A 57,671-nucleotide genomic window follows, 5' to 3' on the forward strand; every position below is an offset into this window, starting at 1 on the left:
CGTCCCGCCCGTCCTTTTTGGACGGGCGGGACGCCCATCCCACTTTCAAGAGTGGAAGTTATTTAATTTTCATTCCTTATATCGGTTAGGTGTTCTTTGGCCGTACACCCTAAATATAGAGGTTCTGCATCCATGAGTGAATTGCGGGTGAGGCACTGCACTTACCGCGAATAATTAGGTTAACTTACTTTGCTGGAAAATTGCGGTAAGGTGGGCCGAAGAGCACCCTACCTTACCACAATCAATCTGGTAATCACGAGAATTGAAAACCGTGCCTGATGTCAAAAAGGTCGATCGACTTAATCAGGAAAACAAACCTCTGGAGCGCACAAACTGGGGAAATCCAAAGTTGTGACTTCCAGCGTATCCAACTCAACTCTCCGAATTACATGATTGTTAGTATCAGCAACAAACAAATGAGGCCCGATCGCACTCAACCCTGAAGGTTCAAAAAATCGAGCCTTGAGACCTTTAGCATCAACCAAACCTGCAGTACCATCTCCAATCATTGTTCTGCACGTACCGCCCCGGTGGTCGATCCGCTTAATTTTGTGATTGTAAGTATCAGCCACCCACAGGTAATTTTGAGCGTATTCAACACCCAAACAGTGCTGCAACCTTACCTCCTCAGCGCGACCATCTTTATCCCCAAAACCAAACAATTCACCGCTACCGCAGACTGTACGCACCTTGGGGTCTTCATCAATACCCACAGCGCGAATCGAACTAATTTCGCTGTCAGCAACAAACAACTCCGATCGATCGGTAGACAAGCCGCTGGGCTGAGAAAAAGCAGATTCTGCAAGACTTCCGTCAACACAGGATTCTCGGCCAATACCCGCGTAAGTGGCGATCGTGCCAGTATCTAACTGCATTTCCCAAATTTGATGGGAACCCGCCATTGCAATAAAAAGTCTGTTTCCAACTCTTTCTAAATCCCAAGGCGAATTCAATTGCGTTTCTAAACCCTTGCCACTGCGGGGTGAAATTTCGTGACTTTGTTCGCCGGTACCAGCAACAGTTTCTACCCGTTGAGTCGTAAAATCAATCTTTCTGACAGCATGATTTTCCGTATCAGCAACATATAGAATTTGACTTTCTGCATCAAAAGCCATACCTTGAGGTGCAAAAAACTCAGCTTCTTCAAAGTTCCCATCAGTTAAACCAGGTTTTCCGCTACCGATGACGTGCAGCACCTCACCTTCGAGGGTGCTGACAACAATCCTATTGTGGCCGGAATCGGCAATAAATAAGCAAGAACCCACCAAGTTTTGTATAACTGAATTAGCCGGCCCTGGCAATACAGTTGCATCTACAGATTCATTTTCCTGACTCATTTCGCCCAAAAGCGCGACCTGTTGGTGAAGGTGTTTTGCCTCCGTTGCAGCGATCGCAAATGCCAGCACTTTACCGGGAAAAGCCAGCGGTGTTGATACAGGTTTGCGCTGTTTTTCTAAGCTAAAACTGAGTTGTTTAAATTTGAGCGCATTTTTATCTTTGTATTCAGCAATTAACTTGCCAACTAACTCGTCAAGTGCTTCTCTATTGCCTTCACCGGAAACAAAGCCAACGACATAACTTTCAGGATCGATCACCATTAAAGTCGGCCAAGCCCGAACGGCATAGCTTTGCCAAACTTTCATGCCGCTGTCAACGATTACAGGATGTTCGATATCGTAGCGGAGGATAGCTTGGCGGATGTTTTCTACTTCTTTTTCGTTTTCAAATTTAGCCGAGTGAACGCCGATAACCGTGAGGGAATCTTTATATTTTTGTTCGAGGTATTTTAAGTCTGGCAGGACGTGCAAGCAATTGATGCAGCAGTACGTCCAGAAGTCGAGGAGGACGACGCGCCCTTTTAAGGATTCAATGGATAAAGGTTTTTCGGTATTCAGCCAGGGGTAGTTTCCGGGGAATTCTGGTGCTCTGACGCGAGGCATGGCATCTCCTGGGTAGGACGTGAATGATTTTTTTACTTCTTTAATTTAGCGGGAAGTTTGGCAGGATGGGGAAAAGGGGAGGTTAAACGAGGGCTTGTGGACACAGCGAAGATGGCTGTGGCACAAGAGGGGGGCGACGGAGGATGGTAAAACCGACACGGAGTCAAAACGGTTGTTGCTTTTATAAATTACATAACCAACGACAAATAGATGCAACTTGATTCTCCTCATTCAGATTTGCAGCATTAGTGAGAGTCCCGTTTTCCAGTTGATGCCAAATTTCACCCGCCATCCTTGTCGCCACCGCTGAACCCACAAAGAAAGTCAGAGGTGAATGTCCAACCCGGAAAAAAGCTTCGCGTATGCGATTTAGTGCCGCTTGTGCCGTTTTCCATGCTCATCTGCACCTGCAGGATCGATTCCGCCTTTAAGTTCGCCCAATGCAATAACATAAGGTGCCACCATAGATGGGTCAATTGCACTGGATTGACTGGCTACCAACTCCGTCGGGGCAAGATTAAATAAACATAAATCCACATTGCTCCTGACTAGCGGAACAGTTAGGTTATAAATCAATGTGCGATTACCCAGCTCGCTCTCCCAACTTATCCCACGTAAAGACAACTCAATTTCTGTGTCATCATTTGTCATGGCTATCCACTTTTTTGTCTTTGAGTGTTGCCAGTAATATCTCTTACCAGCAATGGTGAGAGTCGAGAGGATAGCACGAGTTAGTTTTCTTTGTGCTAATGCTCCGCCAACATTACGCATTGAGCCACCAAGCGTGTCACCACGAGTCAGTAGAAATCTAAAGACCAATTCCTCCACAAAATTTGTGCCTGCTGGCTCAAGAAAATTCCTGATTAGACCATTGATAGCTTCAATTTTATCATTTGGCATCAAATGAGCAAGAGACTTATCCGATAATCCTGCCGCAGTCAACAATCCCATTTCAATGCCCTTAACATTTAACAAATCAGCAGGACTCTCAGCTTGACCAGCAGCTTCTTGAAGTGCTCTTGCTTGGGCGACGTAAGGTGTAGCGCGTCGATTTTTTTCCAGGGCAAGTGCAACAAAACCCGCACGAGTGTCTTCATAGGTTGTGACAAGATCGTCACTGGATTGAAGGTGGTTACGATAAGCACACATAGGTATCCAGTTATTGTTTTTTCCATACATAAACGCACTTCCTCAAAGGAGCGCGTCCATAGTTTCCCATCTGTTGACTACTATTCCCCTTATCACCTGGTAAAACGAGAATATTTTCCGTAATAAAGCCGAGTTTTTCAGCGAAATCAGAAAGAATCAGGTCCACTGAAATACTTATACCTGCGTAGCGCACATTGTCATTAACCATAAACAAAAATGCCCCTGGTTTAAGGATACGAAAGCTTTCTTGTATTACGCAAGCCATTTCATAGAAATATCCTCTTACCATTCTTGGTATACCATTGTTGTTCAATATACCCTGTGACTTTTGGCTGTCCAAATATCTTAAGATAGCCTGCAAGAGAGTTTGCGAATTAGCAATACTTAAAGCTACTTCCCAAGCCGGATTGATAGCCAATAAATCTTTGGGGTGATTCTCAACCGTACAACTTAGCATTTCCTGACGCAGATTAATTAATTCCTTTTCAGAAATTCCTAGTAAAGCCAGCTCTAGTGCATAGGTGCGAGTATAGTCATATCGATTGCAGTAGGGTGGAGATGTGATGATTGCATCGTAGGTAGAGTCCGGCAAATCGGGCATTATCTTCAGACAAGAACCTTGATGCAAATTAATTTTGCCTTGTTGATGATTCTGAGTTTGAAAAAGCTCAAGTTGTTGTGTAGGAGGTTCTAAGTCGTTAACAAGTTCATTAAATTTTTGGGTAATAGCTTGACTGAACTCAAGAACCTCACCTTTATTGAAGGACTTCTTTGACGTGCCATGACCCGAACGGTAATCCCAACGAAGATACTGTCCATCTTTGCGTGTATAGCTTACGGATTCTAAAACACACAGTAAAGTCAAGACTAAAACTGATTGAATCTTGGTATTTTCTTGATAACAAGCTCCAAGATATTGCTCAATTTCTATTTTAGTTTCTTCGGAGTAAGCCCCTTTAGTAATTCTCAATTCTGGCAGAGTGACAGGGTTTTCAAATTTTTTCCATATTTGCAAATTAAACCATGTCTTTAGCCGCTGAAAATCATCAATAGTGAAGGCAGTGTCTAAAATAATTTTGGTATTAATTATATGTTGACCAATAGGTAATAATTCAATGCCCTCACCATCTATTCCCAAGTCGCTAGCAGCAAATAAAGCAGTTCCACTACCTGTAAAAGGATCTAAAATCTTGCCTTGAATGACTTGATATTGTTGGAATAAGAACTCTACCAGAGAAGCGGAGAAAGCTTCCTTATACTTGTACCACCTATAAATGGGTCTAGTTTTGTTAGCCTGAAAACTAACCAAAAGTCGGGTAAGCGAGGGCTGGACTACAAACTTGTCTTGAAAGCGATCGTGTAATTGCCTGTCAAGGTTATCAATCTCTTCCAGAAAGTCATTTTCCACTTCAGGGGCTATGTTGGAGATGCTTGATATATTTACCATGACTACAAATTATTAAATAACTAACTGTCGATCGTAGTATACCAGTATCTCCAATCAAAGAACGGGTAGATGTCGCTACCCTTGTAAATTCTCTCTGACGAACCAGAGAATTAACCGCTTCAGAAATTATCCCCTCTGGCTGAACCCCAATTTTCTCCTTGGTTTTCCCGGCTGTTATTTTCCATAATCACCAATACACCGTTAATTTTATTCTGCTCGATCGCACTTACGATCGAGTTAACCCACAGCTTGATATTCGGCGGTTCCCCTTGCAAAGGCAATCTTGACGCGATCGGAGTAATATTGTTCTCATTTGAGTGGTAGACGGATTGTAAATGTACTGCCTTTTCCTAACTCACTCTGGACTTGAATGCTGCCTTGATGAGCCACTGCGATCGCACTTGCAATCGATAGCCCTAATCCAGCACCACCCGTGGCTCTAGAACGATCGCTCTGCACTCGGTAGAAACGATCAAAAATTCGCGTTTGTTCGGCTGGGTTGATACCAACACCTGTATCTTGAACTTGAATTATGGCTTCCTTGTCGGTGCAATCGAGGATGGCAAGGATTAGCCCTCCTGGGGGAGTGTAGTTAATCGCATTGGTAATTAAGTTTGTCACCATCCCGTAAAGTTGGGCTTCATCCCCAAGAATTACAACGGCTCGCGAAGCACGAATTTCTAACTTCAATTCCACCTCACCCACCATTGCTAAACCTGCAAGTTCTTCTACTAAATCGCCAATCAGATAGTTGAAACAGCAATGCTGCAATTGAGTCGGAATCTGTTGTTGCTCAAGTCTACAAATAAACAATAAATCTTTCACTAACCTAGAAAGGCGGATGTTTTGTCGTTCGATAATATCGAGGTTTTGACTAACCTCCGGTAAATCTTCAGCCAGACGAGTATCCTCAACAGTAGCCTGAATGACAGCCAGAGGCGTTCGCAATTCATGAGCGGCATCGGAGGTGAATTGTTGCATCTGGAGATAGGACTGATAAATTGGTCGCATCGCTAATCCAGATAGCCACCAACTAGCTCCTCCCACTAGCAGCATGACCAAGGGTAAGCCTAAAAAGAGCAACAATCGCAAAGTGCTCAGATAAGCATCCCATTCTTTGAGCGATCGCCCAATTTGCATATAACCCCAAGGCAAACCGCTGTTTGTTCTTAGTAATAAAGAAATTTGATAAAAGCGATCGCCATTAGAAAGATGCAGAATTTGCCAAAACTCTTTTGGTGCAAAGTTTTCTAATACATCCGGCTGCTCTCCAACCTTTGCTAATATTTCCCCAGATTGGTCTAAAAAGCGGAGATAATATCCCTCCTGCTGAAACACCCTAGCAGTATGTCGCGCCCCGTTATTGCCTGAAGAGTAACAGTTTTCATTCCACAGACATAAACCGGGCAAAATAGTTTTCAAGCTGGATGAAAGCTGTCCCGGTTGTTGTAATTGTGGTTCGATAGTGTCATGCAGCGTTCCGGCTAAGGACTGTAGTTTTTGCTGGAGAATGTATCGCTGCGTGTGAAACACAACCTGATAGACTGCAACACCGCATATACCTAACAACAACCCAATGACGATCGCGTACCAACCTGCAAGTTGCCAGCGGGTGCGGTTAAATAGTTTGTTGGAGTGCATATTACTTGTTCAAGCGATACCCGAATCCATGAACCGTTTCAATCATTCCGTCACAGCCATAATCTGCCAGCTTGCGGCGCAACAGACGAATTCTAGCAGCAACTACATTGCTCATCGGGTCAGTATCCACATCCCACAGCCGAGTCAAAAGTCGATCGCGCGTGAGGATTTGGTTCGGATGCTGCATGAAATATTCCAGTAACCGAAACTCATTAGCCGTCAGAGGAATCACCCTTAGCTGTCCTTCGTCATCCGTAGTGCAGATGATGGATTTAGTATAGTCAAGCAGCAATCGCCCCGCCTCAAGTTGGGCAGGATTGAAATATGGCGACTGTTCTGGCGACAAACTCCGTCCCCGTCGCTGAAGAGCTCGCAACCGAGCTAACAACTCCGCTTTCACAAACGGTTTCATCAAATAGTCATCAGCCCCAGCATCCAGCCCAGCTACCATATCCTCCGTGCGATCTTTTGCCGTCAACATCAAAACGGGTAAAGGATTATTCTGCTGGCGCAAGCGTTGGCATAGTTCGACGCCAGAGATTTCCGGCAGCAACCAGTCAAAAATGGCAACCGTGTACTCGATCCATTGGTCTTCCAGATAGTTCCAAGCAGTTGTGCCATCTTGCACCCAATCCACCAGGTACTTTTCTCGGCTCAAGGTGCGTTGCACGATCGCACCCAAATCGGGTTCGTCTTCCGCCAGCAGAATTCTCATTTGATCGTTACCTCATCCCCTGTCGTTGGTGTCTGCTCAATGCCATAGTTTCTCAGATCGGGCACTTTCATCACCCGTTTAGGCATCAGATACTTCCCAAATCGAGCATACAATGCAGGTAGAACCAGTAGGGTGAGAGCAGTTGAGGTAAAGAGTCCGCCTAGGACAACGATCGCCAAAGGCTGCAACAATTCCTTACCAGCCCCACCGCTTAAGACCAGAGGAACCATCCCCAATGCCGAGGTGAGTGCAGTCATTAGAATCGCCAGCAACCGTTCCATCGAGCCTTCCAAAATGACCTTGGGAAGCGGCATTCCTTGCGCCATTTTGGTGTTGTAGTTGTCTACGAGCAGCAATCCATTGCGCGTCGCTACGCCAAACAGCGTCACAAAGCCCACCATTGACGGAACTGAGATAACGCCGCCCGTCAGCAGGACTGAGATAACACCCCCTACCAGTGCCAATGGTAAGTTGATCATCACCATCAGCATGGCAGGAACGGATTTCACCGTGAAGTACATCAATACCGCGATCGCTAGCACTGCTAATATTCCGAAAATTAGGAAGTTTTGAGCAGCGCGTTGTTCCGACTCATACTGTCCGCCGTACTGAATATAGTAGCCTTGGGGCAGTTGCACTGATTGCTTAACCTTGGAGCGAATGTCATCGACGACCGAAGCAACATCGCGTCCCTGTACGTTGGCTGACACTACAATTAAACGCGAGACGTTTTCCCGGTTAATCGTATTGGGCCCATTGCCAAACTCAACCTTTGCCACTTGCGAAAGCGGGATAATTTGACCTGTTGGGGCATTAATTTGGAGGTTGCGAATCGTGTTGAGATTGCGACGGGCTGATTCGTTGACCCAAACCAACACATCTACCAACTGTTGACCATCCGGCACCTGACCAACCACGCGACCATTCAGGGCTGTTTCGGTGAAATCGGACAATTGGGCGATCGTCAATCCGTAGCGGGCGGCTGCATCCCGATTAAATTGAATTTGTACTTGACGGATCGGTATTTGGGGCTCAAGCTGAAGGTCTACCAATCCCTTCACGTCTTTCATTGCGGCTTCGATTTGTTCTCCAATGCGGCGTAGTTCTTGCAGGTCATTGCCGAATACTTTAATGGCGATCGCACTCCTGACCCCCGACAACACTTCATCCATCCTGTGACTGATAAATCCACCCACATTGGTGGCAACTCCCGGAAACTGACCCAATGCCTCCCGCAAGGCTTCAATCGAGGCAGGACGGTTTTGCATCGCAGCTTCACTCAGTTCCACGTCCAAGTGTGCCAAGTTCACCGATGCCGCATCCGGGTCGCCCGGAGCACGCCCCGATCGCAGTTGTACTGATTCAAACCGGGGGTCATCCTTAAGGGCGGTTTGAATCGCTAAGCCAACGCGATTGGTTGCTTCGAGTGAGGAACCCGGATAAAGGGCGATCGCATTCATGAGCGATCGTTCCTGGAACGTTGGCAGAAAATCCCGTCCTAACGTCGGCACAATCAACATTGCCGCCACCATTGAGGCTGTGGCCAATCCTAAAATTAAGGTAGAGCGACGCATCGCCATTCGCAGCAACGGATCGTAAAGTTGTTTAGACCACCGGGCTAGGAAGGGTTCTGTCGTCTGCATCCGGCTGTGGGGCAGCAGAATGGCACACAATGCAGGGGAGATTACTAGCGATTCCAGGCTGGAGATGACAACCACCACTAGGTAGGCAATGCCCATGGGGGTGAAGATCCGCCCCTCTACCCCAGAGAGGGTGAAAATCGGTGAAAAGACAATAATCCCAATTAACGTCGCTCCAATCAGCGACTCGCGCACCTCCTGAGAACCCTCAAAAATAATCTCTAGTGGTGGCTTGGGATTGGGCGAGAGGCGATTTTCCCGTAAGCGGCGATCGGTATTTTCGCAGTAGACGATCGCATCATCCACTGCTGTCCCGATCGCCACTACCAATCCGCCGAGAGTCATGGTGTTGAGTTCCAGCCCGATCCAAGAACACACTAACAGCGAGAACAGTAGCGTGAGAAAGAAATCCAGCAAACAGACGGTGAGGGTGCGCCAGTTCATCAGAAAGGGAATCAGAATGGCTGCGACAACCAAACTGCCTTCGATCAACGCCGATCGCACATTACCAACTGAGGCATCAATGTAGGCATCTTGCCGGAAAGTGACATTCGCCTTCACATCTTGGGGTAAACCCGGTTTAATTTCCTCCATCGCCTCGATGATGGCTTGCGTGACGGTGGGACTATCTACCAACGGTTGCTTGTTCACCATCACCACCACAGCGCGTTGACGATTCCAACTGGCATCGCCTCGCTGGAGTGCAGCCCCAATCTTCACCTCTGCCACATCCCGCAGTAGAATCGCTTTTCCTTCCTGCACCTTGACGACCGCTTTTTGCAAATCTTCGATCGTCTGGATTTGTCCCTGTCCCTGAATCACTAATTCGCGATCGGGGTCAATCAACAATCCACCGGCGGTTTTGGCATTTGCCTCGTTTGCCGCCTTGACGACTTCCTGAAGGGAAACCTTCAACGCTTGGAGTTTTTCAGGATTCGCAATCACCTGAAACTGCTGCAAATCTCCGCCGTAAACCAGCACTTGCGATACGCCTGGAACTGCCAACAATCGATTGTTGACTTTGCCATCCACCAAACGTCGCACTTCCATGATCGATGTAGTGTCAGACGTGAACGCATATTGAATCACCGTTCCGATGGGGGGAGCTAGGGGCGATATCTGCGGTGTACCAATTCCTTCGGGTAATCGGTCTTGCGCGTCCTGTAATCGCTCTGCCACGAGTTGACGAGCTTGATAGGGGTCAGTTCCCCACTTAAACACCACCCGCAATACAGAAATTCCTACGGCTGAGGAGGTACGGACGACTTCAACTCCAGGTGTCCCGTTGACCGCACTTTCTAGCGGTAAAGTCACCAGCGATTCCACCGCTTCCGGGGCCAGACCGGGTGCTTCTGTCTGTACTTCTACTTGAGGGGGCGCAAAGTTGGGCAAGACATCGAGGGGCATTCGACTTACAGTATGTGTACTCCAGATGGTTAGGGCGATCGCCCCGAACACCACTAACCATCGTTGAGCAATAGACCATTTGGGGATGACGTTTAACATAAAAATGAAATTTGGATAGCATTAGGCAAGCTTTTAGGAGACGGAGTAAAGAGTTTTACTCCGTCGCGATCGACTGTTACCAAAAATCTTGGTTTTTGAATGTCTACTGGCCCTTGCCTTTTAACCCAAAGACGGCGAATCCACCCACCAGTAAAACTCCTGCGCCTGCTACCCACATCAAAGGTGACGATCCTTGAGCAGGCTGCGCTTCTGCTTGCGATGTAGTAGGCGATGCTGGGGTTTCTGCTTGCGATGTAGCGGGTGATGCCTGCGTTTCGACTGGCGATGTAGCGGGTGATGCCTGGGTTTGGGCCTGCGGTTTACCTCGCAATGCCTCCGAGTACAAAAACGTTGCCCCCTGCATCACAATCTGATTTCCCGGAACTAAATTGCCTTCTTTAATTTCCACCACATCTCCAGAGTCGCTACCAATCTGAACTGAGATTGGTTTGTAGGTTGTTCCTTCCTGGATGTAGACGAGCTTTTGCCCATTGGCATCAACTAAGCTGGTGCTGGGAACTTTGACAATACCTCCATCGGTTGTAGGGGCGATCGCCTCTGTCTTAATTCCCAATGCGGTTGCTTTACTGGCATCGACCTCGATCGGCTGCATAATCTTCGCCGCATCCCCACCTGCAAACTCGTTGTCATGCCCAACGTGCGACAGCACCGGGGCCGAAGCCGTGCACAACACTAATCCCAAAACAAAACTAGATCCGTAACGGACGATCGATAATGAACTTGAATTTAAAGATTTCGATAGCATAAAAATTTCCTCCTCACATTTAGCAAACGGGTGTGATGAAAACAGCCACTCCTCTCAAGAGCAATCTATGCGTTACTTCAGAGTTGTGAACCTTCTCCCGCTAGGATGTCAGGGGGAAATAAAAATTTGATGAAAATTTGAGGCGAAGTCTAAAATTAGAGACCTCTATACAATTGCTCACTAACATGAGGTGAAAAGAGGGCATAGGAAGCGCCCACACCTCACTTCTTTGAGAAATGCTCTATTCCCAAAAGATTACAGCCAGATTATTCCGAAATAAATCTAACAGCAACCGCCGCCGTTATAATGCCAAGTCGAATCCGTAATTAACACCTTATCGGGCATTAATCCCCCCAACTTCCCAGCAGTTTTATCGCACACCGCCGCCGGAACTCCCCGCTGCAAAACGTGACCAGCCCCGTCATCAAACAGCTCTTCAGACCCCGTATAAATCGCCGTCTTGCCAGTAAAAATGCAAGCTCCGTCATCGGGTACATCCACTTTGAAAGACACCGAATCTAGGCTTTCTAACAGCAAATCCGCATCCAATTGATAATTGTGTTTGTCCAGCAATCGGTAAGGACGGCGCGCCCGCACTTCGACTTGCCCAAAACCCACGTCTACAAGGTGTTGAACGTATTCTGCGTATGTCAAAGCGCCGGACAAACACAAGGCCCGCAAGCGTTGGTCTTCCTTCAAATGCTGGGGAATGGGGCGAGTTGCGATCGGATCGCTCATCAACAATCTGCCACCCGGTTTTAACACCCGATAAGTCTCTTTTAATGCTTTAGCTAAATCCGCCGGTTCAAAGATATTAAACAAGCAGTTTTGGGCGACAACATCTACAGAAGCATCCGGCACCGGCAACGCAAAAGCATCGCCTTCTATAATTTCCACAAAACTCGGATCAAACCAATCATTTTCGTGGGCGGCAATTTGTAAGTTTCGTGCAGCCGCATCTCGCATTGCTGGAACCGGATCGACGGCAATAACTGCTCCTTTGTGTCTAGAAAAATATGCAAATTGTAGTGCTTCCAAGCCGCCGCCGACGCCTACATAAAGCACGAAGGGATTGCCGACGAGTTCGGCGGCGTGAACGGTTGTGCCACAGCCGTAATTCATTTCTTGCATTTGTTCGGGAATTTTTAATCCTGGCAATTGCAAGGGGCTGCTTTGGACGCAGCAAAGTCCGATTTGGGGTGTTTCGGCAACATCGCTGTAGAATTTGGCTGCTGTTTCGAGGTAGGTCATTTTTTAGTGTCCTAATTTTTGATTTTTGACCGCAGATGGATCACGGGCGGGACGCCATGCCACGAAGCCCAGAAAGATTTTGTTAGGTGGCAAATTCGACTTTTTGTTCGGATTTGGGCGGATTTTCTGGTTCGGAAGCAGTTGTTTTGGGATCTGCTAATTGGGTAGTTGGCTGGCTAGGAGTTTCAGCGGCAACTGGTGGCGTTGGCGGTACAAGATTGGGAGATTGTTCTGGTATCGCGGGAGCGACTACTTTTGGTACTGGAGCTTTTCCTGTTATTTCTGGCAGGGTTGGTGGCTCTGAAAAATTAGCAGGTTGCGGTTCTTCACGCAAGAAGTTGCGGAACCGATTGTAGTATCCTTTATATTCCTGTTTTTTTGTTTGGGGAGATGCTGTTGGGGTCGGTTCTATTACTTGAACTGGTGCAACAACTTTCGGGATTTCTAACTGTGGAGTTGCTGCCGGTGTCGGTTCTATTATTTGAACTGGTTCTACAATTTTCGGCGCTTCGAGTTGGGGGGTTGCTGTCGGTGTCGGTTCTATTACTTGAATGGGAGCAACTTCGGGAGCGAGTGTTGGCTCTAAGCTCGGTTGGGTAACAGGGGTTTCTGGAACCGCTGGTGAGGGTTGGACAACTGGTGTTTTTTCTAATGCAGGTGTCGGTGTCGGTTCGGGGGTTGGGGTTGGTGTGGGAGCGGGGGCTTGGTAGGTACGATCGACTATACCGCGAGTTTCTGCTGCTGTTAGTTCGCCCCGCACTAATTTTGAAAGAGGCTCTTGGCCGAGCGGTTGGAAATTTATCAGTCTGACTGTATTATTAAAGGCGTTTTTGACGATATTTCCCCGTTCGTCAATTAATTCTAGCTGTACCCAGTTTTTCCCTGATTTGAATCCTTTAAGATATATAGGTTGCCACTGGTCGATCGCAAAGCTTTGGCCGTTGACTGTGGCTCGAATTTTCCAATCGAGTATTTCATCTTGGGAATTTTCTTGCGCCACTTCGTGCAGGGGGGCATTTGTCAAGTAAAAGTCGAGCAGGATGGGCTCGGCCCCGTAGCTGCCCTGCGGGCTGTTGTACGTTAATAGGGGCAATGTTCGATCGGGATTATTATTGTCTGTTTTGGTAAAAACGTGAAAGGTGGTTTGAGCTGCGGCACCTTCGTTTTTAAAGCTTTCTTCCCAAGGGCGAGCGGCAAACACTTGCAGGGTATGGGTTCCGGGTTCTAAATTCGACAGCGTTAAAGGTTGGTTGATGTCGTAAACTGCTGCATAAGGTTGGTTGTCTAATAAAACTTGCAGATGGGGGCCCAAACCCAAGTTTGCATCTTTGAAAATGGGCAAGTCCTTCACTTGGAACTCAACAGATACATTTATATCCTGAAGCACTTCGTCAGGTTTTGGATTCAAAATACTAATTTGAGGCTGGTAGATTTCTAGAGCCTGACGCAGTTGTTGAATGGCTTCTGGGGGAGAAACCTCTGAGATTCTGTTTACTGGGGCGGTAGCTGAGCCGCTCTTGTTCCCTGGTTTGGGCAATTCGGGATTGCCCGCGCCACAACTTGCTAAACCCAACATTAATATTGCTGCTGCCAACAATGCCAGCAGCCTGCCCGCAACCGTTCTGTGCCAATTGATCCCAATCACGCAACCATACTCCTAGAAGCCTTCTCATAGGGAACTATAGCCCAAAAATGAATTTAGTATTGGGGAATTGCCGGCTTTGGAATTCCAAAGCCGCGTAGGAACCCGGATTGAGGCAGCAGCGGGCAACCCATCCTCTCCTACTCTTAATTGCTGCAGCCTTTTTCCCAAACATATATCTACAAATGAGTATTCCTAAATTACCTTATCTTTGAGTTTTGTAAAGTTAATGGCAGTACCCCTTGACTTTTTAGAGCGACTGTGGGATTTAAAGGCGTTATTACATCAAGAATATAGGCTTTTTTAAGTATTGTTAACAAGCGATTAATACTCCTCTAGCAAGCTTATAATTCATAAAACTCCCTCAAAAGGAGCAGCAGTATCAAGTCTGAATCAAGGACGCGATCGGCGGCTCCAGATAGCGAGAAGAGTTGGCAGTACCCAGGCACATTGTTAGCGACACTGGGAAACTGGCTTCTTCAGAGAAGCAAAATGCTTGGGGAGACGATGCACCTGCGTCTAGCTCTGCAAAGAGTCAAGTGCAGTGAAGTGTCGGCTTTTTCGAGAATCCCCCGCCTAATCAAGCGTGGGGAGTGTCCGGTACAGTGTTCAGTTCTCGTTCCTTGTCTTACCGAGAGGAGAGTCTTCATGACCATTAGTCCTCCAGAGCGAGAGGTAAAAGCTAGGGTAGTAGTCGATAAAAATCCGGTTCCAACTTCTTTCGAGAAGTGGTCAAAACCCGGTCATTTTGATCGCACTCTAGCTAAGGGGCCAAAAACCACCACTTGGATTTGGAACCTCCACGCTAACGCTCACGACTTTGACAGTCATACAAGTGACTTAGAAGACGTTTCGCGCAAAATCTTTAGCGCTCACTTCGGCCACTTGGCAGTAATCTTCGTATGGTTGAGCGGCGCATATTTCCACGGCGCTAAATTTTCCAATTACGAAGCTTGGCTGACAAATCCTACAGCCATCAAGCCCAGCGCTCAAGTGGTCTGGCCGATTTTTGGTCAAGAAATTTTAAATGCAGATGTAGGCGGCGGCTTTCACGGGATTCAGATCACCTCTGGTCTATTCCAACTGTGGCGCGCCAACGGCATCACTAACTCATACCAGCTATATTGCACTGCGATCGGCGCCCTGGTAATGGCAGCTTTGATGCTGTTTGCCGGTTGGTTCCACTATCACGTCCGCGCTCCGAAACTGGAATGGTTCCAGAACGTGGAATCGATGATGAACCACCACTTGGCAGTTTTGTTAGGCTGCGGGTGCTTGGGCTTCGCAGGACAACAAATTCACGTGGCTCTGCCGATCAATGCTTGCATGGACGCGATCGATGCAGGTGCACCGCTGACAGTCGGCGGTAAGCTGATCAAAACAGTTGCCGACATCCCCCTGCCGCACGAGTGGATTTTGACACCGGGCTTGATGGCTGACATCTACCCGAGTTTCGCTAAAGGTTTAACCCCCTTCTTCACCCTCAACTGGGGCGCATATACAGACTTCCTGACCTTCAAAGGCGGTCTGAACCCCACCACAGGCGGTTTGTGGCTGACTGATACAGCACACCACCACTTAGCTTTGGCAGTGCTATTCATCGTCGCTGGTCATATGTACCGGACGAACTGGGGCATCGGCCACAGCATGAAAGAAATCCTAGAGAACCACAAAGGCCCCTTCACTGGTGAAGGTCACAAAGGTCTCTACGAAATCCTGACTAATTCTTGGCACGCGCAACTGTCGATTAACTTGGCACTGATGGGCTCTTTGAGCATCATCGTCGCCCAACATATGTACGCGATGCCTCCGTATCCGTACATCGCGACCGACTACCCGACTCAGCTATCCCTGTTCACCCACCACATGTGGATTGGCGGATTCCTGATTGTTGGAGCAGCCGCTCACGGAGCAATCTTCATGGTTCGGGATTACGATCCCGCTGGAAATGTCAACAACTTGTTGGATCGCGTGATCCGTCATAGAGATGCGATTATTTCCCACCTGAACTGGGTTTGTATATTCTTGGGCTTCCACAGCTTCGGTTTGTACGTTCACAACGACACAATGCGGGCTTTCGGTCGTCCTCAAGATTTGTTCTCGGATACCGGGATTCAGTTGCGTCCGATATTTGCCCAGTGGGTGCAAAACATCCACGCTTTGGCTCCGGGCACAACAGCGCCTAATGCTACGGAAATCGTTAGCCATGCTTTTGGCGGCGGTGCAGTAGTAGTCGCCGGCAAAGTAGCGATGATGCCGATCGAGTTGGGTACGGCGGATTTCATGATCCACCACATCCACGCTTTCACCATTCACGTTACAGTCCTGATTCTTTTGAAAGGCGTGTTGTTTGCACGCAGTTCTCGCTTGGTTCCTGACAAAGGCAACTTGGGCTTCCGGTTCCCTTGCGACGGCCCCGGCCGTGGCGGCACCTGCCAAGTTTCTGGTTGGGATCACGTGTTCCTAGGCTTGTTCTGGATGTACAACTGCATCTCGATCGTGATTTTCCACTTTAGCTGGAAAATGCAGTCGGACGTGTGGGGAACAGTATCGCCAGACGGCACAATTTCTCACATTACTGGTGGCAACTTCGCACAAAGTGCGATCACGATTAACGGCTGGCTGCGGGACTTCCTTTGGGCGCAAGCTTCTCAGGTGATTCAGTCCTACGGTTCGGCACTGTCGGCCTACGGTCTGATGTTCCTAGCTGGACACTTCGTCTTCGCCTTCAGCTTGATGTTCCTGTTCAGCGGCCGCGGCTACTGGCAAGAACTGATTGAGTCGATTGTTTGGGCTCACAACAAGCTCAAGGTAGCTCCGTCGATTCAGCCTCGCGCTCTGAGCATTATTCAGGGTCGGGCTGTGGGTGTAGCTCACTACCTCCTAGGAGGAATTGTCACTACGTGGGCATTTTTCCTAGCGCGAATCATTTCGGTAGGGTAAACTACCCCTAGGTTTTGGATTCTCGATTTGGGAGGAATCTCAAATCGAGAATCCAAACTCCGAACCGAATCCCTTCAATTTTGTTCAGGATTCAGGATTAATCAAGGCTTATGGCAACGAAATTTCCAAAATTTAGCCAAGACCTTGCCCAAGACCCGACCACACGGCGGATCTGGTACGGGATTGCCACAGCACACGACTTTGAAAGCCACGATGGCATGACCGAAGAAAATCTTTACCAAAAGATTTTTGCTTCTCACTTCGGCCACGTAGCAATCATTTTCTTGTGGACATCGGGCAGCCTGTTCCACGTAGCATGGCAAGGTAACTTTGAACAGTGGATTAAAGACCCTCTAAACGTCCGCCCGATCGCTCACGCGATTTGGGACCCGCAATTCGGCGCTCCTGCAGTAGAAGCTTTCACTCAAGGGGGCGCTTCTAACCCGGTGGATATCTCTTACTCCGGTGTCTACCATTGGTGGTTCACCCAAGGGATTCGGACAAACGCCGACCTGTATCAAGGAGCTATCTTCTTGTTACTGCTGGCCGCTGTATTCCTGTTCGCAGGTTGGTTGCACCTCCAACCCAAGTACCGCCCCAGCTTGTCTTGGTTCAAAAATGCTGAATCTCGCCTCAACCACCACTTGGCTGGTTTGTTCGGTGTCAGCTCTTTGGCTTGGACTGGTCACATGGTTCACGTTGCTATCCCCGAATCTCGCGGACAGCACGTAGGTTGGGAAAACTTCTTGTCCACCCCGCCTCACCCGGCTGGTTTGGCTCCGTTCTTCAGTGGTAACTGGGGCGTATACGCCGAGAATCCAGATGCAGCGAACCATGTCTTCGGTACTTCCGAAGGCGCGGGAACCGCAATTCTGACTTTCTTGGGTGGCTTCCACCCTCAAACAGAATCCCTGTGGCTGACAGACATCGCTCACCACCACTTGGCGATCGCAGTTCTGTTTATCGTTGCCGGTCATATGTACCGGACTAACTTCGGTATCGGTCACAGCATCAAAGAGATGTTGGATTCTAAGGCTGGTTTGATCGGCGGCAAGAGTGAAGGACAGTTCAACTTGCCTCACCAAGGCTTGTATGAAACCTACAACAACTCGCTGCACTTCCAACTGGCATTTCACCTCGCTGCTTTGGGTGTAATTACCTCCTTGGTAGCACAGCATATGTACGCGATGCCTCCCTACGCTTTTATAGGTAAGGACTTCACGACTCAGGCTGCGCTTTACACTCACCACCAGTACATTGCTGGATTTATCATGGTCGGCGCTTTCGCCCACGGAGCTATCTTCTTGGTGCGGGACTACGATCCTGAAGCAAACAAAGGCAACGTGCTCGATCGCGTGTTGCAGCACAAAGAAGCGATTATCTCTCACTTGAGCTGGGTGTCGCTGTTCTTGGGCTTCCACACTCTCGGCTTGTACGTTCACAATGACGTTGTAGTTGCTTTCGGAACTCCTGAAAAGCAAATCTTGATTGAACCAGTGTTCGCACAGTTCATCCAAGCTGCTCACGGAAAAGCTCTCTACGGCATGGATGTGCTGTTGTCTAACCCTGACAGCATTGCTTCTACCGCTTGGCCCAACTACGGCAACGTATGGCTCCCAGGCTGGTTGGACGCGATTAACAGCGGTACTAATTCTCTGTTCTTGGCGATCGGACCTGGCGATTTCTTGGTTCACCACGCGATCGCACTAGGCTTGCACACCACCACCTTGATCTTGGTCAAGGGCGCTCTGGATGCACGCGGTTCTAAGCTGATGCCGGACAAAAAAGACTTCGGTTATGCTTTCCCTTGCGACGGCCCCGGCCGTGGCGGTACTTGCGACATCTCTGCTTGGGACGCCATGTACCTGTCTGTATTCTGGATGTTGAATACCCTAGCTTGGGTAACGTTCTACTGGCACTGGAAGCACCTGGGCATCTGGCAAGGTAATGTGGCTCAGTTCAATGAGTCTTCTACCTACCTGATGGGCTGGTTCCGCGATTACCTCTGGCTGTATTCTTCTCAGTTGATCAACGGTTACAACCCGTATGGTACTAACAACTTGTCAGTCTGGGCTTGGATGTTCTTATTCGGACACCTTGTTTGGGCAACTGGTTTCATGTTCCTGATCTCTTGGAGAGGTTACTGGCAAGAGTTGATCGAGACTTTGGTTTGGGCTCACGAGCGCACTCCTTTGGCTAACTTGGTTCGCTGGAAAGACAAGCCTGTTGCTTTGTCGATCGTCCAAGGTCGTTTGGTTGGCTTAGTTCACTTTACTGTGGGCAACGTCCTCACTTACGCGGCCTTTGTAATTGCCTCGACGGCCGGGAAATTCGGGTAACTCTGAACTCTGGTTTTGTAGGTAATTAAATCAAATCCCCTGCCTTCTGGCGGGGGATTTTTTTGTATATTTTGCTTAACTGAAGCTGTTAATCAGGAATCTGAGGGCGATCGAGTTTTTCCAAAACCCTTTATGTCAAAGCTGTTTGCGATAATTGAAGCCTACAGAGAAATGTATAGTGCGAGCCTAGTAAAATGAGTAGTTAGGTTCCCAAGTTTCGGGGATAAGTGGTTTATCGAGAGGACTGGGTTGTGAATACAATTATTGACACACAAGTGCTTTCATATCGTTTTAAGGAGATTGAGAACGATGTCCACGACGGAAGCCGAGCTATTTCATCAATTACAGCTAATGAATTTTTACTGGCTCAGCCCCGAGACTCAAAGCAACCTGACTACTACATTCTTCATCCAGCTAGATACTCGGTACTAAATTCAGGAGAACGTGATTTTGGTATTTCCGAGCATTTTGGAAATCCTAAATGGGCCAAGGGAGGTGCTTGTCGGACAGACCAAGTGATTATCGACTTTGGCAGTCAGTTCTCTGCATATCGTGAGTTTGGAAACGAAGCAATTGCTGAGGTTATTAACAAAAAAAAGTATGGCGTATATGAACTCAGTGTTTCTCATTTATCTAAACAAAAGCAGAAGTACCTAAAAAAACGGTTGAAATACATTTTGGATAATAATTATCGTTGTTACTCTCTAACTAGAGCGACAATAGAAAATGGGTTGACTCTGTTTTCAGAGTTTGCTGCTCAACATAACTGCAAAAGCAATATTCGTAACACTATCAATGACATCTTAATACTGGCTACTGCTGTGGACAGAAAAAATAAATTTATAACATATGATAATGTGCTAAATCGTTTTGCTGCTGAGTATTATGAGGCGCCAGCTCACCAAAACGAAGATGAATTGATAATCGATTTTTCCGAGGAGACAACTGAAAGTAGAAAAAGTAAGGAAAGTAAAGGATATGTCAATAGGGGTTGGAGTTACTCGGTTCGTAATAACCGAGAGGTACAGGGAACCTAACCACCCGCTTGTACCCAACCGCATTAAGATTGTCTATTGGAAGCAAGAAGGTATCTGTGGTGGGTAAAGCGAAAGCTTATGACATGGTTCTTACAACTATAGTAGCTGTAAGAGCGATCGCCCCGAACCTCACTTCACCAAAAGCCCGATCGCCCTCATCCCCTCAAATCTCGCCATTAACCTGCATTTGATGCACCTGATCAGCCAACTCTTGCAAGCGCTTTTCGTCCAACTCATCGATCGCCAGCATCCCGACATAGATGATTTCCTTCAGCGTTAGCCTGGTTGCTAGCGCCTTTTTCTGCACAAGTTCCTTAATTATGGGGCTGACTCCAATGGCGGTACTGGCTCTAGTCACAAAACTAACCGGAGATTAACAACTTTGACTAAATCTTAGCACCTTTAAGCTGAGCTTTTAGCTGCGATGCAAACTGCTTAAGCGCGTCTTGACAAGACGAAACACACGGGTTTATAGTGGAAATGTGGAAAGGCCGATCGACCTTTTCCCCTCAAATCTCGCCATTGACCTGCATCTGATGCACCTTGTCAGCCAATTCTTGGCGGCTTTCCTTATCGAGTGCATCAATTGCCAGCATTCCCAAGTACACGACTTCCTTCTGAGTTAGTCGGGTCGCTTGGGCTTGTTTTTGAATGACTTCCTTGATCACGGAACTGACCGCGATCGCAGTATTAGTTTTAGCCACGAAGAATAATCAACTATTAATAACAACTTTCCTTGATGTTACCATCCTCAGTCCGATTAAGTACAATAATGTTTGAGTAAGTACAGTTAATCATGCTATAGTGGAAAAAATAAAAAAAAGCGATCGCCCCCGGTGTAGACAACTTAAGGCCGATCGACCTATTCCTCAATAATCTCCACCAAGTCCTCAATCATCACATCAAATGCCCGCGCTAACTTGTACAGGGCGGTAAAGTCAACCATTGATATTTCTGAACGACGAGCATAGCTGGTTATGGTGCTGTAGATCACGCCCGATCGCTCAGCCACCTCCTTGAATGTCCAGCCCCTCTCGGCCGCTAACTCTCGCACTTTAACTCTGACTAAACCCATGCTTGACAAATAATGCAGTTGCGTTTTAAGATAATTGCATCTGAAAAAGCGATCGCCCCCGGTCTAGACAACTTAAGGCCGATCGACCTACTCCTCCAAAACCTCAACCAAATCCTCAATCATCACATCAAAAGTCCGAGCTAACTTCCGCAGGCAAGTAAAGTCAACCATTGCCATTTCAGGACGACGAGCATAGCTTCTGACAGTGCTATAAATTACCCCGGAACGATCGGATACTTCCTTAAGCGTCCAGCCCTTCTCCGCCGCTAGTTCCCGAATTTTTAGCCTGACTAAACCCATGCTTGACAGTTGATGCAATTGCGTCGTACAATTTTATATGTAAAGAGCGATCGCCCTCCGGCCTGGAAAACTAAAGGGCGATCGTCTGTAAAACCTAATCTGGACAGATTATTTCTTTCTATCAAAAAGTGCATTTGCCTTATCCAGAAGTCTACTAACCATATCCAGAGGTGTACTAGCCATGATATCAGAAACTCCGGCAAAATCGCGGACGATCACAGAATCCAAAATAATTCACAAATCTCCCATCCTGCATCCGCTGGCGAGATTCGTTACCGAAGAAACAGTCGCACTCCTGTTCAATATCTCAACAAACGACATTTACCGCATTGAATGCTGTCGCTACATGGTTTACGTGCACGCCAAAGGCATCAGCCGCTTTGTCAGCTACGCCGATTTTCCCCCGATTTTAGCAGTAAAGCCGATCGCACCTCAAGATTTTGGCAGATGGTACAAACGCTGGAAAAGCAAGCTAGCACCAGCATTTTGGACGAAATTCTACACCCACAAGTTCAAAAAAGCTGTTTCCGTTGACAGCTTGCTAGAGTGGGGCCAATTGGTAGCTACTGTTAAATCGGTCATTTCTGGGGCCGCGCTGCAACAGCTACGAGATGTCTATGCCCAAGAAAAACATTTGATGGAGAAATTTTAAAGTGCGATCGCCCCGGCAACCAACTGCGAGAATGGGCCAAGGAAAAATTAAAATAAATGGCTAAGTGAGAAAATGGAGGTAGAAAATGGACAATCACCATGCCTAGAAAAATTCGCGAGTTAAAAGCTCAGATTACCCGTGAGGGCTTTATTTATTTGCCAAAACGCGGAAAAGGCAGCCATGAGAGATGGCAGCATCCTTGGATTGGGAAGACATTAACAATTCCAGGCAAAGACGGAGATGATGTGCCACGCTATGAGAGAGAAGCAGTTGGCAATATTGTTAGCCGAACTCGACGAGTTAAAGGAGGAAGATTCATGAATCGATACAGTATGATCGTCCAATGGTCTGATGAGGATCAACTTTTCCTCGTGACGATTCCAGAGTTTGCCGAGCGCGTTGTCATGCCCTGTACCCACGGCAAAACCCGCTCAGAAGCCATCCGACATGGCGAAGAAGTGCTCGAAATGTATCTAGAAGCTTGGCAGGAAGAAGGTGAAGCCATCCCCGCACCTAGCATTCTTCAAATCGCCTAGAACACTTCATCTTCGATTCCCAGCCACCATTCCCCCAGATTCATTAAATCTTTGTGAATGTCGGTAAGTTCTGTCATATACTCTTCAGCAGAAATCTCCGATCGCCTTTCTTGCAATTTTTTCAGCCGCAGTTGCACCAACAGCCAAGGTTTGGAAATCCCATCGGTTGCTTCGATATATTTGGCTAGCTCTTTGCTGTCCATAGTTATTGGTTATTTTTTATATCGGAATGATTAAACCGCAGAGAACGCAGAGAACGCAGAGGAAGAGAAATAGAGATGAATAATTCTGATACCAACTAATCTAATATTATAGGACTTTTGAAACGGCTTAAAAAGCTCTGATTTTTCCCAGTCGGTTTCAACCGACTTGAGCTTTGAGCCAGGGGTTTCAACCCCTGGCGGACTAACGGATTGGCGGACTTGGAAGCTAAGATGTCTCCCGCAAACATCTTTTACCTATAATCCGAAGTCTGAATATTCTTGAGCTTCGCCGCATATTTCATGCCGTATTCCGGGCGACAGAAGCGATCGATCTGAGACTCAAAGAAAGCCCGATTTGCCTTCAAATGCTTTGGATTCGGGTCATCTAAAGGATACAAAAGAGCAGTCCGTAACGCTTGAATCACCGCCGAAGTTACGCAGTACATCGATCGCTGAAATGTCACCCCAATTTGATTGAGGATATCATCTTCGCCACGACAGCGCTGTTTGTAGAAATCCATCAAATAAGGCGGCAGGAAATGCAGCATATCTTGTGCTAGCAAAGTCGGCGGAATCCCGGCCGTACCTACCGGGAATTTGTCTGCATACAATACTCCGTAGTGGAAGTCTTTTTGATCGTCAGGAACTTCCTTAGCTTGAGCGTTGTAAGATTTGGTGCCTCGGAACGGCGAAGTGCGATAAAATACAGCTTCCACGTAAGGTAACGCTGCTTCGTAAAGCCAAGTGAAACCCTTAGATTTCGGGATGATTTCGTAGGTTTCGCCGTCGATTTGAACGTGGTGGTAAATCGGACGACCGGCGATCGCAAATATGCCATTTACTAGGAAATCCATCGCCTGCGGGACTGTGGTAATTTTCCCTTCGTCGTACAAGTCGGAAACCTCAAAAAACACCGGCGCCATGACTTCCCAGAATAAACCGAGATTGCTGTAATAAGACATTTGGCGGCACTGTTCTAAAAACATTTCTGGAAATGCTTTGTGCAGTCCCAGCATGAACGGGTCTTTTTTGAAGTAAGCTTTAATTGCGCGATCGGCATTAGCTTTATATTCGTCACTGTCCAAATAAGGATCGAATTGATTGGTTGGGACGTACAAGCCCCGGTGCCAAAGCATTGACCTCATGCACTCTTCTGCAAATTCCATGTTAATGCGATCGTGCCACAAATGATGGAACAGCCGCGGGAGTTTACCAGTTTCACCCTTCTCCATGAACTCCAAAAGTTCTGGGTGAACACTTCCAGTACCGCGCCAAATCCGCAAATCTGCACCGTCGCCTGCATAGTGATTTTGTAAATCTAAATACTCTTGCGGTAAAAAGTATTTAAAGAAAGGAAGCGGGTGTAAAAATACTCGTTCGGCGATGTAAAGCAAATCCCGCCAGTAAAAGTCCATCGGCACCGCGTAAGCTTTCCAGATAGCGATGATTTGCATCAGATTTTCCGGCGTATCTGGAATCATAGCGCCCCCCGCTTCCAGTCTGTGAATTATTTCGGCAAATTCGTGTTTTGAAGGGGGTAGTTTAGTTGCTGGTTTATTAGGGGTTTGTACCATTGTTTCTTCCTTTGTTTGACTGAATTTTACTATTTATAAATTGCTCTATTCGGGAATTAGGTTATCCCAAATCTCATGCTTTTCGGAAAGATAGCGCTGCTTTTTACAGTTATTTTTCCTCTTTTCCAGCCCAAGGAGGCGGGCCTTGTGGAGAGCGGATGTTGATAATTGATCCGTTCGACAGAGTTATCGAAAAAGCATCAAATTCGCCGTCATCCATTTCGCCAACAACGGTAATTGTTTCCCCTTCTGATAGATTAATATTGCGCCACCTGCGCGGGCCGGCATCGACTTTAACTTGACCGCTGCCGTCATTTAAAATCCACTCATTTTCATCAGCTTCTCCAAAACCAACTACTCGGCCAGAGATGGTAATTCCTGTTTTCGATGCTGGCAAATCGCGAATGCGAGTTATAGCTTGTGCAAAAGCAGAAGTTGCCACTACTAAAAGAAGGGTTGTAACTGCGGATACACTGAAAAGTTTTTTCGGTTTCATGAGCGCTCATATCCTGGTATTTATCTGGAGGCTCTGCGTCCAAAATCTTTCATTAAAATTGGATACAGAGCCTAGTAACGAGTAGATATTTGTGAGGCAGCATAGTCGGACACAAGGCAAGTGCCGACCCTATTTTAATCGCTGAGCTATCTCAGTCTGCGGAGACAGACTTCGTTTGTGTAAAGGCGATTTCAATCGCTGATTTTTTCCAAGGATAGCTAATAGCAACTTGGGTATTCCTGTCAGCCGGCAGAGTAGCAACGATCGCATTTGTAGTCGATTCGCTCCACTTGAGCAGCCAAGCAGGTTGAATTCCCAACACGAAAATGATGCCCGCCAAAACCAGCGCCGGCATATTTTCAGCAAACGTAACTGGAGGGTAGTAAGCCGTGGCATTGTCCAACTTCCCAAAACAGGTGCGGTTGAGCAGAATCACAAAGTAAACGGCTGTTAAACCCGAAGCTAAAATGCAGATTAAAGTGGGAATTGGAAAGATAGAGAAACTGCCTTGAAATACTAAAAATTCGGCAATAAAACCCACCAAACCGGGAATGCCGGCGCTTGCCATGCCGCCCAAAACTAACAGGGAACTAGCCGTGGGTAAACCCCGCATCGGATTCATCAAACCGTTGAGCACGTCCAAATCTCGCGTGCCGACTTTGCTTTCGATGATGCCTACTAAATAAAATAGCAAAGCTAAAATTAAGCCGTGGCTTACCATTTGCCCGACTGCACCGATTAATGCCAGCTTCGTACCCGCAGCGCAGGCAACGAGGATGTAGCCCATATGCCCGATCGAACTATAGGCTACCATGCGCTTGATGTCTTTTTGGGCGATCGCGCTCAAAGCCCCGTACATCACGCTCACAGTCCCGATAATCGCTAAACCGGGAGCTATAATCGACCAAGTTTCGGGAAACATCTGCAAGCCAAACCGTACTAAACCGTAAGTTCCCAACTTCGCCAGAATCCCTCCCAGCAAAATTGCTGTTGCTGGCGAAGCTTCCACGTAAGCATCGGGTAGCCAAGTATGCAGCGGCACCAAGGGAATTTTAATTCCCAACCCAATTAGCAAAATTGTTAGCAGGATTAACTGCACATTTCTCGGCAATTCTTGAGTGGTAATCGCACTGTAATCGAAATTTAAAGAACCGCTCAGCCAAGCAACACCCAAAAATGCTGCCAGCACTAAAAGTCCCGAAACTGCCGTGTAGATCAAAAACTTCATGGCAGCGTATTCCCGCTGCTTTCCGCCCCAAATCGCAATCAACAGGTAAAAAGGAATTAATTCTACTTCGTAAAACAGTACAAACAGCAGCAAATTTTGAGACATCAAAGCTCCGGCAATACCAGCATTGATTAGCAAAATCAAAGCGTAGTAAAGCTGGGGGCGCTCCATCTTTTCGCCCGTGCCGTAAATGACTAATAGCGTCAGCAAAGCACTTAAAACGAGCAGCGGCAAGGACAAGCCGTCAATGCCCAAATTGTAGCTCAAACCTAATTGTGGAATCCAAGGCAAATATTCTTGAAATTGCAGTCCCGAATTTGCTGGATCGAATTGAGTTAACAGCCAGATATTCAATATGAAAATAGCTGCTGCAAAAGCCGATGCTATTGAACGCAGGCGCATCCCATTTATGTTTCCGGGCAGGAACCCGACTACCGCAGCGCCCAACGCGGGCAACCAGAGCAAGGCACTAAGCATAATGTGTCAAGAGTGAAGAGTGAAGAATCAATTAATTTAGCCGCCTATTGTCTTGGATAACTTGAGAGTTTATATCTTAACTTTTTCCCAGTTATCTATACGAAATTGCCTCAAGACTCAGAAAGAATACTGACTCTCCCCGTGTCTAAATCGTAATATCCACCAACAACTTTCAGTTTATTATCCTCAATTAACTTAGAGATAACTGGAGATGCTTTCAACCTGTTAGCTTGCAGTACAACATTGGCTTTTGAAGCATTTTCTAGCTTGTCGCCTGCTTGGTTTTTCGAGCTTTCTACAGCAGGCTTAATTGCATCGAGCAAACTGCCAATTTGACCAGGAACTTGAGCTCCTTTGACGGTTGCGCTTACCGCACCGCACCTTTTATGCCCGACTACCACAACCACTTTTGCTCCCAGTACCAGCGTGCCAAATTCCAGGCTGCCAATTTCTTCGGGAGTAGCAACATTTCCGGCCACGCGACAGACAAATAAATCTCCCAATCCTTGATCGAAGATAATCTCGGAAGGAAAGCGGGAATCTGCACAGCCGAGAATAGCAGCAAATGGTTTTTGAGATTCGGCAACTTCGGTGAGGCGAACTAAGTCTTGGTTGGGATTTAGGCGTTTTTTGTCAGCAAACCGCTGGTTCCCGTCCATTAACTTTTGCAGAGCTGCATCGGGAGTCAAGTCATTTCGAGAAATTGTCGGTTCGGGTGCACCCAAATCAGCGCCTGTGCAGGCTGCGAGTATCCCTGTACCGATAGCACCTGTGACAATTTTGAGCGAATTGCGCCGGGAAAGATTGAATTGTCTGTGATTTTGGTTCATTGATTTTGCTTTGTTTGAAAACCTTTGAAATCATCTTTGTTCAAGAATTAATTATTAAAAGATTTTAGATTAAAAATCTCACCTAAAATCTTAAATATTAACTCTATTTACCCGCCTACAATCAGCGACAAGCGAGCTAGCAAAGGCCAGCTTATGAGTAGTCCCAAAACTGCTACTCCGAACAGAATTGTCAGGGCGTAAAACTGAGTTTGACCGTTAACGTTGTATTTGAGGCTTTGCCCGCCGAAAACCGTTGCAAAACCGATTAAGTTCGCGAATCCGTCAACAATATTGCGATCGAACCAGGAGATGATTTGAGCAACTAAACCGACTGCAAATATCACAGTCACCCGGTAAAGTTTGGCAGTGTAAAAGTCGTAAGCAAAAAAGTCTTGCAAAGCTTCAGAACCAATTCGTACTGGTTTTTCCCATTTGTCGTTCATGTAAACAAATGCTCCGGCACCGATGCCGATCGCCGTTGACAAAACTAGCAATCCAGTTGCGGTATAATTCAAACTTGCCCCCGGCACTAAATGCCACGCTGCCAGCAAGTGCGGAACGTGCAAAGTAAAGCCCATTAAAACAGTCATCGGCAAGATAAAAGGCCAGTGAACTTCCGGCGAGCGTTCGGTCATTTGCTTTGGTTTGCCGCCAAAAACTAAACCGAAGACGCGCACCAAGCCAAAAGCAGTGACGCCGTTTACAAACAGCACTATTCCTAACAAGAAAGGATGAGTTTGCCAAAGCCCGGATGTGAAGTCTTCTAAAGCCCAGAAGCAGCCGAAGGGCGGCAGTCCCACCAATCCAGCGCTACCGACAATAAACGATATTGCCGATATCGGCCGCTTTCCCCACAAACCGCCGAGAGAGCGGACATCCTGAGTGATACTGTTCCAAACTACCGAACCGATGCTCATCACCAGCAAACCCATTGCCAAGCTGTAGGCAAATATTAATGTCAGGGCTGTCTGGGCTTGTCCGGTGCCGACGGCGATAAATACTAAGCCCATGTAAGAGCTGACTATATAGGAAAGCGTGCGCTTGATGTCAATTTGGGCGATCGCAATTAATGAAGCACCAACCGCCGTCGCAGCACCTACAATAATAGTTGTCTTCAGTCCGATCGGCGACAAAGCAATCACCGGCTGCAACTTAATCAATATCCAAGCACCAGTTTCGACAACTACGGTGTTCCGCAAAATCGTCGCTGGCAGCGGGCCTTCCATCGCCTCATCCAGCCACAGGTGCAAGGGAAACTGGGCGCATTTGCCCATCGGGCCGGCAATCAAGGCTAAGCTCAACAGCGTCGCTACAGTGGGGTCAAGCTTTGCAGTCTGAGCCCAAACAGCCAACTCGTCAAAATTCCAAGTTCCAGCCAGCGGCAGAATGGCGACTACTCCCATCAGCAAGAATAAGTCACCCACCCGCTTTGTTAAGAAAGCGTCGCGGGCTCCTGTCACCACCAAAGACTGATTGAACCACAGCCCGACTAGCAGGTAAGTGCCCAAAGTCAGAACTTCTAAAATCATGTAGCTGAAGAAGAGGGAATTGCACAGTACCAAGCCGCACATCCCCGCTTCAAACAGCCCCATCAGAGAAAAGAACCGAGCCCAGCCCCAGTCCATTTCCATGTAACCGAAAGCATAAATCTGCGCCAGCAAGTTCAGTCCGGTAATCAAAACTGTCGCGCCGACGGTGACAGCAGAGATTTCAACGGGAATGGTTAAGTCTAAACCTGCTACATTCAGCCAGGGAATGAACTGGTGTTGCGCCGGTTGGTTCCAGATAGCTGCGAGGGCGATGACGCCGTGTAGGAAAGCGAACAAGGTTAATATGGCGTTCACATAACCGGATGGTCTTGGCCCGGTGCGGCGGGTAACAGCCGGAAACCACAGCATCGACAGAACTCCGCCGATGAGTGGATAGCAAGGTATAAACCAAACCGTCTGGAGTAAGATTTGAGCCATTGGCATTACCTGTAAAGGTTACAAAAATTTAAAATTCTGAGAATAATTCCGATCGGGCAAACGACAGCACTGAAAACCCAGAAGGCAGAATTAGAGGCTATTTTGGCGTCAGTATTCGAGTTACTCGTTGTTTTGATACTAGGCGGGAAGAATAGACTTATTAATTTTATATTAAGTATTGCGTTAAATTTTCATATTTCTGATTCAGCATACTTATCTATACCGATAACCTCTACTTATAGGTATATAGGGGGGGGATGGTGTACAAACGAATATTTGTCGATCGCACATCTTGCACCATTTTGAGGAACAGGCAAGATGCCTGTTCCACAAAGAATTCAATTTTTTTGTGGGGAGTAGGGGTTGGGCTTCCTGCCTGCCCGTGAAATGCTTATTTAGAACAGGCAAGATGCCTGTTCCACAAAGAATTCAATTTTTTTGTGGGGAGTAGGAGTTGGGCATCCTCCCCGCCCGTGAAATGCTTATGGTCTAAAATATTAAAATCGCTCAATCTGCCAAGCTGCTAAAGGAAGTTTGGCTTGGCGCTGCCCCATCGCCCTTGCCCTAACATTCACTAGACCGATCGGCGTATTAAACAAATCTACCATATCGGCTTGGGCCATCGCACTTTTGGCAGCAGCCACAGGCAATTCTTTTAACAGCCACCTAGCCAGCCGGTAAAAATATTCCCCTGTGGTGAATTCTCGCATCAAATCGACACCGTGGAGTTCGTGCAAATATTTATTAGATTCGCCGTACCGATACCATTGACTTTGCAACTGTTTTATTGTAGAACGGTGGCGGTGTCGGACGATCGCATTTTCGGCAAAATACATTTTATAGGATGTTTGCCGCAAAATCCGCCAGCACAAGTCAGCATCGCCGCCGCTGGTGAGGTAAGGGCGAAATAATCCTATTTGTTGTAAAACTAGCCTCCGTACAGCTAAGTTGGCGGTTTGACCGTAGGGACAAAAAGGGTGAGCGAGAGTATGTTTTTGAGATAAAGTATTTTGGCGATCGGCGTGTTGTTCTAAAATAGTTTTACCGGGCAATGCGAGTATTTCCCCAGCGCTAATTCCTACTTCTAAGTCAACAAATGGCTTAACTAAATTTTCCAGCCAGTCAGATTCCGGGCGACAGTCTGCATCGGTAAATGCAATGATTTCGCCTGTGGATGCGCGAATTCCTTGATTGCGGGCGGCGTAGGAACTTTGAATCTGATTTTCACTGAGGTGGCGAATGGTTATTGGATTGAAATTGCTTCCTCCCCTTACCAAGGGGGGGACTGAGGGGGGGTTAGAGGCTGCTGTTTCGAGGATTGCTGAAGTGCGATCGCGACTGTTATTGTCTACTAAGAGATATTCTACACTTTGTGGCGGATAAGTTTGCGATCGCAGGCACTCGATCAACTCCGGCAAATCCATCTCGCCGTTGTAAACAGGCACAACCACCGAAACTTGCGGTAAAAACGTTTTAGTCATTCACAAACAACCGTAAACGATAGCATAACTAATATTGAGTAAGATTAAACGAACCGCGCAGGCGCTAAGGACGCTAAGGAAGATAAATAAGCAAATGTAGTTCTTACTTTGTCCTATAAGCGTCTTCGCCGTTCTTCAAATAATTAAAAAGCGTTATTAAGTTCCATTGCATTAACTGGGGATATCAATTCTCAAAATTATAACTTCGGAGCCTTAAACAGGCAAGATGCCTGTTCCACAACTGCATTCAGTCCTTGTGGAACAGGCATCTTGCCTGTTTCTTTGAAATAGTAGTAAATATCTCTTACATCCCCTGTACAATCCGTCACGCAATCCCTTCTCAACTGTTCCCCGTCAACATCAAAACCATTAACACTAACGCCACGTTAGTTATATAAAAAATGCCAACAACCTGAGTTTCTAACCAGCCGCACAACTCTAAATGATGGTGCAGTGGAGCCATTCTTAACAGACGCTTGCCGATTCCATCCGGCCCTTTTGTAGCTTTGTAATAACCTACTTGAGCAATTACTGACAGCGTTTCAATAAAGAAAATCCCGCTGATAATTAATAATATCCAAAGGCTATTTGTTAATAAAGCTACCGCACCCAACGCACCGCCCAAAGCTAAAGCACCTGTATCGCCCATAAACACCTTGGCTGGATTGCGGTTGTGTGCTAAGAAACCGAAACAACTGCCGCTGATGCAAGCGCAAAATATCATTAATTCTGGCGAAGTTGAGGCTACAGATGCGCCCAATCCCAAAAGTGCGATCGCCCCCAAACCTCCCATCAACCCGTCAACACCATCGGTAAGATTAGTAGCATTGCTTTCGGCAACTAGCACAAAACCAGCCAGCGGCCAGAACAGCAAACCTAATGGCAATACCCAACCGAAAGGCAAAGCAACATTCGTAGAAATTGCAGGTTGATGAAACATCAGCCACAGACAAAATAGAGCAGCAAAACTTATTTGCAAAGCCAATTTCATCCGAGGTGAAATACCTTTGTTCGACTTGCGTCGCAGAATTTGCCAGTCATCGAGCCAGCCAATGAAACCGTAAGCTAAAGTTAAAGCCGATACGGCAACAACATCTGAGTTAAACTTAGACCAAAGTAAAGCGACTGCTACCCCAGCAGGTATAAAAAAGATGCCTCCCATTGTCGGCGTTCCCGCTTTTTTCAAATGGGCTTGGGGGCCGTCTTCGCGAATTATTTGTCCTGCTTTTAGTTGCTGGAGTACGGGCACCACTGCATAGCCCAACCCCGACGCAACTACAGCACAAACAACTAGCGGCATAAATAGCGATGCAGGTAAATTCAAAAATCTACCCGCTACTACATCTAAACCGATCGCTACAGTGCCGAGCCCCAAACCCAGCAGCAGGAATAAATTCTTGCCTGTAAGTTTGAAAGGCAGACTAAAAGGGATTTTCTCATCCAAAAAGTTATCCATAACACTCCTCACCACACACTATTTGAGAATAAGCAATTGACAATGGGGGAATAGGGTGCGATACAGGAGATTGAGAAATCTCTTAGTTTTTCTTCCCTGTTTCCGGTTGATTTCTTCACCCTTCTACCCGTTATTCTTCGCCTACACTCACATCCTCTTCTACTTCTTCTTCTAAATCATCGTAAGGACTGTCGTCAACTGCCATCAGTTCAGAAATTTCTTCTTCGTGCAGATAGTCGGGTTCTTGGACATCCCTTGCTAACAGGCGATTGTTAGATTCCAACCAGTCTAAAAGAGAAGATTGCTGTTTTAATGGAATTACATCCGCAGGTAAATGGCGAGGAATTTGACGCAGAGATGGGTTGTACATGATTATCGGTTTTTAAAGACAAAGACGCGATCGAGTAGAGGTAACGTTTTGCCGACGAACTGCTGCTTTGATCAAGCACTTGCAAATCGGGCATTTAGCAAGGCTAAAGCATTATACCACAGGCACTGTTTGGTTCCGGATCGGATAAGATGGGAGACCCAAAAGGCGATCGCCCCCAAGCATGGGCATGAGGATAGCACTAAAATCCGCTCTTGCCAATCCTTCTTTAGCCGTAAGCATTGTAATCTAAGACGATCGTCTTTAAGATATCGCGGGACAAGCGGCGATCCTGTTCTGCAAGCCTCCCTAACAGCAAGGGTTTGATTCACAACAGTCTCCTGGATTTTCATCAAAGCCTGAGCTCGAATGCCCTCTGGCTTCTTCAGTCAACTCTCAAGCAATAAATCTCAGAATGGATATAACGGCAGCGGTTTTATACAACAAAGAGGGCTACCACACCGGAGGCAAAAAACTTCTGGGGCGTCATTCAGCCGGAGAAGGGTTTCTCAAAAGCTTAGTCCAACACGGAACCGCCGACTCTCTCTACTGTTGCGCCGATAGCGAAACAACCTTTAAGGAGTTTTGTTCGCACATCCAACCTTGGCTGCAAACACCTCGGAAAGTCCGCTGGATTCCCATGGAACGACCGGATTTGCTATCTCAACCGGGCACAATTTACCGACCCGATCCGGTTCTGTCGCAGATGGTTTGGGCGCGCAGATTTGTCGATCAGCGGGCCTACAGCGTTTGCGGCGTTACTCACACGATCGGTACAAAATACATCATGGAGGCGATCGGCGATTTGATCACCGCACCCATGCAGCCTTGGGACGCCCTGATCTGCACATCTGCCGCCGTGAAAACAGCAGTAGAAGGAGTTATGAGAGAGTGGTCTGAATATTTAGCCCAGCGCAACGGCGGTAAACCGGAAATTTTGGTCAAATTCCCCGTTATTCCCCTCGGAGTCGATTGCAGCGCGTTTCCGCAGGGTGTGGAAGCCGTTAATAGTCGCCGCCAACTGCGACAAGAACTCGGCATTTCTCCCGAAGATATTGTTGTGTTATTTGTCGGTAGATTGACTTTTTCTGCAAAAGCTCATCCGGTACCCATGTACATCTCCCTAGAACGGGCGGCACAACAGACAAAAGCCAAAATCCACTTAATTCAAGCCGGTTGGATCGAAGATCCGAGAGAAGAACCCGACTTTAAAAAGAGCGCACAAATATTTTGTCCGTCGGTGAATGCTATTTTTTTAGATGGGAGACAGCCGGAAATTAGAATAAATATTTGGTCGGCGGCCGACATTTTCATTTCGCTTTCCGACAACATTCAAGAATCATTTGGACTGACACCAATAGAAGCCATGGCGAACGGACTGCCGGCCATAGTCTCCGATTGGAACGGATACAAAGAATCTGTACGCCACGAAATAGACGGCTTCCGCATTCCCACACTCATCCCGCCCCCGGAATCTTGTTTAGATTTAGCCCTAAATTATCTTGACGACAGCTTAAATTGGCCGACTTACATGGGTCACACTTCCCTCGCGACAGCAGTAGACATTGATGCTTGCACCCTGGCGTTGTGTGAATTAATTGAAAACCCCGAATTGAGAAAGCGGATGGGGGAAAATGCCCGACAAAGGGCGAGGGAAATTTATGATTGGAAAGTAGTAATTGCTGCTTACGAACAATTGTGGCGGGAATTAGCAGAAATTCGCCAGGGGGCACCGGAGTCAGCACCTTTAAAACCTGGGAAGCCGCCTTATCCCCTAGGCGACGATCCGTTTCGGGTATTGGCTAATTATGCGACTAGAAGTTTAAGCAATGAGATGATGCTGAGTCTGGGTGCGATCGCCACACCAGAACTTTTAAAGCAGGTACAGACAATTAGGTTTACCAGTTTTGGTGAGGATAGGAGAACATCTGTTAGCATTCAGATGGAGATATTGGAGACAATTAAGCAGGAAGGTGCGATCGGCGTGGGGGAACTTATCCGACGCTACGTTAAAAACGAGCAACAATTAGCCGACCTGTATCGGACTTTGCTTTATTTGGTGAAATTTGATATCTTAGTTATTAGTTGTTAAGCTGTCACGCATTTAAATTGCATATTCAGGGCGGGCGAGACGCCCACCCCACAAGAATTAGATTGTTTTTTGACATTCTATTTAAATGCACAACAGCTTAATACTCTGCGGACTCGGCGATTTTAATCGCTAGTACACAAAATTTCGTCCCTCTCTCTTGAGACTGAAGAAAAGAGGGGTCTGACTTTTGCCTCACCTTCGATAATTAATCCGTGTATTCGTGTCAAAATCCGTGTTCTTCCTTCTTAAAAAATCATGCTTAAAAAATCTGCACTCTTAGAGATAATTGCTGGTAAGAATCGCGGTTTGCTGGCTACCCCTAGCGACAAACAAGCGATTTTAAGCGCGATCGCCCAATTGGAAGATTACAACCCCACACCACGCCCTGTCGAAGCCGCAGAGCTTTTAAATGGTGATTGGCGGTTATTGTACACCACCAGCCGCGAACTGCTGAATCTTGACAGTTTTCCCTTGGTAAAATTGGGTCAAATTTATCAATCTATCCGCGTCAAAGAATCTAAAATTTACAACATTGGCGAACTTTACGGCTTGCCTTATTTGGAAGGAATTGTCAGTGTAGCAGCAAGATTTGAGCCAACTTCGGAACGGCGAGTGCAGGTGAAGTTTGAGCGGTCTATTGTAGGTTTAAGCAGGTTGATTGGCTATGAATATCCGGGGAAGTTTATCAATGAGATTGAGTCGGGTAAAAAGTTCGCTGCTGTAGATTTCTGGCTGGATACTCGCGAACAGCAGGGATGGCTGGATGTCACTTATTTGGATAAAGATTTGCGGATTGGACGGGGGAATAAAGACAGTGTTTTTGTATTGACAAAAGAGTGATTTTGTGATGTGTGATTAAGTGCGATCGCCCCTTAACTCATACTAAATTTATCTTTCCTTCATCCGCGTTTATCCGCGTTCATTTGCGGTTAAAAATCAAAAATATATCACTTTTGCAAACAATTCAACACTTACTAAAACCCTCAAATCCATAGCCGATAAAAGCTTCAGATAGGATAACCGTTAAAACTTAGCGTTAAGAATTGACAATTGACAATTCTTGTGATATGTGCTTGGATTTTAATGGAAAAGGCGTTAGTACATTCCCGCCAAGAAACTTACTAACGCCTTTTGTGTACTCCTTACGAATACAACACGATTATGCCACAAAACGGTTATCAACAGGGATTCACAGCGAATCCTGGGGCGATCGCGTACCAAAAACGCCTTTACCCTTGGGCGATTGCCAAACTCATGCCCAGTATGCAGCGGGCGATTGTGGGGCGATTTCGCAGTCGATCGGATGCTGACGGGCACTTGCTGTGTCTGCGTCAACTCATGCCTCAAGCAACACTTGTCGTAGTCTTTGACTTGCAACCAGACTTAGAAGTACCAATGGCGGCGCCCACAGCAATTCGATAAGCACAAGGATTGCGATCGCCATTTGTAGGGGCGGTGCCCCCGTGCCCGCCCCCTTCGTCTGACTGCAAGTCGATCTTTCTTGTATTTTCCTTCTTCCTTTTTAAGAATGACTCAGACTCGATAATTAATCCGTGTATCAGTGTAGTGCCTTCCTTCTTCCTTCGGCTATAAATAGCGACTTAAGTTAGGATAAAAATATCCTAAATTTGCTTTTAAATCATGACTTCTACAACTGCAAAATTCATCGTGTCTCAAGTGGGTGAAATTCCTCAATGGCAAGTCGCGACATGGGAAGATTATGTAGCAGCCTGCGAAGATCCATCTTTGGAGGAAGCCAGAATATTTTTTTATGAAGGATATCTTTGGATAGACATGGGTAATGAAGGGCCTCAGCACGCCAGATTTAACAACCTCTTGACTCTGGTATTTTACGCCTGGTTTGTCAGCAAAGGAGGACAAGCTTTCGATGATTTGGGTGGATGTGTAATTGAGAAGCCAAAGGTAGGAGGAGGTGCGCCCGATCGCATTTTATATATTGGCGGAGAATTCATCCAGTGGCAAAAAGGGGAACCGCGCCGACTTAATCTAAATAAATCGCGAATTCCCGATTTAGTGATAGAAACTTCCGATACGACTTTGGCCAGCGATTTAGATGAAAAAAAGCGGTTGTATGCTGCTTTGGGAATTCCTGAGTATTGGGTAGTAGATATTAAGGGCGAGAGAGTTTTGGCATTTCGCTTGCAGGAAAACGGGAAATATCAGGAATGCGAGATTTCCGGTGCGCTTGAGGGATTGCCAATTGCTTTTCTATCGGATACTTTAAAACTTTTGGGTGAGGGAAATGGGACGGCGGCGATGTGGTTTGCTCAACAAATTGGGAGTTTGTAGAGAGGTTGGTGAAAAGTACGCGCGTGCATAGCTATCCCGTAGAGAATCGCCCTTAATTTTTTACACACTTATAGCCTCAATCATAACATATAATAAAAATATATCTGCCCTGTTAATCTGCCATGAATGTACAATCTGTTTCGCGTTATGTCGCACGTCACCCTGAAATTTTGCAAAGCGAACCAATTATCGCAGGAACCAGGACTTCCGTTCGGGCGATCGTGGAATTGTGGCGTTTGGGTATTACTCCTGAAGAAATCCCCATGCACTTACCTCACCTGAAATTAGCTCAAATTTTTGACGCGCTGAGCTTTTATTTGGATAACCAAGAAGAAATAAATACTTATATTGAGCGCAATCGAATTCCTGAAGAATTGATTCATCCTGCTGTTAAAGCTGCAATGAGAAAGCCGTGAAACTGTTTGCAACTATTTATACAGATGAAGATGTTTCAAGGCTTGTAGCTACTTTACTGCTGGCTAGAGGGTTCGATGTGACGACAACCAGCGAACAGGGAATGCTGAGTAAATCCGATAGCCAACAATTAGCTTACGCAGCATCTATTGAGCGATGTTTGCTCACCCATAATCGCGTAGACTTTGAGCGACTGCATCTAGATTATATGACAGAAGGAAAACAACATTCGGGGATTATTGTGATTCCTCAAAAGAACGCCTATGAGATTGCTCAACGGGTTGCCATTTTATTAAATACCCTAACGGCTGATGAAATTACTAATCAGCTTTTATATGTATAATACCAAATCCGAGTTAAAAACCCCGTTTATTTCTTAGTCCGCGGAGGCGGACTTCGTTTTTGTAGTAGCGGTTTCAACCGCCGAATGATAAAGGGGGTAGCTATTCCCAAGGGAAATCCGGTATCACCTCATCAATTTCAGCCATAATTTGCATTGTCTCTTTCAAAGCAACTACGACGCGCTGATAGTGCAACACCTCATCAAAAGATAAACTGCGATTTGCTTTTTTGCGGTCTTTAAGCCATTTATCCAATACTTGATATCCACCTATTTTAAACGCCCAAACTTCGGGGAAAATACCTTCAAAATATTGCTGTTTGTTAATATAAATCCGCTGTTCCGATTCATTGTAAGTAACTTGAGTAACAGCATTATCGCCGCTAACAGGATATTTAGTAATTACCTTATTTAATTTTTTCGATTTCATCAAGTGCAGTGCTACCAATTCCTCACCTTTTTTAGCGAGTGTTGTGAAAAGTTCATTGTCGGAAGTTAAGGGTAAGCGGGGAAAGTCTATTTTGAGGAATTCTGCATAACGCTGGCGGTAGGTAGGAATGTGAAAGACAGCATAGGCGTAATAAAAGATTGCTTCGGGAGTTGGTACATAGCCTAGTTTTTGACGAACTGCACTGAGAAAGTTTTGGGAGAAATTGGGAGTGCGATCGGTGAATAAATTACCCTGTTCGTTTTCGGTGTCAGGATAGAGGTAAAGGGGAAAAACTTGGTTTGCTTCCCGGCTGGTTGTCGAAATTACACAGTCATTTGCTGGAACATTTGCACACCAAATATGCTGAAAGCCTAGAGTAGCTTGTTGTCGCGGACACAGCAGCGAAAGGTTTTCTTTAGTTAAATGCTGTTGCAAAACAGTTCTAGGATAGTCCATCGCTACAGTGCTAAAGTAGCAAAAACGCCAATCAAAAGGACGATATAAGCAGTCGATTAGCCATTTTTCCCAGTTTTCATTTTGGCGAATTTGTTGTCGGGCAGTTTCTACATTCCAATCACGGTTATCTTTGAGATCGTATTTTTCCTCAATTTCCTTGTTGGATATTTTGATATTCCTGAAATCTTGTAACTTTTTCTTGATATCTTCCCTTTCAAACTCAATGGCAAAGTGATCGCGATGAGTTTGAAATCCCAGTGTATTAACTGGAAAAATTTCGGTCAACTTCCAACCGCTGTTATACTCGGTTCTTAAATCGACATTCTGTATAATGAATAAATATTCTGGTGACCGAGGCTCAACAGCCACCCATTCAGTTGTCTCGATATCTAACTGGTTGAGAATTTCATATTTAGAAGTTCGACTTCCCCATAACTCCGCATGATGAACTTTTGCCGGAGTAGACTTACCAGGTTCTTTGATAAAAATGCCAATACTGACTCCCTGCTGAATATCAAACACATTTTGGTCTGGCGAACCATCTGGAGAAACTTCTTTCTTTTTAGAATTACCGTGCAAATCTAAAACATAGATATCAGTGAAAGTCTGCATCAAATTTTGACGCATTCCCCGAAAAGTCGGGTTATCGAGATAACCGTGATTAGTCACAAAAGCCAAAACACCAAACCCCGTTTGACTAACTCGCCACTGTCCAAAACGAATAAATTTTACATAATCATCTTGCAGCCATTTAGAATTGCGCTCTTTCAGCGGTACACCGTCCACATAATAGTAATCTTTTACCAATCCTGCTATCCATTCACTCTTATTAGCAGAATGACCAGAATAAGGCGGATTTCCCAACACAACCATCACCGGGACATCCCGCTTAATTGCTGAAGCTTCATTAGCTTCTTGCGCCACAAATTGAGCAAAGAGAACCTCTGATTTTTTTAAAGCTTCATCTAATGTATTGGTGAGATAAACTCCTAAACGCTGCTTGCTGCTAAACTCATAGCCGAGATTTTGCAGTTGCAAACCGAGTTTAAGGTGTGCTATGGCATAGGGAGCCATTAACAACTCAAAACCAAATAATCGGTTTAATAAATTATCCTGTACATACTGATTCCAACTCCCAGATATTCCCATATCTGCCAAATTTTGATAAATGCGATCGACAACTCCGTAAAGAAAAGTACCCGTACCAGTTGCCGGATCTAGAATTTGAACTCGCGGCTGTTGCGTATCTGGATTTTTGCTATTATCTGCCAATCCTAGAGGTAGATTAAAACGGTTTTTCAGAATAGCATCGACAGAGCGAACAATATAGGAAACAACGGGTTCAGGAGTATAATAAACGCCGCGACTTTTCCGCAAAGCAGAATTATAAGCTGCCAGAAAGGTTTCGTAAAAATGAACAACTGGATCGGATTGCCGAGTGCGGCTACCAAAGTTTTCCAGAATAGCAGTCATGTCAACTCGCCCTAGTAGCTCGACTAAATCATCGATTGCCCAGTTAATTTTACCGAGTAAATCGGTCTCGATAATACTGTTAAATAATCGCCGCAAAAACGGATTAGTGGCTGGGATGTACGTGCCCGCTGTCCGGCGGTCAAAAAGTTGATTTCCGGGATTCTGAGCGTGACCAACTCGCGCGGCAAATAAACCATAGGAAATAGTTTGAGCGTACATATCTGCAAAAGCCGCATCATTGAGATCCGGCAGCAATATCTCATTAAATCCACGCTTGAGTTGATGTAATTCTCCGGTTTCAGTTTCGATTTGCAAAGCTGATTCTGTAGCGAGTAGAATTGATTTAGTTAAGCGCGCCATCTGCTTTGCCAAATCTTCAGGACTGTTAATGGCTGCACCGGCGTAATTAAGAAATCCCTCGATTAATTCAAGAGTTTTGTCAGAATTGCAGAGAGTAATTTCGTTGCCTGTTCTTTCGGCTAAAACGGCGGTCAATCTGACTTTCCCCTCAACATACCAGCGAAACTCTAGATAATTGGTGAGAATTAAATTTCCGTTTAACGATTCTCGATATCGCTGCAACTGTTCGGTTTTTTCAACAGGATTCAAATCTAAGCCGACATCCTTAGCTTCCACATAACCGACGAGTAAATCCCTGCGCCTGACAGTAAAATCTGGAACACCAGCTTTATTACCTTTTTCTTCTATGATTGCTACCAAACTAGCCGCCGGATTATCGAGTAAATTCTTGATACTTGGGTAATGGGTGCGCTCGCTTCCCCGCTGGAGATTGCTCTGAATTGACTGGATGTAGGTATCAAAACGCATTGGCTTCGCCGTTAACGGTATGAATCATTATATAATGGTAAGTGTAGGGCGATCGCACTCTCCCCCAAAAATGCGATCAAAATTATCTGCGTCCATCTGCGTCATCAGCCTCAATCTGCGGTCAAAAAAAAGATTAATCGCCTCGCTTACCAGCCTAAAAAATATAAAATATAAAATCATAAAAAAATGCTCCGACTATCCCAAACCCAACTCAAAATCCTCGAAGAATGCCCCCGCAAATTCCAACACAGCTACCTCGAACTACTCGCCACCACCGCCTCCCCAGAACACAAAGAAAAACTCACCTGGGGAAGCCACTTTCACCTATTAATGCAGCAGCGAGAACTCGGACTTCCCATTGAATTCATCATCCAACAAGACCCCGAACTGGGACGCTGTGTGGCAGCATTTATCAACACCGCACCCGAACTTTTCGCCAATTCAGAAAATAGCGATAGAATTTTCCGCCAAGCCGAACACCCCCGCACCCTAATTTTCCAAGACTACCTATTCACCGTTATCTATGACTTGCTAATAGCCGAACCAAACGCCGCCCAAATTCTCGACTGGAAAACCTATCCCCGCCCTCAAAAATCAAAATGGATAGCCGAAAGTTGGCAAACTCGCCTCTATTTATACGTCTTAGTAGAAACCAGCGACTATTCCCCCGAACAAGTTTCCATGACATACTGGTTTGTACAATTGCAAGGAGAAGAACCGCCGCAAAAACTCACATTTTATTACAACCAAACAGAACACGATCGCACAAAACAAGATTTAACCCACCTATTGCAGCAGCTAACCGACTGGCGACAGCGCTATACCGAAGGTGGCGAATTTTTACCCCAAGTAGAAATTAGTTCCAATCTTTGCGATTCCTGTCAATTTGCCACTCGGTGCAACCGCACACCTGACACAAAAACTCCCTCACCAGATATTCTCGCAGAAACTCCCACAGATTGGCTGCCAAATCTTGCTATAATCGATGAAATATTTATTTAATTCAAATCTTGTACTATGCAACTATTAGTCGCCCGGTGGGGGCGGGTTTATAGATATTGTGGATGTGAATGAAAGATTATTGGTGAACCCGCCCCTACAGGAATTAATGAAATAACTTATGACACAACTACTTCAAAATTTGCAAACTCAACTCCTATCCCAGCCCCCAGATTGGCTGATCCAAGCTGTCAGGAACCACGCACCCGAACTCCCCGGAAACTATGCCGCCGCACTTCTCTGGTATAGAGGAATTCACAACCCCGAACAAATACCCGGTTTCTTAAATCCCCAACTTTATCAACCCGCAAGTCCCTTTGAGTTCGGACTAGAAATGAACTGGGCGATAGAAAGAATCCAGCAAGCACGAAACAGCGCAGAAAAAGTCGCAATTTGGGGAGACTTCGACGCCGACGGCATTACCTCAACCTCGGTACTTTGGGATGGACTGGGAGAATTTTTTACTCAAAACGACCAACTAACTTATTACATTCCCAACCGCTTAACCGAATCTCACGGACTCAATATCACAGGAATAGATGCCTTAGCAAAATCGGGAATTAGCTTAATTATTACCTGCGATACCGGCAGTACAAACATCGCTGAAATCGAATATGCGACTAGCTTAAACATCGATACAATTATTACCGACCATCATACATTACCAGACGATCGCCCGCCAGCTACAGCCATTATCAATCCCCGCTACTTTCCCCCAAACCACCAACTATTTAACCTTTCAGGAGTGGGAGTAGCTTACAAATTAGTTGAAGCATTATATCACACATTACCAGATATTCCACAGCGCCCGATCGCAGATTTATTAGAATTAGTAGCGATCGGCTTAATTGCCGATTTAGTCCAACTTACAGGAGACAGCCGCTACCTAGCACAAATCGGCATCCAACAACTGCAAAAACAAATTGCAAATCCCACCCGCCCAGGAGTTGCAAAATTGCTCGAACTGTGCAAAAGATCGGGCGATCGCCCAACCGACATTTCCTTCGGCCTCGGCCCCCGAATCAACGCCGTCAGCCGCATTCAAGGTGACGCCAGCTTCTGCGTAGAACTCCTCACCAGCCGCGACAAAAAACGCTGCGAAGAACTAGCAAATTTAACCGAAATTGCCAACTCCCGGCGCAAATCTTTACAAAAAGATGTTGCCAAAGATGCCGCCAACAAACTAGCCAAACTCGACCTTTCAACTACTAGCGTCATAGTCCTCAGCGACCCCCAATGGCCCGTAGGAGTATTAGGATTAGTAGCGGGACAAATCGCCCAAGAATACGGCCGTCCCGTGGTTTTATTCTGCACAGAAGGAAGCGAAGAAATTAACGAAAATTCCCCTGAAACACAATTTACCTCTTTCTTAGATTCAGAATCACCAACACTTTCCCCATCCAAAATTGCCCGGGGTTCGGCGCGTTCCGCCAATCAAATCGACCTTTACCAATTAGTCAAAGATCAAGCGCATTTATTGCACAGATTTGGCGGTCATCCTTTCGCTGCCGGATTGAGTCTCCCAGTTGAAAATATCCCCCTATTTACCGATGCGGTAAATCAGCAACTGCGGCAACAATACAGCACAGATAGTTTAACAGCGACCCCCGTTCAAGCCGACCTAAAAATTACCGTCTCCGAATTAGGCAAGGACTTATTTCAAGAACTAAAATTGCTCGAACCCTGCGGTATGGGAAACCCCGCACCCAAATTGCTGATTGAAAACTGCTGGTTTGAAAATCTCTGGAATCAAAAAATTAAGGATTTGAAAGGGCAAAAAGTAGAATATCTTAAAACAGAATTTACAATTAGGGATGAATCTACCGATATGGGATTTCCCGGCATTTGGTGGGGACACAATCAAAATGAAGTTCCCCAAGGCCGCTGCGATGTCACCGTTGAACTCGATTTTAATACTTACAAATCGCGGTATGAAGTGCGCCTCATAGCAGTGCGGGAACGCACGGAAGACAACCCAATAAATTCCCCGACTCAAATAGATTGGATTGTAGACTGGCGCAATAGAAATAACGATGAAGAGTTATTAGGCGCTAGCACAAACTTAGAATCTCAAATGCCGATCGACAATCTAGTTTACAATTCCGAAATGGTCGATCGCGAAAACTCGATCGTCCTCAAAGAATGCCCCGCAAGCTGGGACGAACTGCGGATCTGGTTTCGGCAAGCACAGCACACTCAGAAAAAACTCGCGATCGCCTATACTTTACCTCCACTCGTACCCCCACAGCAAATCTGCCAACAGCTAATCGGCATCGCCAAATACCTCAGCCGCACCAACAAACCCGTCACCAGACAACAACTCCGCCAAAAACTCGGCATCAGCGACACATCCCTGCAACTGGGGTTCAAAACCCTAACATATCTCGGTTTTAAAATCAATTATCGCGATCGAGCTTTCCACATCGCCAGACAACCCGAAACCGCACGGCGTGAAGACGCGCCAGAGGAAATCCCCAAACCCTTATTAGATAGCCAATCCATTCAATTCTCAGTGCCAAATTCCCCGATTGCCGCGCGTTTTGCAGCGCAATTCCTAGCAGCAGTCTCCGAAGAACAATTCCGGCGGAAATATTTCTGTGAAGTACCCCTTTCCACCATTGTGTCGATCGCGCGAGAAACCGTTTTCCAAGAAGATTCTACAGCAATTCCCTTCTAACTGATATCTGCCAACATTTTCAGTAACAGGCAAGATGCCTGTTCCACTTATGAGTTGACTTTTTTGGTGGGGCGAACAGGCGAAACCCCAGGTGGGGCGGGCTTCTAAGCTGTACAGAATTTAAATTTTATATGTCAATTCCCTATTCCCCATTAGCAAGAATCCTCTGGGCCTCTTCCTCTCTCCTTCTCTCCCCCTCTCCCCCTCTCCCCCTCTCTCCCTGGCAGGGCCTATTCCTGACACGGAGGCAACATCTCAGTTCTAAGAAATATCTTAGTTCTGAATTCATCCCGATAAAATAAGGCATAGGGCAATGGGAGTTATCCGTTGCGAGTCAGACCCAAAACTCATAACTCCTAACTCACAAGCCAAAACCCCAAACTCCCCACCGCCAAACTCGATCGCCCATCTCCAATTTAAAACCCCTATGCTTCTCTGTCCCCGCTGCCAATTTGAAAATCCCAATCCAAACAAGTTTTGTCAACAATGCGGAAATTCCCTAATTTACAAACCTTGCCACGAATGCGGTGCCCAAGTCGCTTTTAGCGCCGCATTATGTCAGAATTGCGGCGTCGCAACAGGTCAAGTGTGGCGGGCGATTATCTGCGGTCGATCGAATTTTCCAGCAGTCGAACCAGACGAGTCAACCATACCCCCAGCCGAATTTCCCCAAAAATCAGACATCGTTCCACAAACCGCATCGCCCCAAAACTCTGCTGAACCAATCACAGACAGCATTCAAACAGAAATAACCACCCCAACCGAACCCCCAACAGCAGTCGAATCAACTTCTCCACTGACCGAAGTCGCCGAATTCAGCAGCCCAGAAATAGACGCTGTGGTAGCCGTGGGGGCGATCGTACCAGCATCCTTTCAAACAACAGAAAAAAGCTCTACTACAGCACCAGAGCGCGAAATAACCGCATCTGAGCCGAATTTTACAACCGCACCACAGCCTAAACAAATCCAGGAAGCAACAGAGAACTCCGACAGCCCAAACATCGCTGACATCTCCCCCCCATCTCCAGAATTCCCCGTCCCCAATTCAGAATATTTAATCCCTTCCCAGCCAGCAGGAGCTTATTTAGACACTCAGCAGCGCTACCAACTCCTAGAAACCGTGCCGCCGAGAAAACGCTCAGACACAGTAGCAGTAACAGTCTTGGACTGTCAGCCGCTGGAAATGTCACCCCTCAAAGCCATGCTAGCAGCCAACTCTGCCAGCGTCGCCAGACGAACCTCCCCCTACACCGCAGCAATCAAAGGCGGAGAAAATTCAACCAATCCCGCCTTAGCAGAGCTTTGCCAAGGCATAGCTGAACCTTATCTGGCACTCCGGTGGCAATTCTCTCAAAACCTGCCAGTCATTCACGATAGCTGGTCAGACAACGAACAGGCAGTGCTGCTGCTAGAAGACTGTTCCCAATGGCCGCTGCTGGTAGAACGCTGGAGTCAACCCGAAACTTCCACCCAGCAAATTTTATACTGGCTGCACGAAATGACAGAACTGTGGGCTGCCCTAGAACCCTGGCGCTGTCGGCAAAGCTTGTTGGAACTGACAAATTTGCGAGTCAACCCCGACTCTTCCTTTTCCTTGGCTTCTTTACGGCTGCAATACCTCTATCCCGAACCCGCCGGCTCAAACCTGCAACTGGTAGATTTGGGGCAACTGTGGCAGGTGATATTTAGCCAGTCCGATCATCGCACTCAGTTTGGCGCATTGCTCGAACTCCTGCAACAAATGTACAGAGGCGAGATTAACACAATAGAAGAATTGCGATCGCGCCTAGAAACAGTTCCCCTCGAACTCCAACCCGCACCTTCACCAAGCTCAACCCCGACACGCAGGCATTACCGCAGCCCCGACGAGTCGCCCGCCGACGTTGGCGAGGTCTTAACCCAGCCCATGCCACTCCAGATTTACAGCTTAGAAGACGCAGGCCTCACCGATGTGGGCCGCACGCGCGACCACAACGAAGACTTCTTCAGCATCTGGACTCAGCTCAACAAACTCGAAAGCTGCTTCGGTCGCATCTTTCAAACCAAAGGGCTTTACATTCTCTGCGACGGCATGGGCGGACACGACAGCGGAGAAGTAGCTAGCCAACTAGCGGCTGAAACCCTCAGAGAATTCTTTCAAACCTGTTGGGAAAATCAACTACCTCCGGCAGACACTATCCGCGAGGGAGTCCTGCTAGCCAACAAAGCCATCTTTGAAATCAATCAAAAAGACGGACGCTCCGGCAGCGCCCGCATGGGTACAACTCTAGTCGCAGTCTTAGTTCAAGACACCCAATTCGCCGTTGCCCACGTCGGCGACAGCCGCCTCTACCGACTGAGAAAGGGACAAACCCTAGAAAAAATCACCTCAGACCACGAAGTGGGGCAGCGCGAAATTAAGCGCGGAGTTGACCCGGAAACTGCTTATGCCCGTCCCGACGCCTATCAACTAACTCAAGCCATCGGCCCGCGAGACAGTAATTTTCTCAAGCCAGAGGTGCAGTTTTTAGACTTGTGCGAAGATACTTTGTTGATTTTGGCTTCCGACGGCCTGACAGATAATGATTTGTTGGAAACTCACTGGCAAAACACTCTCGAACCCCTTTTCAATCCCCAAGCCAATCTCGACGAGGGAGTTGCTCAGTTGATTGAACTGGGCAACAAACGCAACGGTCACGACAATATCACGGCAATTATCATTCGGGCGCAGGTAGGCGCATTTCGATTTTAGAATTTAGATGCTGCCAACTTTTTCAAAGGTGGCGTCTTTCCGCCGTGACGGCCTGGGTTAAACCTGCAATTGTTGCATAGAAAAAAAACAGCTTCTGTCGTTTCCGGGCAAAGCTTTACTTCTCGCTCTGTTCTGAGGTATCCGGTGTTAAAATAGCTTCGGTTTGAGTTATCAAAAAATGATTACAGACTCATACAATCTCCAAAAAGCTGTGGAGGACTAACCATTTATCAGTAGCTTTAATTGGGAGACTATGTTCAGGAAATCTACCGAATAAAGTTGCTTGATAGTAAGTGGATTCATCATAGTTGAAAGAGCTTTAACTTACAAAAATAGTTAGTCTAATGAAAAAAAATCAACTACAATGAAGTGAGTCAATCGATTTTAGATTTTAGATTTTAGATTTTAGAATTGAAGCATTGACCCCACGCATAAATTCGGGGGGCAAGTTTCATCTGATACAGGTTTTTTATTTCTGGACGGATGAATCACGTGGCGGGTATCCTGAATTCTTTCGGTCAGCAGGCGGGCTGATGCGAAATCTGTTTTATACTCGATCGCTCTTGGGGCAATTTGGGCCTAGGCAGGAAGTGCCCGCGCTACCTATAGATGTGGGGGTAAATCACAACCTGCTGCTCCAGCAAATTTACGTAAAAGTTTAGCGATTGTTTACCTACTTTTTATAGTTTCAATTTTTAAATCGATCGACTGTGTTTTAAGGAGCGATCGACCCCTCAGAAATTTTACGGATAATTGTTCCCAAAAAACTATTTATAAATTCATGGTTTATGAAATCTTTAATCATAATCAGGATATTATAAAGTTTTCCTGAAACTAACCTGTGAAGCTCATAATTAATTTTTAATTTCTAATTTTTCAAAGCCCTACGCCCCAAATCTGTAAATTCCCGCCCACTCTCACTGCCACATCAGGGAGTTCAACCACATCAATCGAAAATGCTGCTGACTCTTTTAGATCCAGAAAAACAAACCCCCCTGCAACAGTGGAGTTTCCAGAGCGAATCCATTATTCGCATTGGCCGCTCTCCAGACAATCACGTTGTGATCCCCAATGCTCTAGTGTCGCGGCAGCATCTGGAATTGCAAAGAGTTAATAACGGGAGATCCAGTCAGTGGTACTTAGTCAATTCGGGGACAAATGGCACTTTGGTTAACGGTATTCTCATGTCTCAGGGTTGGATATCCGACGGTGCCCTGATCCAGTTGGCGCGGGGCGGCCCAATTCTGCATTTCCAAGTGATTACTATTGAACTCGGGGGCAAGATTGAGGCGAACCCCAACGTCAATCTTGTGCCACCAAGGTGTACCCACGTGGGAAACCCGCCGGGGAATTTATTCTGCATCCACTGCGGCGAACCGATTAAAGTCGATCGCACGGTGCGTCACTACCAAGTGCTAAGAACTTTGGGCCAAGGCGGTATGGGGACAACGACTTTAGCCTGGGATCGAGAGAAAGCGAAAGCTCAACAACCCGGAAGTTCCCCCGCCGCTTCTCTGGTAGTCCTCAAGGAAATGAATGCTGATATGGCTCAAATCGCCAAAGCTCAAGAACTGTTTGAACGTGAAGCTAAAACTCTCAAGGCCCTCCACCATCGGGGAATTCCTCAGTTTTTTGACTTTTTTGTGGAAGGGGGTAAAAAATACTTGGTGATGGAAATGCTCCACGGCGAGGATTTAGAAAAACGCATCTACAACCGCGGCCCTGTTGCTCCCCAACAAGCAATAGAGTGGATGATCCAAACCTGTGAGGTTTTGGACTACATTCACTCTCAAAAACCCCCGATCGTCCATCGGGATATTAAACCTGCTAATTTGCTGGTGCGCCACCGCGACAATTGCATTACAGTGCTGGATTTTGGCGCCGTTAAAGAAATCGGCACTCCTCCGGGCACTCGCATCGGCGTTGAAGGCTACACCGCACCAGAACAAGACCGGGGACAGCCTCTCCCTCAGTCGGATTTATATGCTATTGGGCCTACTTTAATTTTTTTGCTAACGGCCCAAAGCCCTCAAAACTTTTACGGGAAAATAGCTGGAGGTTACGGCTTTAAGCTCGAAAATATTCCGACGATCGCTCCCAAGCTGCGGGACACCATTTTGCGAACCACGGCAGCTAAGCCTGGGGATCGCTTTCAAACTGCTCAACAATTAGCTCGAGCTTTAGCAGCTTCCCTTTAATAGAAGTCAGAAGTCAGAAGTCATTAGTCATTGGTCATTAGTCATTAGTCATTAGTCATTAGGAACAGAGCAAAGGGAAGAGGGAAGAGGGAAGAATTTAGCAACGGAAATTTATGAAAGAAAATTTACCCGATCGCCTCAAAATTTCTCTCCGACACCCCAGTCCTCCGTCTCCTCTGTTATTCTTCGTCCCAAGCTTCTACAGCTATCAATTCGCTCACGGGGTCTTGCATAGAAAAATCAAACTCTAGCAATTGCTGTTTCCAGTACGGCCATTCGTCGCCGTAAAGCAGAGCAATTTTCCAAATACTGTCTGTGGGCTTGATAATGTCAGACGTGACGAGAGAATGCACCTGACGCTGGAACTTAACCATCGGCTGTATCACCTTCTGGCTCATAATACCTCTTGAATTGTTTAAATCTTGTGTAATTACCACTTCCCAGCGCACACTCTTTATCGCAGTTTCGCCAAGAACAGTCTAGCCAAGATACGTGTAGATTTTAGTCGGGAAGCTACATATTCAACTTGTATCTCAACACTGTTCGTTTTGACAAGGCCCTATAAGCAAGACTGAATAGTCAAGACCGACTTCAAAGAATTAATCATCTGTGAAATGTCGCACTGTATGCTGTCGATCGGCAGTGGAAGGTTTGCCGCCTCAATTGTTTCCACATAGTAGTAGATGCAAGGGCTGCGCTCGGCTTGTTCTGGAAAAGGCTGAGTTTGCGTAGGAGAAACTGCAACTACTGCGCTTTCGCTGCTACAGCGTAATTTCCGCTTTCCTGCGGGTAAACCACACCTGTTTCACCTTCGACGCTGGGTTCGCTGTGAGAGTGGGATGTGAACTACATAAACCGATTATAACTCTACTGACCGCAAAAGCGATCGAAAATTGTTGGATACTGTTGATCGCCACCCCTAAATGTCGATCGAACATTCAAAGGCGACAGCACAGCGGGCGTACCAGCAAGTTCCAAACCCATCGTCCGTCCTGATTGAGTCCATCTAAAATCTCAAATCTCAAATCTAAAATTGTATGACTTGGACAAGGCGACACATTCTCACTCTGGCTGATTTTACCTCGGACGAATACGATACGGTGCTGCAAACAGCAGCCAGTTTTCGGGATGTGCTCGGCCGCCGCACGAAGAAAGTGCCGGCCCTGCAGGGTCAAGTGGTCGCGAATTTGTTTTTTGAACCTTCTACCCGGACTCGCAATAGTTTTGAGTTGGCGGCGAAACGGCTGTCAGCGGATACGCTGAATTTTACCCCTGGAAGTTCTTCTCTAACGAAGGGGGAGACTATTCTGGATACGGCTAAGACTTATCTGGCGATGGGAACGGATTTGATGGTAATCCGGCACGAACAAGCTGGAGTTCCCAGCACGATTGCTTCGGAAATGGATCGCTTGGGGTCAAGAGTCAGCGTTCTCAATGCTGGAGACGGCCAGCACGAACACCCATCGCAAGGTTTGCTAGACTTATTTACTATTTGTGTTCTGTTAGATAACGAAAATCCGCGGCTGGAACTTTTAGCGGGCAAAAAAATTGCTGTGGTGGGCGATATCTTGCATTCGCGGGTGGCTAGGTCTAATATTTGGAGTTTAACGGCTTCTGGGGCAGAGGTTCATTTGGCCGGGCCGCCGACTTTGCTGCCGCTGTTGTTTGCTGAGTGTGGCGATGGTAGGAAAGGCAAGTTATTTTTGCACTGGCAGCTTGAACCTGCTTTGGCCGATGCTGATTTTGTGATGACTTTGCGGCTGCAAAAGGAACGGATGAGCGACCATTTGCTGCCGAGTTTACGAGAGTACCATTCTTTGTACGGGATTACGCGCGATCGACTGAAACTCTGCAAGCCGGATGTGAAAGTGTTGCACCCAGGCCCGGTTAACCGTGGCGTAGAAATTAGTTCGGATTTGATGGACGATGCCCAGTTTAGCCTGATTTCTCAGCAAGTTACCAGTGGCGTGGCGGTGCGGATGGCATTACTTTATCTAATCGGTGGCGGTAAAGTTTAGGCTATTAGTTGTTAGTCAATCGATTTTAGATTTTGGATTTTGGATTTTCGATTGACTTGCGCGAGATAAATGCTCTTTCTTGAGGATTTTCGATTTTCGATTTTGGATTGATTCCACGGATAAATCCGGGGGCTTGATACCACCTTTGAAATTCGTGGTCATGAATTTCGGATATTCCATGATTTTCAGGATCGATCGCCTCTTTACAATAATCGTTACCCAGTATGGCCGGGTAACGATTAAAACTCTTTCTAGAAATGTCAAGTGCTCTAGTTAAGAGTTAGGAAAGCCAGGACGCAGATACCCAGCCGCCACCTTTGACTTGTGCCCAGCCGTTTTTGTAACGACCGGTTAATTTTACGTGGTCTCCACGATATAACTTGCCGATTACATGAGAACAGCTACTGGGGCGGTTGCGGATATTCAGTCGGCCCCCATTGGTGACAACTTTGGCGTAGTTGTGATGACCGTGATGGGCGCGATGGCCACAGTGTTTGCGGTAGCAACCTGCTGCCTGGGCTTCGCCACCGACACTCAGAACAGATAGGGCTACTGCCATACCTGCAACGCCTATCCATGCAGAATTAGGAATTTTCAAGCCCAGTTGGTCTAACGACTTGACTTGGAGTTCGGACTCTGGAGATTCATAAGCAACAAAAGAGTGGCTCAATGCTAGTGCTTCCATAGTTTCCTCGTGATTGTTGTTAACCTTTATTGGTGCAGACTCAGGTCAAAACCTCAATTAACAGCCCAAATTATTAACTTATGTTTCATAAAAGCCACAAAAGGGCGTTAAGGTCTTGCTGTTGCCGAGTATTGGCTAATTTTCCTGAACCCTGCACAGGTATATCATGTCATTGATGTAGCTTTCCGGAACAAAAAAATAAATAAAGTTTACATCGACTGCTCAAAATTTTGCAGACGCGGATCGGAACTCCGGGCTCAATTAAACTTAACTGTTTCATTCAAAAGGGAACGAAGTTATCGATTGGGGTTGGAAATTGCTTGTACTGAGTTGCGAATGACACTACTTATTTTGGTGCTGATTTATTGAATTGCTACAGCAATATCGGCAGTTAATTCGATCGAACAAGCATCCGGCTCGTCTTCAATCACGATATTAATTTGTTTCGGGCCAGTCATAGTGTAGCCGATCGCACTGGTGCAGAAGTTCGGGGCGATGGCGTCGGGCCCTCGCCCGTGCTACAAGATGGGTCTCAAGATTAGTCGCCCTATGTCCCCGACAAGAATGCAAGACAAATCCATCGCGACTTGATTTGTGTCAAGATCAATTAACTTCTCCAGCACCAATTCTTTCGCAATGAACTCCTTCGCTGCACTTTCGATCGGCACAATTCCTCAACGCCATGAATCAGACAGCTTCGCCATTACCTTAGCGCCGTTGTCTGTAGAGGAAATATACGCTTTGGCAGATGACCCCGCGAACGGAGCGGTGGTAATGATGAGCGGTACAGTCCGCAACCAAACTGACGGTCAAGCTGTAGTTTCCCTAGAATATCAAGCCTACGAACCGATGGCCGTGAGAGTATTCCAGCAAATTGCTACTGAAATCCGCCGCCAGTGGGCCGATGTCAATCGGGTCGCCATTCACCACCGCGTCGGACACTTGCAGGTAGGCGAAATCAGCGTACTGGTGGCTGTTGGCTGTCCCCACCGGGACTCGGCCTTTGCAGCTTGCCAGTACGCCATAGATACGCTCAAACACAATGTACCGATTTGGAAAAAGGAACATTGGGCCGACGGTTCTAGCAGTTGGGTTAGTATTGGAGCGTGCGAGGTTGTCGGGCATTAGTCAATCGATTTGAGATTTGAGATAGAAGAGGGGAACTTGTTACGATCTCCTAACGTCAAAAAGTGTGGAATGTTCGATGAGCCAATTCCACCGATGAGCGACTTTATTTCCGTGTCCTGGTCTGCGGTTGTGGCGACCGTTCAAAGAGTGCAATTGCCAGCCGAAAAACTCTCTAATTATGACTTGGTGTTGCGGTGTCAGGAAGGAAATCGACCTGAGACCACGGCCTTTTCAGAACTGTTGAAGCGGTATCAGTCCCACGTAGACAGGGTTCTCTATCACTTGGCCCCTGACTGGCAAGACCGAGCAGACTTGGCTCAGGAAGTGTGGATTCGGGTCTACCGCAATATTAACCGCTTGCAAGAGCCTGTTAAATTTCGGGGCTGGCTGAGCCGCATCGCCACTAATTTGTTTTACGATGAGTTGCGGAAGCGCAAACGGGTGCGAACTCCGCTGTCGCTCGACGTACCTCGTACTCTGGAAGATGGCGAGGTTGATTGGGAAATTCCGGCAGACAGTCCGGGGCCTGATGAAGATTTGACGACGAGAGAATTTTACGACCAGTTGCGGGTGGCGATCGCAGATTTGCCGGAAGTCTTCCGCACTACCATTGTTTTGAGAGAAATAGAAGGTTTAGCCTATGAGGAAATAGCCGAAATGACCGGAGTTTCTCTGGGAACTGTCAAGTCGAGAATTGCTAGAGCTCGCCAAAGATTGCAGTTGGAATTGCAAAAATATCTTGATGGTAATTAGCAAGAGTAATTTCAGAGGCGGGTTAAGAAGATTTGATGAAGTTTGCTGTGACATCAAAACTTCTATTTTAAAATATAAATAAGCAGTAAATCATTCTAATAGCGAGTGCGTGATTCCCCAATTAGAGCAAGTGTGAAATATGAAGGGTAACTTTGAATCCGATAAAAATCAAAATCAGCAAGGCGTCGGGGATTCACTCGCCCAAAATCAAGTTAACAACAATTATGCCCAGGGCAATGTAACTACTATGATGCGCGATCGCTTTGAATTGCTAAGTGCCTACCTCGACGGTGAAGTGACGGCGACAGAACGCCGGCAAGTTGAGGAGTGGCTGACAAATGACCCCACTACGAAGCGTTTGTACTCGCGACTGCTGATGATGCAGCAGAGCTTTCAGGCAATGCCGGTGCCTGCTGCACAACAATCTGCACAGGAGTTGGCGACGAAGGTTTTGCAGCGGGTGGAACGCAAGCCGAAACAAACTTGGATTTTGGGTGGAGGTGCGATCGCAGCTTTGTTGGTTGCGGTGGTGTCCGGTGTCGGTGGCGGCCGCCAATTGTTTGCTCCTCAGTTTGCTCGATCGCCCGTTCCTGCTGAATCTGACGGTTTGATGATGGCTTTAAACGAGCCTCTGGTGGAGATGGTTAATCCCAATGATTTGATGCTTGGGGTGAATGCACCGATCGTGGATATTCCCAAAGTTGGTGTAGCAACCCCTCAAAAGTAATTGCTAAAGGCGCAGTAGGATTTCTGTTTTGAGCAATAACGAAAGTTGCTAAGCTCCCTAAAAAAGGGGGCTTTTTGCTGTTTTTCCCAGTTTTTTAAGGTGATATATCCGTTGACATTTTCCCGCCTTTGAATGACGAATTGTGGGGCGATCGCATCTTAATATGCGAGTAGGTAGCGAGTGGAATTAGAGCGGGCGATTCCCTACGGGATAGCTTCGCTTCACGCACTTGTCATCGGTTTTTTGCAGATGTGCGATCGGCAACAGCAATGCCTCCTCAATTTCCTGCCGCACAGCAGGAGATACATTAGAAGCGCTATTGAGGCAATATACCAGCAATTTCACTCGTCATCATCAGAAAATAGAGAAGGTAAATCCCGTTCTCCCCTCACGATCCGAACAATTTCAATTAAGTTGTCCAGTGCCCGATAAAGAATTATGTAACCCCTGATAGGAATTCCCCGCACAGAAGGAGCTAGTTCTTCGTAACTGCGCCCTATATTGGGGAACTTAACTAAATTACGACACTTTTTATCAAAGTCTTCAACAAATTGTTCACCTGCATCTATATTCCTAGTTGCAAAGTAATCGGTAATTTCATTGAGATCGCGACTGGCTTCAGGGGAAATAATGTAGCGGCTCATTGTTGATTTTCCCGCATTTTGCGAAATTTTTCCCGCAATCTAGCTATAACTATCTCCCCATCAATTCCTTCGCCGCGTTCAAGCTGAGCTAGTCCGGCCGCTACTTTTGGACGAGTTTCATCGACCCATTCTTGATAACGATCGCTCTGTTGCCGATCGCTTCTGTCTGCGAGTAGTTCCAAGGCCGCAGCAATTACCTCATCCACCGAAGAATACTTGCCACTTTTGACTTGGGCTTCAATGAATTTATTATGGTCAGGTTTTAGAGTAATGTTCATACGCTTTACTTCTAATAACTTTTAGCCATTATATCATTTCCAGTGGCTCTCTCCGTGTAAAGGCGAAGGGGAGGGCGAGGGCGATCAATTAAACTCGATCGCACTTGTCACCGATTTTTTGGATATTTGCGATCGGCAACAGCAATGTCTCCTCAATTTCCTGCCGCACAGCAGGAGATACATTACAACCACTATTGAGGCAATCTACCAGCAATTTATTAGCATCGTAATACTTCCTTAGCAATGAATTTTGTTGTTCGCTAAATTGCCAATCGTGACCTATATTGCGATATTTAATCATCACAGTTCTTAATTGCTGAGTCCAATCTTTACCTTTAGCATTCCACCACTCGCGCTCGCTTCTCCACCACTCCTGTACTCTGTTTGTATATGCTGAATCATATAGTTGGTCTCTGAGTTGTTGCAGAGATTGCTTCAATTCTGGTTCCAGATTTAAATTGAGAGTAAAGGCGAGGATAGAGAGAAGATTGCGACCTGAGCCTGCAGCATAAGTATAGGGAATATTAAGGTCAATTGCATAGACCATTGCAACATCAAGAACCATATCAGTAGCCAAGTCAGAGTGGCGTTCAGTAGCCAAGCCAGAGTCACGTTCATTGTCATAATAAGAAGTAAAGTCCAAGAAAAAAAGTTCAAGGGGTGGTTTAAAGGTAGGGTCAATGGCATAACCAAGAATACGGATCAAATTTAAGTCAAAATTTAAGTTAGAACGAGGGTTACTAACGCGCTCTACCTCTCGACCCAGATAAAAAGCGCGGATAGCTGATGGTTTATAAGGAGCCTTAATGGAAAAAGATTTATTTTTTACCCACATTAGGAACTGCTGCAACTGCTCATCCTCAGCGACCAGCTCATCAACTTGCTGTTTGATTAACATCAACAACTCATCAGCTTTTTGCAACATCCCAACTGCTAATAACAATACTTCTCGCCAACGCTTCTCGGTCAGGTGGCTGACCAGTTTCTCCAAAGCTTGTGGATCGGAATTGTTAACTATTTCTCTAGCCTTAAAATACTCTTGGAATGTTAGATGAGAAAACGAATAAATCCCTCTTGCCCTCTCCACTAATAAGCCATGTTGTGCCTCGATCGCCTTCAGGACAACCTCACTATGGTTCTCCAACTGAACGGGGTCAGTTCTGCCATCGGGCAAGTTAGCTAGATAGTCGGCAATCAATTGCTGAACAGAGTTTTTTTCAAAAAAGTAATCGCCCTGCTCAAAAGTAATAGCTGCCACAAAAGCCAGTAAATGTTGCTTGTGGGAAAAATTTAAATTGCGATAAACTTCATCCCGTTGAATGCCTCTGGTTTCATCCCATTTTCTGAGCAAAATTTCCAGTCCTTCCTCATACAACTTGGCTCTGTTGGAGGGAAAATCTGCTTTGGCTTGGAATACTAAACAAGTCAGATTTAACAATATAGGCGTTACTGCCAGTTCTCGGATTTGCTGATTTTTTTGCAGTTTTAGCTTCTCTACAAATTGAGATGCTAAAGCTTTCCCTGCCTCCAGATTATGGGAAAAAGCCACAAACCAATTGAGCGCAAAGGCAGCGATTTGTTTGTTATTAAAATCGGCTACCTCAACACAGGTAAAGGCTTCGTCGTGGAATCGGTACTTAGCAGCGGCAATTCGACAGGTAATTATAAACTGATTGTTGTAATACTTTTGGACAAACTGACGAATCTGTCTGACGACTGCATCGCTATCAGATTCTCGCACTTCATCTAAGCCGTCCAATAAAATCAAGCCTCTGCCTTGACTGAGTACGAATTCAGTTTGCGGTCGCGCCTCAACTCCCCAACTGGCAAGT

49 protein-coding genes and 2 pseudogenes (1 of these 51 running past the window's edge) are annotated in these 57,671 nt (G+C 46.5%); 20 read left to right on the forward strand and 31 right to left on the reverse strand.

The window, feature by feature from the left end:
* Positions 1-299: 299 nt before the first annotated feature.
* The 10 genes and pseudogenes from QUB26_RS12455 to QUB26_RS12505 all read right to left on the reverse strand — a co-directional run bounded on the left by QUB26_RS12455 (position 300) and on the right by QUB26_RS12505 (position 13,700).
* Positions 300-1,940, reverse strand: a complete 1,641-nt coding sequence (locus tag QUB26_RS12455; RefSeq protein WP_333238859.1) for a thioredoxin-like domain-containing protein — start codon at positions 1,938-1,940, stop codon at positions 300-302.
* Positions 1,941-2,121: 181 nt separating this feature from the next.
* A pseudogene (locus QUB26_RS12465) lies at positions 2,122-3,119 on the reverse strand (type II restriction endonuclease).
* Positions 3,100-4,536 carry a site-specific DNA-methyltransferase gene (locus QUB26_RS12470; RefSeq protein ID WP_333238857.1) on the reverse strand — a complete coding sequence of 479 codons (1,437 nt, stop codon included), beginning with the start codon at positions 4,534-4,536 and terminating at the stop codon, positions 3,100-3,102. The pseudogene QUB26_RS12465 and the gene QUB26_RS12470 overlap by 20 nt, the downstream one beginning before the upstream one ends.
* A gap of 119 nt (positions 4,537-4,655) precedes the next feature.
* Positions 4,656-4,817, reverse strand: coding sequence for a hypothetical protein (locus QUB26_RS12475; protein WP_333238855.1), 162 nt, complete (start codon positions 4,815-4,817; stop codon positions 4,656-4,658).
* Between the two features lie 28 nt (positions 4,818-4,845).
* Positions 4,846-6,177, reverse strand: a complete 1,332-nt coding sequence (gene rppB, locus QUB26_RS12480) for a two-component system sensor histidine kinase RppB (protein ID WP_333238853.1) — start codon at positions 6,175-6,177, stop codon at positions 4,846-4,848.
* A 1-nt stretch (position 6,178) separates the two neighbouring features.
* Positions 6,179-6,892 (reverse strand): two-component system response regulator RppA, encoded by a 714-nt coding sequence (gene rppA / locus QUB26_RS12485; RefSeq protein WP_333238850.1) that lies wholly within the window; start codon positions 6,890-6,892, stop codon positions 6,179-6,181.
* On the reverse strand, positions 6,889-10,038 hold the full coding sequence (locus QUB26_RS12490; protein ID WP_333318222.1) for an efflux RND transporter permease subunit: 3,150 nt from the start codon (positions 10,036-10,038) through the stop codon (positions 6,889-6,891). Before QUB26_RS12490 ends, rppA begins: the two co-directional genes overlap by 4 nt.
* A gap of 103 nt (positions 10,039-10,141) precedes the next feature.
* Complete coding sequence (locus QUB26_RS12495) at positions 10,142-10,804, reverse strand: hypothetical protein (protein WP_333318224.1); 663 nt, start codon at positions 10,802-10,804, stop codon at positions 10,142-10,144.
* A gap of 282 nt (positions 10,805-11,086) precedes the next feature.
* Positions 11,087-12,055: an arsenosugar biosynthesis arsenite methyltransferase ArsM gene (arsM, locus tag QUB26_RS12500; protein ID WP_333318227.1), complete on the reverse strand. Its 969-nt coding sequence runs from the start codon at positions 12,053-12,055 to the stop codon at positions 11,087-11,089.
* Between the two features lie 82 nt (positions 12,056-12,137).
* Positions 12,138-13,700, reverse strand: coding sequence for a hypothetical protein (locus tag QUB26_RS12505; RefSeq protein WP_333318229.1), 1,563 nt, complete (start codon positions 13,698-13,700; stop codon positions 12,138-12,140).
* A 645-nt stretch (positions 13,701-14,345) separates the two neighbouring features.
* On the opposite strand from QUB26_RS12505, the gene psaA reads away from it, so the two are divergent.
* The 3 genes from psaA to QUB26_RS12520 all read left to right on the forward strand — a co-directional run bounded on the left by psaA (position 14,346) and on the right by QUB26_RS12520 (position 20,016).
* The gene (gene psaA, locus QUB26_RS12510) at positions 14,346-16,640 is read left to right on the forward strand and encodes a photosystem I core protein PsaA (protein WP_333057330.1); all 2,295 of its coding nucleotides are present in this window, start codon (positions 14,346-14,348) and stop codon (positions 16,638-16,640) included.
* 110 nt (positions 16,641-16,750) lie between these two features.
* Complete coding sequence (psaB, locus tag QUB26_RS12515) at positions 16,751-18,979, forward strand: photosystem I core protein PsaB (RefSeq protein ID WP_333318231.1); 2,229 nt, start codon at positions 16,751-16,753, stop codon at positions 18,977-18,979.
* A gap of 251 nt (positions 18,980-19,230) precedes the next feature.
* A complete protein-coding gene (locus QUB26_RS12520) occupies positions 19,231-20,016 on the forward strand; it encodes a hypothetical protein (RefSeq protein ID WP_333238840.1) in 786 nt (261 codons plus the stop codon).
* Between the two features lie 163 nt (positions 20,017-20,179).
* On the opposite strand, the gene QUB26_RS12525 is transcribed toward QUB26_RS12520, so the two are convergent.
* The 4 genes from QUB26_RS12525 to QUB26_RS12540 all read right to left on the reverse strand — a co-directional run bounded on the left by QUB26_RS12525 (position 20,180) and on the right by QUB26_RS12540 (position 21,391).
* Positions 20,180-20,374: a hypothetical protein gene (locus QUB26_RS12525; RefSeq protein WP_333027259.1), complete on the reverse strand. Its 195-nt coding sequence runs from the start codon at positions 20,372-20,374 to the stop codon at positions 20,180-20,182.
* Between the two features lie 151 nt (positions 20,375-20,525).
* On the reverse strand, positions 20,526-20,720 hold the full coding sequence (locus QUB26_RS12530; protein ID WP_236506337.1) for a hypothetical protein: 195 nt from the start codon (positions 20,718-20,720) through the stop codon (positions 20,526-20,528).
* A 158-nt stretch (positions 20,721-20,878) separates the two neighbouring features.
* On the reverse strand, positions 20,879-21,091 hold the full coding sequence (locus QUB26_RS12535) for a helix-turn-helix domain-containing protein (RefSeq protein WP_006631308.1): 213 nt from the start codon (positions 21,089-21,091) through the stop codon (positions 20,879-20,881).
* 87 nt (positions 21,092-21,178) lie between these two features.
* Positions 21,179-21,391, reverse strand: coding sequence for a helix-turn-helix domain-containing protein (locus QUB26_RS12540; RefSeq protein WP_006631307.1), 213 nt, complete (start codon positions 21,389-21,391; stop codon positions 21,179-21,181).
* A gap of 181 nt (positions 21,392-21,572) precedes the next feature.
* Between QUB26_RS12540 and QUB26_RS12545 the strand changes: the two genes are divergently transcribed.
* The 3 genes and pseudogenes from QUB26_RS12545 to QUB26_RS12555 all read left to right on the forward strand — a co-directional run bounded on the left by QUB26_RS12545 (position 21,573) and on the right by QUB26_RS12555 (position 22,579).
* Positions 21,573-22,043, forward strand: a complete 471-nt coding sequence (locus tag QUB26_RS12545; RefSeq protein ID WP_333238838.1) for a hypothetical protein — start codon at positions 21,573-21,575, stop codon at positions 22,041-22,043.
* A 98-nt stretch (positions 22,044-22,141) separates the two neighbouring features.
* Positions 22,142-22,240: pseudogene (locus QUB26_RS12550) on the forward strand (type II toxin-antitoxin system HicA family toxin); the annotation flags it as partial.
* A gap of 120 nt (positions 22,241-22,360) precedes the next feature.
* Positions 22,361-22,579: a type II toxin-antitoxin system HicB family antitoxin gene (locus tag QUB26_RS12555; RefSeq protein ID WP_333155302.1), complete on the forward strand. Its 219-nt coding sequence runs from the start codon at positions 22,361-22,363 to the stop codon at positions 22,577-22,579.
* On the opposite strand, the gene QUB26_RS12560 is transcribed toward QUB26_RS12555, so the two are convergent.
* The 10 genes from QUB26_RS12560 to QUB26_RS12605 form a co-directional block, all read right to left on the reverse strand.
* Complete coding sequence (locus QUB26_RS12560) at positions 22,576-22,782, reverse strand: hypothetical protein (RefSeq protein WP_333140518.1); 207 nt, start codon at positions 22,780-22,782, stop codon at positions 22,576-22,578. The genes QUB26_RS12555 and QUB26_RS12560 overlap by 4 nt on opposite strands.
* A 251-nt stretch (positions 22,783-23,033) precedes the next feature.
* Positions 23,034-24,356: a CO2 hydration protein gene (locus tag QUB26_RS12565; RefSeq protein ID WP_333238836.1), complete on the reverse strand. Its 1,323-nt coding sequence runs from the start codon at positions 24,354-24,356 to the stop codon at positions 23,034-23,036.
* 109 nt (positions 24,357-24,465) lie between these two features.
* Positions 24,466-24,852: a NirD/YgiW/YdeI family stress tolerance protein gene (locus QUB26_RS12570; protein ID WP_333238833.1), complete on the reverse strand. Its 387-nt coding sequence runs from the start codon at positions 24,850-24,852 to the stop codon at positions 24,466-24,468.
* Between the two features lie 151 nt (positions 24,853-25,003).
* Complete coding sequence (locus QUB26_RS12575; protein ID WP_333055349.1) at positions 25,004-26,557, reverse strand: NADH-quinone oxidoreductase subunit M; 1,554 nt, start codon at positions 26,555-26,557, stop codon at positions 25,004-25,006.
* 110 nt (positions 26,558-26,667) lie between these two features.
* A complete protein-coding gene (locus QUB26_RS12580) occupies positions 26,668-27,387 on the reverse strand; it encodes a carbonic anhydrase (RefSeq protein WP_333318233.1) in 720 nt (239 codons plus the stop codon).
* Between the two features lie 107 nt (positions 27,388-27,494).
* Complete coding sequence (locus QUB26_RS12585; protein ID WP_333318235.1) at positions 27,495-29,354, reverse strand: NAD(P)H-quinone oxidoreductase subunit F; 1,860 nt, start codon at positions 29,352-29,354, stop codon at positions 27,495-27,497.
* 497 nt (positions 29,355-29,851) lie between these two features.
* On the reverse strand, positions 29,852-30,835 hold the full coding sequence (locus QUB26_RS12590; RefSeq protein WP_333318237.1) for a glycosyltransferase: 984 nt from the start codon (positions 30,833-30,835) through the stop codon (positions 29,852-29,854).
* 197 nt (positions 30,836-31,032) lie between these two features.
* A complete protein-coding gene (locus tag QUB26_RS12595; protein ID WP_333238824.1) occupies positions 31,033-31,164 on the reverse strand; it encodes a hypothetical protein in 132 nt (43 codons plus the stop codon).
* 11 nt (positions 31,165-31,175) lie between these two features.
* On the reverse strand, positions 31,176-32,291 hold the full coding sequence (mraY, locus tag QUB26_RS12600; protein WP_333238822.1) for a phospho-N-acetylmuramoyl-pentapeptide-transferase: 1,116 nt from the start codon (positions 32,289-32,291) through the stop codon (positions 31,176-31,178).
* Between the two features lie 130 nt (positions 32,292-32,421).
* Positions 32,422-32,661, reverse strand: a complete 240-nt coding sequence (locus QUB26_RS12605) for a DUF3134 domain-containing protein (RefSeq protein ID WP_006631296.1) — start codon at positions 32,659-32,661, stop codon at positions 32,422-32,424.
* Between the two features lie 412 nt (positions 32,662-33,073).
* On the opposite strand from QUB26_RS12605, the gene QUB26_RS12610 reads away from it, so the two are divergent.
* The 6 genes from QUB26_RS12610 to QUB26_RS12635 all read left to right on the forward strand — a co-directional run bounded on the left by QUB26_RS12610 (position 33,074) and on the right by QUB26_RS12635 (position 37,817).
* Positions 33,074-34,750 (forward strand): glycosyltransferase family 4 protein, encoded by a 1,677-nt coding sequence (locus QUB26_RS12610; RefSeq protein ID WP_333238820.1) that lies wholly within the window; start codon positions 33,074-33,076, stop codon positions 34,748-34,750.
* A 255-nt stretch (positions 34,751-35,005) separates the two neighbouring features.
* On the forward strand, positions 35,006-35,590 hold the full coding sequence (locus tag QUB26_RS12615) for a PAP/fibrillin family protein (protein ID WP_333318239.1): 585 nt from the start codon (positions 35,006-35,008) through the stop codon (positions 35,588-35,590).
* Positions 35,591-35,911: 321 nt separating this feature from the next.
* On the forward strand, positions 35,912-36,172 hold the full coding sequence (locus QUB26_RS12620) for a hypothetical protein (protein ID WP_333318241.1): 261 nt from the start codon (positions 35,912-35,914) through the stop codon (positions 36,170-36,172).
* A gap of 219 nt (positions 36,173-36,391) precedes the next feature.
* Positions 36,392-37,060, forward strand: coding sequence for a Uma2 family endonuclease (locus tag QUB26_RS12625; RefSeq protein ID WP_333238814.1), 669 nt, complete (start codon positions 36,392-36,394; stop codon positions 37,058-37,060).
* Between the two features lie 122 nt (positions 37,061-37,182).
* Positions 37,183-37,476: a DUF433 domain-containing protein gene (locus QUB26_RS12630; RefSeq protein ID WP_333140545.1), complete on the forward strand. Its 294-nt coding sequence runs from the start codon at positions 37,183-37,185 to the stop codon at positions 37,474-37,476.
* The gene (locus tag QUB26_RS12635) at positions 37,473-37,817 is read left to right on the forward strand and encodes a DUF5615 family PIN-like protein (protein ID WP_333238812.1); all 345 of its coding nucleotides are present in this window, start codon (positions 37,473-37,475) and stop codon (positions 37,815-37,817) included. The genes QUB26_RS12630 and QUB26_RS12635 overlap by 4 nt, the downstream gene beginning before the upstream one ends.
* A 100-nt stretch (positions 37,818-37,917) precedes the next feature.
* Here QUB26_RS12635 and QUB26_RS12640 read toward each other — a convergent pair whose 3' ends face one another.
* On the reverse strand, positions 37,918-41,001 hold the full coding sequence (locus QUB26_RS12640; protein ID WP_333318243.1) for a type ISP restriction/modification enzyme: 3,084 nt from the start codon (positions 40,999-41,001) through the stop codon (positions 37,918-37,920).
* 186 nt (positions 41,002-41,187) lie between these two features.
* Between QUB26_RS12640 and QUB26_RS12645 the strand changes: the two genes are divergently transcribed.
* From QUB26_RS12645 to QUB26_RS12660, 4 genes are all read left to right on the forward strand, one after another.
* A complete protein-coding gene (locus QUB26_RS12645; protein ID WP_333238808.1) occupies positions 41,188-42,003 on the forward strand; it encodes a PD-(D/E)XK nuclease family protein in 816 nt (271 codons plus the stop codon).
* A 118-nt stretch (positions 42,004-42,121) separates the two neighbouring features.
* Complete coding sequence (locus tag QUB26_RS12650; protein ID WP_333318245.1) at positions 42,122-44,677, forward strand: DHH family phosphoesterase; 2,556 nt, start codon at positions 42,122-42,124, stop codon at positions 44,675-44,677.
* 427 nt (positions 44,678-45,104) lie between these two features.
* Positions 45,105-47,408, forward strand: coding sequence for a serine/threonine phosphatase (locus tag QUB26_RS12655; protein ID WP_333318247.1), 2,304 nt, complete (start codon positions 45,105-45,107; stop codon positions 47,406-47,408).
* Between the two features lie 956 nt (positions 47,409-48,364).
* The gene (locus QUB26_RS12660) at positions 48,365-49,606 is read left to right on the forward strand and encodes a protein kinase domain-containing protein (RefSeq protein ID WP_333238800.1); all 1,242 of its coding nucleotides are present in this window, start codon (positions 48,365-48,367) and stop codon (positions 49,604-49,606) included.
* Between the two features lie 179 nt (positions 49,607-49,785).
* Here QUB26_RS12660 and QUB26_RS12665 read toward each other — a convergent pair whose 3' ends face one another.
* On the reverse strand, positions 49,786-50,004 hold the full coding sequence (locus QUB26_RS12665; RefSeq protein WP_193973492.1) for a DUF4327 family protein: 219 nt from the start codon (positions 50,002-50,004) through the stop codon (positions 49,786-49,788).
* A 639-nt stretch (positions 50,005-50,643) separates the two neighbouring features.
* Here QUB26_RS12665 and QUB26_RS12670 point away from each other — a divergent pair.
* On the forward strand, positions 50,644-51,624 hold the full coding sequence (locus tag QUB26_RS12670) for an aspartate carbamoyltransferase catalytic subunit (protein ID WP_333238798.1): 981 nt from the start codon (positions 50,644-50,646) through the stop codon (positions 51,622-51,624).
* Positions 51,625-51,904: 280 nt separating this feature from the next.
* Here the strand turns inward: QUB26_RS12670 and QUB26_RS12675 are convergent, their stop codons facing one another.
* Positions 51,905-52,309: an SH3 domain-containing protein gene (locus tag QUB26_RS12675; RefSeq protein ID WP_333055329.1), complete on the reverse strand. Its 405-nt coding sequence runs from the start codon at positions 52,307-52,309 to the stop codon at positions 51,905-51,907.
* 636 nt (positions 52,310-52,945) lie between these two features.
* On the opposite strand from QUB26_RS12675, the gene QUB26_RS12680 reads away from it, so the two are divergent.
* The 3 genes from QUB26_RS12680 to QUB26_RS12690 all read left to right on the forward strand — a co-directional run bounded on the left by QUB26_RS12680 (position 52,946) and on the right by QUB26_RS12690 (position 54,917).
* Positions 52,946-53,437, forward strand: a complete 492-nt coding sequence (locus QUB26_RS12680) for a molybdenum cofactor biosynthesis protein MoaE (RefSeq protein ID WP_333228440.1) — start codon at positions 52,946-52,948, stop codon at positions 53,435-53,437.
* Between the two features lie 93 nt (positions 53,438-53,530).
* The gene (locus QUB26_RS12685; RefSeq protein ID WP_041622468.1) at positions 53,531-54,190 is read left to right on the forward strand and encodes a sigma-70 family RNA polymerase sigma factor; all 660 of its coding nucleotides are present in this window, start codon (positions 53,531-53,533) and stop codon (positions 54,188-54,190) included.
* Between the two features lie 139 nt (positions 54,191-54,329).
* Positions 54,330-54,917 (forward strand): zf-HC2 domain-containing protein, encoded by a 588-nt coding sequence (locus tag QUB26_RS12690; RefSeq protein WP_333238795.1) that lies wholly within the window; start codon positions 54,330-54,332, stop codon positions 54,915-54,917.
* Positions 54,918-55,103: 186 nt separating this feature from the next.
* On the opposite strand, the gene QUB26_RS12695 is transcribed toward QUB26_RS12690, so the two are convergent.
* The 4 genes from QUB26_RS12695 to QUB26_RS12710 all read right to left on the reverse strand — a co-directional run.
* The gene (locus QUB26_RS12695; RefSeq protein WP_333238793.1) at positions 55,104-55,262 is read right to left on the reverse strand and encodes an NACHT C-terminal helical domain 2-containing protein; all 159 of its coding nucleotides are present in this window, start codon (positions 55,260-55,262) and stop codon (positions 55,104-55,106) included.
* Positions 55,259-55,561, reverse strand: a complete 303-nt coding sequence (locus tag QUB26_RS12700; protein ID WP_333238791.1) for a type II toxin-antitoxin system RelE/ParE family toxin — start codon at positions 55,559-55,561, stop codon at positions 55,259-55,261. The genes QUB26_RS12695 and QUB26_RS12700 overlap by 4 nt, the downstream gene beginning before the upstream one ends.
* Positions 55,558-55,839, reverse strand: coding sequence for a type II toxin-antitoxin system ParD family antitoxin (locus QUB26_RS12705; RefSeq protein WP_333055324.1), 282 nt, complete (start codon positions 55,837-55,839; stop codon positions 55,558-55,560). Before QUB26_RS12705 ends, QUB26_RS12700 begins: the two co-directional genes overlap by 4 nt.
* Before the next feature lie 88 nt (positions 55,840-55,927).
* Positions 55,928-57,671, reverse strand: the 3' portion of a protein-coding gene (locus QUB26_RS12710; RefSeq protein ID WP_333318249.1) for an NACHT domain-containing NTPase. The gene runs 782 nt beyond the window's last position; only the last 1,744 of its 2,526 coding nucleotides appear in the window; its start codon lies off the right edge, out of view; it ends in the stop codon at positions 55,928-55,930.

The sequence above is a fragment of the Microcoleus sp. B4-C1 genome, assembly GCF_036705285.1.
Lineage (GTDB): Bacteria > Cyanobacteriota > Cyanobacteriia > Cyanobacteriales > Microcoleaceae > Microcoleus.

What these genes read in the sequence shown, in the direction of transcription:
- QUB26_RS12490 (WP_333318222.1), bottom strand. Translation starts at nt 10,038, where the DNA reads ATGTTAAACGTCATCCCCAAATGGTCTATTGCTCAACGATGGTTAGTG.
- QUB26_RS12680 (WP_333228440.1), top strand. Translation starts at nt 52,946, where the DNA reads ATGAACTCCTTCGCTGCACTTTCGATCGGCACAATTCCTCAACGCCAT.
- QUB26_RS12605 (WP_006631296.1), bottom strand. Translation starts at nt 32,661, where the DNA reads ATGTACAACCCATCTCTGCGTCAAATTCCTCGCCATTTACCTGCGGAT.
- QUB26_RS12535 (WP_006631308.1), bottom strand. Translation starts at nt 21,091, where the DNA reads ATGGGTTTAGTCAGAGTTAAAGTGCGAGAGTTAGCGGCCGAGAGGGGC.
- QUB26_RS12640 (WP_333318243.1), bottom strand. Translation starts at nt 41,001, where the DNA reads ATGCGTTTTGATACCTACATCCAGTCAATTCAGAGCAATCTCCAGCGG.
- QUB26_RS12565 (WP_333238836.1), bottom strand. Translation starts at nt 24,356, where the DNA reads ATGGTACAAACCCCTAATAAACCAGCAACTAAACTACCCCCTTCAAAA.
- QUB26_RS12555 (WP_333155302.1), top strand. Translation starts at nt 22,361, where the DNA reads ATGAATCGATACAGTATGATCGTCCAATGGTCTGATGAGGATCAACTT.
- QUB26_RS12455 (WP_333238859.1), bottom strand. Translation starts at nt 1,940, where the DNA reads ATGCCTCGCGTCAGAGCACCAGAATTCCCCGGAAACTACCCCTGGCTG.
- QUB26_RS12705 (WP_333055324.1), bottom strand. Translation starts at nt 55,839, where the DNA reads ATGAACATTACTCTAAAACCTGACCATAATAAATTCATTGAAGCCCAA.
- QUB26_RS12570 (WP_333238833.1), bottom strand. Translation starts at nt 24,852, where the DNA reads ATGAAACCGAAAAAACTTTTCAGTGTATCCGCAGTTACAACCCTTCTT.
- QUB26_RS12615 (WP_333318239.1), top strand. Translation starts at nt 35,006, where the DNA reads ATGCTTAAAAAATCTGCACTCTTAGAGATAATTGCTGGTAAGAATCGC.
- QUB26_RS12590 (WP_333318237.1), bottom strand. Translation starts at nt 30,835, where the DNA reads ATGACTAAAACGTTTTTACCGCAAGTTTCGGTGGTTGTGCCTGTTTAC.
- QUB26_RS12495 (WP_333318224.1), bottom strand. Translation starts at nt 10,804, where the DNA reads ATGCTATCGAAATCTTTAAATTCAAGTTCATTATCGATCGTCCGTTAC.
- QUB26_RS12670 (WP_333238798.1), top strand. Translation starts at nt 50,644, where the DNA reads ATGACTTGGACAAGGCGACACATTCTCACTCTGGCTGATTTTACCTCG.
- QUB26_RS12645 (WP_333238808.1), top strand. Translation starts at nt 41,188, where the DNA reads ATGCTCCGACTATCCCAAACCCAACTCAAAATCCTCGAAGAATGCCCC.
- QUB26_RS12560 (WP_333140518.1), bottom strand. Translation starts at nt 22,782, where the DNA reads ATGGACAGCAAAGAGCTAGCCAAATATATCGAAGCAACCGATGGGATT.
- QUB26_RS12545 (WP_333238838.1), top strand. Translation starts at nt 21,573, where the DNA reads ATGATATCAGAAACTCCGGCAAAATCGCGGACGATCACAGAATCCAAA.
- QUB26_RS12665 (WP_193973492.1), bottom strand. Translation starts at nt 50,004, where the DNA reads ATGAGCCAGAAGGTGATACAGCCGATGGTTAAGTTCCAGCGTCAGGTG.
- QUB26_RS12650 (WP_333318245.1), top strand. Translation starts at nt 42,122, where the DNA reads ATGACACAACTACTTCAAAATTTGCAAACTCAACTCCTATCCCAGCCC.
- QUB26_RS12575 (WP_333055349.1), bottom strand. Translation starts at nt 26,557, where the DNA reads ATGCTTAGTGCCTTGCTCTGGTTGCCCGCGTTGGGCGCTGCGGTAGTC.
- QUB26_RS12620 (WP_333318241.1), top strand. Translation starts at nt 35,912, where the DNA reads ATGCCACAAAACGGTTATCAACAGGGATTCACAGCGAATCCTGGGGCG.
- QUB26_RS12585 (WP_333318235.1), bottom strand. Translation starts at nt 29,354, where the DNA reads ATGGCTCAAATCTTACTCCAGACGGTTTGGTTTATACCTTGCTATCCA.
- rppA (WP_333238850.1), bottom strand. Translation starts at nt 6,892, where the DNA reads ATGAGAATTCTGCTGGCGGAAGACGAACCCGATTTGGGTGCGATCGTG.
- QUB26_RS12540 (WP_006631307.1), bottom strand. Translation starts at nt 21,391, where the DNA reads ATGGGTTTAGTCAGGCTAAAAATTCGGGAACTAGCGGCGGAGAAGGGC.
- QUB26_RS12580 (WP_333318233.1), bottom strand. Translation starts at nt 27,387, where the DNA reads ATGAACCAAAATCACAGACAATTCAATCTTTCCCGGCGCAATTCGCTC.
- QUB26_RS12470 (WP_333238857.1), bottom strand. Translation starts at nt 4,536, where the DNA reads ATGGTAAATATATCAAGCATCTCCAACATAGCCCCTGAAGTGGAAAAT.
- QUB26_RS12685 (WP_041622468.1), top strand. Translation starts at nt 53,531, where the DNA reads ATGAGCGACTTTATTTCCGTGTCCTGGTCTGCGGTTGTGGCGACCGTT.
- QUB26_RS12655 (WP_333318247.1), top strand. Translation starts at nt 45,105, where the DNA reads ATGCTTCTCTGTCCCCGCTGCCAATTTGAAAATCCCAATCCAAACAAG.
- QUB26_RS12675 (WP_333055329.1), bottom strand. Translation starts at nt 52,309, where the DNA reads ATGGAAGCACTAGCATTGAGCCACTCTTTTGTTGCTTATGAATCTCCA.
- mraY (WP_333238822.1), bottom strand. Translation starts at nt 32,291, where the DNA reads ATGGATAACTTTTTGGATGAGAAAATCCCTTTTAGTCTGCCTTTCAAA.
- QUB26_RS12660 (WP_333238800.1), top strand. Translation starts at nt 48,365, where the DNA reads ATGCTGCTGACTCTTTTAGATCCAGAAAAACAAACCCCCCTGCAACAG.
- QUB26_RS12690 (WP_333238795.1), top strand. Translation starts at nt 54,330, where the DNA reads ATGAAGGGTAACTTTGAATCCGATAAAAATCAAAATCAGCAAGGCGTC.
- QUB26_RS12630 (WP_333140545.1), top strand. Translation starts at nt 37,183, where the DNA reads ATGAATGTACAATCTGTTTCGCGTTATGTCGCACGTCACCCTGAAATT.
- QUB26_RS12700 (WP_333238791.1), bottom strand. Translation starts at nt 55,561, where the DNA reads ATGAGCCGCTACATTATTTCCCCTGAAGCCAGTCGCGATCTCAATGAA.
- QUB26_RS12625 (WP_333238814.1), top strand. Translation starts at nt 36,392, where the DNA reads ATGACTTCTACAACTGCAAAATTCATCGTGTCTCAAGTGGGTGAAATT.
- psaA (WP_333057330.1), top strand. Translation starts at nt 14,346, where the DNA reads ATGACCATTAGTCCTCCAGAGCGAGAGGTAAAAGCTAGGGTAGTAGTC.
- psaB (WP_333318231.1), top strand. Translation starts at nt 16,751, where the DNA reads ATGGCAACGAAATTTCCAAAATTTAGCCAAGACCTTGCCCAAGACCCG.
- arsM (WP_333318227.1), bottom strand. Translation starts at nt 12,055, where the DNA reads ATGACCTACCTCGAAACAGCAGCCAAATTCTACAGCGATGTTGCCGAA.
- QUB26_RS12610 (WP_333238820.1), top strand. Translation starts at nt 33,074, where the DNA reads ATGGATATAACGGCAGCGGTTTTATACAACAAAGAGGGCTACCACACC.
- rppB (WP_333238853.1), bottom strand. Translation starts at nt 6,177, where the DNA reads ATGCACTCCAACAAACTATTTAACCGCACCCGCTGGCAACTTGCAGGT.